We start from the raw sequence: 57,671 nt of genomic DNA on the forward strand, positions 1-57,671 counted from the left end.
TACGTTTGGAATCAGTCATTAGCATACTGTAATCAATTATATTCTAATAGTATTAAAAACCTTCATATACTGATTTAACTAAACAATTTATAACACAAGCTAAAAAGATTTGCTTTGGTTAAAAGAGGTAGCCTCTACTCCATTACAACAATCATTAAAAGACTTAGATCGAGCATATAAAAACTTTTTTAATAGTTGTACTTGTAAAAGAAAAGGAGTAAGGGCGAACGGCCGTTCGCCCGTACAACCTCCTAAATTTAAAAGTAGAAAGTCAAGACAAACAGCAAGATTTGTAGGAGCTAATTATCAGATTAACCCAGATAACATCTATCTACCCAAAGTAGGTAAGATTAAAATAGTCTGGTCGAGACCATTAGCTAATCAGCCTACATCTGTAACTATTATTAGAGATTCAGCTAATAGATATTTTGCTAGTTTTGTAGTAGAAACTAATCCGCAATTTCTGCCTAAAACTGATAACTCAATAGGTATAGATTTAGGTATCAGCACATTTGCAACATTGAGTAATGGTGAGAAAATATTAGCTCCTAAACCACTCAAACGAAACCTCAAAAAATTAGCTAAATTTTCAAAGAAAGTTTTTCAAAACTGAACCAGGCAGTAAACGTCGTGAAAAACGTAGATTAAGAATAGCTAAACTCCATGGCAAAATTAAAGATATCCGTACAGATTTCCTTCATAAATTATCAACTGATTTAGTTCGTAAATACGACACTATTGTACTAGAAGATTTGTTTGCGTTTGCGTAGCATCCCGTAGGGAAGCATTCCGAAGGAAATGTTTCTGGTCTAACTCGTAATCGTAAACTTGCTAAAGCAATTAGTGATTTAGGTTGGCGACAATTTAGAACTTTAACTGAGGCAAAATGTGAAAAGTATGGTAAAGAGTTTAGAGTCATTAACCGTTGGGAACCCACAAGTCAGAAATGCAGTTGTTGTGGATTTAAAGGTGGTAAAAAGGAATTAAATGTAAGAGAGTGGACGTGCTTAAATTGCGGTACATTTCACGATAGAGATATTAATGCAGCAATAAATATTTTAGAAGTAGTTCAACCGACAACCAAGGTTAAACTATTGAAACTAAAGTATTAGATAATCCCTGTACAACTATCACTTTTCAATGTAGTCGCCGAGGGTCAACGGTCGATTATTTTCGGACACGGAGAAAACGTCAGACTTCCTGTAAAAAGGAAGCAGATTTCAGTGATGTGTCAACCCGCCCTGAGTCATTCGTTCAGCTTGGTCTGTTTGATTAATGGATGGGAATCCCGCGTTGTGTCGTAGAGCAACGTCGGGAGGATGTCAAAATACCCATACTCTCATATATGGCAGTCCTCGAGGTGGTTGTTTAGAAAAAGTGGGAGATGGGGGATGGGGAGATGGGGAGATGGGGAGATGGGGAGATCGAGAAAGATTTGGCAATGGCGCTCAGATAGAACATTTTTTAGCGAATTTGATATAAAAAGCTAATAATATAAGACTTTTAGCTATTGAGTAGTCTCTGTAATTTGTCAATATACCAGCGCTCATTGCTGTAGTTTCATAAAATCTTACTTTTGACTTTTGACTTTTAAATACTGGGTAGTCCCTAAAATTTGTAAATATACCCCTCAAGCACTGCTATAGTTTCATAAAATCTTACTTTTGACTTTTAACTTTTGACTTTTAGCTTCTATGATAAAAACCAACGTTTTTTCCAATGAGATGTGGGTTCTAGGGAAGATTTTTGTTGTTCTAACTGGCGACGATGCACAATAATTTCCGCCGAGTCTGATAAGTGGGGGTCTCGGTAGGGAATACTAGCGCGAGTTAGTAAATGTTCTTTTTCTTTTTGGGACAGTGGGGGTAAATATTCTTCAGTAAAACTGGCCACTGTTCCTGGCGATCGCCTACCTACTGGTGCAGTAGAACCAATTTTCAAGTTAGCTTCCAGTAATGCTGTTCTGACTGCTGCAGAGCAGGAATATGTTGCTAGATGACCATCAGGTTTGAGAAAGCTACCTACTAAGCGCAAAAATTCTACGGTCCAAAGTTGAGGACAACTGGGTGGAGAAAAGGGGTCGAGAAATATAGCATCAGCTTGGAAACCAGAGTTATTTAGTTCTTGAATAGTGATTCTAGCGTCTTCGAGCAGTAGTTTGGCTTGAATTTTTTCTGTTTGTAATTGATGGGTATTAGCCAGAGTAGCTAATAATTCTGGCACAGGGTCAGGCCAATTATCTAGAAGATTTGTAGCGATCGCTGCTTCTGGCACTTCTGGGTCTAATTCTAGGCCCACCAATTGAATTTTACAATCAGGATTAATTTTCCAGATGGCTGCTAAAGCAGAGGCAGTGTTATATCCTAGTCCATAACAAACGTCAAGTAGGCGCACCACGGGTTGATGTACTCTAGATAATAGTTGAACTGGGTAAACAAACTTAAATTCTGCTTCTTGTTGAGCGCCAAAATGAGAGTGAAAAGTTTCACCAAATTCGGGTGAAAAAAAAGTAAAAGAGCCATCTGCTGTTGGTTGTGGCATGAATTTGTGATTTGTCAATTTTTCCTCTGAAATAGTTATCTAATGAATAAACAGAAAAAATTATACTTACCTCTTTGGTTTCCTTATCCTAGTTCTTGGTTAAAGGCTTTAATCATGGTTTCTTTTCTAACTATTTTAGTTGTCATAATTAAGGATTTAAAATTGGGAATATATTTTTGGCAACAACTAGGGGGCAGTTTAGAGTTATTCATTTGTTTGAGTATTATTTTTGTGTTTTTTTTGATTCCTGTTTTTGCTTTTTTGCATCATTACTTTATTTTGATTTTTCATATTTCCCGAACAATATTCAATCGAAGTCATCGGTATAATTTATTTTTATTCCCGCCAATTACAAGTTGGTGGAAAGCTTTATATAGTTGGTTGATAATTATTATTAGTACCCTAGCAGCAACTTTAATATATACATTAATTTTGCCTTGGTTTAACCTAAATTATCAAATTGCAATTTTAGAAAAAAGTCAATTTTTATATCCTGAAACATCAATCGAAAGGTTACTTTTATTTGTATTTATTAGTGTTTGGTTAATTGTAGCAGCTAAATTATATCAATTTGAATTTTCATCTAAAAGTTTTTTGGTATTAAACAAAATATATAGTCCTACTCTAAAAAATACAAAAACCCCCAAACAACCTTCGATTAATTTGATTGAAGAAGGAAGAAGGAAGAAGGAAGAAGGAAGAAGCAGTGCGACCCCGCATCGGCGACAGACACAAGCGGTCAGACCCCGCGACGACAATAGTCGCAAGAGAATGCTGACCAAGAGAGGGAATCGGCACCAAGAGGGGAAAAAGTGGATGGGGACTCAAACCCCAAGTAATTGTAAACACCGTGCAGACGGCGGGGTATTCAAGCAAAAAGAAAAAGATAAAACAGAGAATGAATTGGCAAAAACTAGCACCTCTTCTGGAGTTAAAATTATAAATAAATCTCAATCAGTATTGGCGAAAAAAAGTTAAACCAGTTCATCAAATAGAAAAAATAATTACTTACAAATAATCCAGAAAACAATCAAAAACAATATTTTGGTATTACTGATTATTCCTTTACTTACATTAGGTGTATATGGATTTTCTAAATGGCATTTAATGTCAGAAAAATATGTAGTTATAGTTCAGGAAATACCCTCACCAATAGCCAAAAAAGTTCACTCCGAAAACCTAGAAATTGAAGAAGTAAAAACTAAACCTACACCTGTATATTCCCCAATAGAAAAATCTTCGCCAACCCCAAATACAACTCTTATATTACCGCCACCAGACCCATTTAAACTTGCAGTTAATCGAGCTATAAATGCAGCAGAAATGGCTCAGTCTGCCCAGACTAAAATAGAATGGGAAGCAGTAGCAAGTCAGTGGCAAGACGCAACAGAATTTATGAAAATAGTGCCAGCATCTCACCCTAAATATAAACAAGCCAGAAAAAAAATCAAAGAATATCAAGGCTATGCTGACTATGCAATGAGAGAGGCAAAAATGAAAAAGTAGTTCAACAATTAATAATTAATAATTAATAATTAATAATTACTTCTCCTTGAAAACGGATAGGATTGACAAAGAGATGAAAATTTTTCTTATCTTGGTGGATTGGATATGGCGCTGGTTTCCTCGCCATCCCACCCTACGGAAAGCTGCGCTTTATATGTTGCGTAGCAAAACAACCGCTTTTATCCCCTTAAAAGAGGAGGCTTTAAACCACAATTTTTCGGTAAAAATAAGAATAATTAACATTAGACATCTCCAGAAAAGAGGGAATAGGGAATAGGGAATAGGGAACCCACCCCTAACCCCTCCCAGGAGGGGAGTAATTGATAATTTATTTACGATAATTGATTTTATTTTTGATTTTTGGAGATGTCTATTAGACTTAGCTGCTAATTAGCAACAAAGTTATTCTAGCTGTGTTAATTACTTAATAACTGAAGTTCTGTCCAACTATAGCGTTAATGGGTGGGAATTGGTATAACCCCAACCAAATTAAAAAGTAGTTGAAGAAGGAAGAAGGAAGAAGGAATGAAACTGGAAAAAGTGGATGGGGACTCTAATACCATTTCTCAAAAACTTTTCTACATTTTATTGAGCAGGGGACCCACCCCTAACCCCTCCCAGGAGGGGAAATGGGGGAGTGGGGGAGAAGTAAAAATAAGAATAATTAACATTATACTTAGCTGTTAATTAGCAACAAAGTTATTCTAGCTGTGTTAATTACTTAATAACTGAAGTTCTGTCCAACTATAGCGTTAATGGGTGGGAATTGGTATAACCCCAACCAAATTAAAAAGTAGTTGAAGAAGGAATCAAATTGGAGAAAGTGTGTGGGGACTCAAACCCCAAGCAATTGTAAACACTGTGTAGACGGCAGGGTATTAAACCCAAAAGAAAAATAGAAAAACAAATATTTGCTATTTATTATTCAGAGGTAATTAGTTATGGTTCAATATAGATTTATCGAGCTTGCTAAACAGGGAAATTCTAAATCCATCGCTACCCTATTAAATGGGACGTTACATCCTCAAGGTATTAATGCAAGAGTTAGTGCAGTAAATGGATGGTTACACATACTCCTAGAATCTGAGGAATTACCAGAGAGAAGTTATATTGTAGATATAGTTAGACATCAATTAATAGAATTAGCTCCTGAGTCAATTAAAAGAGTTAAATTACTGATAAAAAGATACAGGGATGATTATGCAACTTGGGGTCAGGAGTTTGATTTAAAATTAAATTCCTCATCAAATTTAATTTGGCATAATTTTGATGATAATCAACAACATGGGTTTGATTCAGAGCAAAACATTAATAATATTAAAAATAGAAGTTGGAATCATCTCATAATAAGTCAGATAACTCTAGGGATAGTCGTGGTAATCTTGTTAATGGCAGTATTTGTTTTTATAAGTAAAATGTCAGTGAGGTGATCGCCACAAACAATCAATAGTTTTACCACCTATCCTCAACTATTATAGCGGTTTTCACAAGGCGTGAGGTAAATTAACGATCCCCCATTATCGCCCTTTCTAATGGGGGACTTCCGGTTTCCCCCCTTTCTAAGCTATCCCTGATAAGGAACTCCTGAAACCCTTGTGGAAGGGTGGGGAGTGTGGGGAGGGTGGGGGGTGTGGGAAGTAAGAATTTTGTCTACAGTCCTCACTCATAGTGTATTTTTCAATACAATTTTCTCCAGAAAAAGCCGCTCCCAGACTTACACATAACTTGTCTTTTTTGTCAAGTTTTATGTTAAGAAAGATGTTTATAAAGCTATGCTTTCTAAGGGGGGTTAGGGGGGATCTACAGCAGTGTAGCTCACACTTACCTAAATAATACGGGAGCATGAAAGCCATCGTTTTTTAAGCGATGGATGAAAGGTGAGGAGTCGGATTTTAATCCGATGTATTTTATTTGACTGAGAAATTTTATGCCAGAAGAAGAAAACTTGATTTAATTTAGTAAATATGACCAATAAAAATTTGCTTATTTCTCCCCAGTGGTTAGTAGACCATCTTAATGACCCAAATCTAATCATCATCGACTGTCGTTTTTCTTTAGCTGACCCAGAATTAGGCAGGAAAGAATATCAAGATGCTCATATCCCTGGCGCATTCTATCTAGACCTTAACCAAGACCTTTCCAGCACAGTACAAAAACATGGCGGGCGTCACCCATTACCCGATCCTCATAAACTAGCCCAAAAATTAGCAAATATAGGCGTTAAATACCGAGAAACTCTAATTGTTGCTTATGATGATTCTCGCTTTGCCTTTGCCTCCCGTCTATGGTGGTTATTGACATACATGGGCCATGAAAAAATTGCTCTTTTAGATGGCGGTTTTTCTGAGTGGCAAAAAAAATATCCAATTACTAATGAAATTTCTACCCCAAAAGCAGGTTTCTTTGAACCCCAAATTCAATCAAAAATGGTAGTAGATATAGAAACAGTTAAAGCCAAAAAAGATTTACCAGAAGTAGTATTAGTTGATTCACGAGATAGCGATCGCTACTTAGGAAAACACGAACCTATTGACCCTATTGCTGGTCATATTCCTGGGGCGGTTAATTATCCTTGGAAACAAGTTACTGATGAAAATTCTCTGGCAAAAGTTGACGAGCAAATTCAACGATGGGAAAAGGTTAAAAATGCTGAGGAAGTTATTGTTTATTGTGGTTCTGGTGTGACTGCTTGTGTAAATTTATGGTCGTTAAAAATGGCAGATATTAACACAGGAAAACTTTATGCAGGTAGTTGGAGTGATTGGTGTTCATATTAAATAAAGGGAATAGTTCAACAATTAATAATTAATAATTAATAATTAATAATTAGGGTTTGCTGATTAAATATAAAGTAAGCATTCAGCTATTAGCAGTCAGCTATCAGCAATTATAGTTATTTTGAATCAGCTATCAGCTATTTATGAGAGTAGGAGGTCAAAGCAATTGAAAAATTGAGAGAGAATTAAAAGTTACTACCAAGGTACGCTCATTCAACCTGAGTAAGGAATTATTCATTATTTGCTGAATGCGAGCGCATCCCGCAGGGAAGTGCTAGACTGCTAAGAGCTGTTTGCGCAGCATTCCGTAGGAAATGCTTACGTTGTTAATTCTTGAAATCAAGCATATAAATCATGGTTAATTTTTACTATAGTTTAATAATTTAATTGCTTTAACCCCTGAAGTAATCGTGTTTTCCTACAACCATGAAGCTAAAATTAAGAACCTTGCAAGAGTTATAATTATAGAATTATAGCTGTAGATTATGTCGAGCAGTTATTAAACCCCATTGAATAGGAAAATCTTGATATGTATGAAAGTATAAAAAGTACACTTAGCAGATATCCTGCAGTATACGAGCCATTACGCAAAGCATTAAACAGGTACAGAAACCTGAAGATACAATACAACAGCAACAGAAGACTTAGAAAAATACAAAAGCAAATCTGGACACATATTAGGCATAAAAATTCTGTTTTCTTTGTGCAAGTTGGATCGAATGATGGGTTTCATGGAGACCCCATTCGGGATTTGGTTATCAAAAATACAAATTGGAAAGGCATATTTATTGAACCTATTCCTTTTCTTTTCGAGAGATTAAAACAGAACTATAACAATTCTGAACGATTTATTTTTGAAAAGATTGCTATATCCACCCAAAGAGGTTTTCAGAAATTCTATTATGTTTGTGAGGAAGCAAAAACAGAATTAGGAGGTCTACCAGAATGGTATGACCAATTGGGTTCTTTTGATAGAAATCACATACTTAAACATCTTCAAGGGAAGCTTGAACCTTACATTATTGAAGAAGATATCGAAACTATAACTATGCAAGAAATCTTTGATAGAAATAACGTTGAAGCAATAGACCTTCTTCATATAGATACAGAAGGATTTGATTATAAAGTACTATCGCAAGTTGATTTTTTGAGATATAAACCCTGTGTTATCATGTATGAGCAGAAGCATCTTTCTAATGATGAGAAAAAATTAGCAAAATCACTCTTGGAAAAATACAATTATAACTATTTGTCTTATGGTGGTGATATCTTAGCTTTTATCAATGGCTAATCAGTAAGTACCCAAATATAAATCTTTACCGAAAAGCGACATTTAATAAAAAATAAATAAAATCAATTATCGCACAGAAATTATCAATTATTTTCCCCTACTATGTAGGGACGTTGCATGCAACGTCCCTACTCTTTTCTGAAGATGTCTAATTAGGGTTTGCTGAAAAAGTCTTTTAACCCACCCCTAACCCCTCCCAGGAGGGGAGGAGAAGACAGGAGAAATGGGTCGGGAGCGAGGAGGTAGAAGTAAGAATTGTCCCTTGATTTTTCTGTCTAACTATGCGCCTAAAATACTAACTTTTTGAGCGTTTTAGACTGAAACAGATGCACTTTTTTCGACTCCAAAAAGGCTAAAGTTTTTATATGTCAATGCTTTTATATTTAATCAGCAAGCCCTAATTATTAATTATTCGGTAAAAAACATTCACTTCAATTAGTTGTACTTCATAACTTCGGAAACTGCTGTATCATTTTTATTCAACTTTTATTCCCTCTTCCTTCTTCCCTCTTCCCTCCGACTTTTAAATTTTGAATTATTCCCTCTAACTTTTGACTTTTGACTTTTGACTTTTAAATTTTGAATTATTCCCTCTAACTTTTGACTTTTGACTTTTGACTTTTGACTTTTAAATTTTGAATTATTCCCTCTAACTTTTGACTTTTGACTTTTGACTTTTAAATTTTGAATTATTCCCTCTAACTTTTGACTTTTGACTTTTAAATTTTGAATTATTCCCTCTAACTTTTGACTTTTGACTTTTGACTTTTAAATTTTGAATTATTCCCTCTAACTTTTGACTTTTGACTTTTGACTTTTAAATTTTGAATTATTCCTTCTTCCTTCTTTAAAAATCAAAATAAATATAAGGCAAACCCTCCGGTGCCAACAACCAAACAGTAAACAAAAATACAGGCACTAACAAAACTTTCAACTGCCAATTTAACTGTAACTTCAGACCACGATGAAACCAATAATTAATCCCCATTGCCACCACAACTCCACAAATTAACCATACCAACTGCAACCTTTCTAAACCCATCGCCTCCAAATAAACCTTATCCACAAATTGAACATCAGCATCATAATTCCACCAATGAGAAAACACCCAAAAAGAATCCCTTAAATTCGGCAGTCGGAAAAATATCCAAGCACCAAAAACCATACTCTGAGTTAACAACCAACTGATGAAAATTCCAGGCAAACTTTCCCATACTTTTTTCACCTTAAAATGTTGAGAAATTGCCTCTATTAATCGATGAACTACCAATGCCAAACCATGCAAAACTCCCCAAACAATAAATCCCCAAGCAGCACCATGCCAAATACCAGCAATTAACATCACAGTTAACAAATTCAAACAAGTCCGAAATAAACCTACCCTTGAACCTCCCAAAGGAAAATATAAATAGTTTCTCAACCAATCTCCCAAAGTTGTATGCCACCTTCGCCAAAATTCTGCAATACTTGTGCTGAAATAAGGAAAATCAAAATTTTGTGGCAAATTTAAACCCATTAAAAAAGCACTACCACGGGCAATATCAACATAAGCACTAAAATCCAGATAAAGTTGTAACCCATAAGCAATTGTTGCTAACCATAAATCGCCACTTCCAGCACGTTGTAAATTACTAAAACTCAGGTCTACAAAAATTCCTAAATTATCAGCTATTAAAGCTTTTTTAACAGCCCCAGTCGCAATTAACCAAACTCCTTCAGTTATTTGCTCTAAAGTTGGTAATTTTAAAGCAGGAGTTTTCACTAAAGCTTGAGTAGTTTTTTTCCCAACCATTCCTAACTGATTTTGCAGATAATGATAACGAGTTATCGGACCAGAAATAAGTTTCGGAAAAAATAACTTATAAGATGTAAATTCTAATAAAGAAGAAGCTGATGGAGCGCCTCGATAAACATCAATTAGATAAGCAAGACATTCAAAGCAGAAAAAACTTAAACCTAATGGTGCAATTACATTACTATCAACCCAATTAGCAGTTTCTAAAATATTAGGTATATTGTAGATAATGCCAATACTATTTAATAAAAAAGGTATATATTTGAAACTTAATAAAAGTAAGATATTGCAGATTATACCTAACCACAATAATAGCAAGCGACGGCGGTTCCATTGTTTATTAGCAATACGCCAATCTTTCGGTTCCCCAATAGCTTGAGCAAGGTAAAAATTTAATAGGGTAATTATTAATAGTAATGGAATATATTGAGGTTGAATAGTAGCGTAGAAAAATAAACTAGCAACCAAGAGGACAAACACTCGCCAAGACTGTCGTGGCATTGACCAATAAAGTCCCAACACTATTAATAGGAATAGAGCATAGTTAAAAGAAATAAAAGTCATACCGTTTCACGGAAGTCAAAATTTAAAAGTCAAAAGTCATGCATTCAAAAGTTAAAAGTAAGATTTTATAGGTTTATAGCCTCAAAACTTTTACCCTAAAGTAATTTCAGGAAATTATTTACCTATGCAGTTTGAAACCATTTGTAACATTGTTATTTAAAATTGGTATTATCAGTTATTCTTTATCAAAATAATTGGGTCGCGCAACCCCCCCTTTTCCGGCGAAATGTTTTTGGAGGCAAGATCAAATCCCCATTACAAAAACAACTTCTGTACGTCGCCCTACCGATGGCTCCCCTCTATCTAACTTCTGACTTCTAACTTCTGACTTCTGACTTCGTTGACAGTACCTCCAGTCATCTCATTACTTAAATTATGACTTTTGATTTACTTTAATTCTTACTTTTGAGGGACAATTTTTCCTCCTACCTCCTCTATCAATTCCCATTTATTCTAACTCCTGACTCCTACCTCCTCTGTAGTTCCCATTTTTCCTGACTCCTGACTCCTGACTCTTGACTCCTGACTTAATAAAAAAAAATCCAAAAGTACTTGTCAAAATTATATTTAGTCTGCTAGTATAGTTAAGCAGTGAAAAAAAAGCCGGGATAGCTCAGTTGGTAGAGCAGAGGACTGAAAATCCTCGTGTCGGCGGTTCAAGTCCGCCTCCTGGCATTCGCCCTTGCATAAATGCAGGATAATTTTAATAGTTTTGTGGAAGTGGAATGGGGATCTTGCCTGTTCCTTATATTTTTGGGCAGGTAGGATATCCACTCCACTTATATTCGTCCCGCCCCTCAGTAATGTCTGGCATTCTAACCCCTATTATTCCTTTATAGTCCTACGCATTAAGGTGTTTGACATTTCTCAACCCTGTTAGCGGAGCATTTGAGCACCGAAAACCCTTTAACAGTTTACTATTCCCTATTCCCTATTCCCTATTCCTTTAAATTAAAACACAAAAAAAAGTCATAAATAAGAAGATTAAACGTCTTACTTATAAATCGACTTGACTTACAAGAATGGACTTACATAGCTAACTTTAGATACTGCCTGTGGCCTAAAGTAGGCCGTGTCCAGGAATAGTAGCTCTGCTTCATTAATTGATAATTGATAATGGATAACGGATAATTACCTCTGGTTAAAACCGTAACGGAATTGAATATCAGGAAATATTATTTCTTCTCTTGGTCCATTGGATATGGCGAGGAGACCCGCTCTTATCAGAGCCACTCCGAACGGCGCTATCCCTCCACCGCTTTTTTCCCCTTAAAAGGGGAGGCTTTAAACCAGAATTATTTAATTATTAATTATTAATTATTAATTATTCGGTAAGTCCTTACGAAAGTTTCTTGTGGTTTTGTCTTTAGTTCAACAATAAAGATAAAGGTAGATTATGTTTCTAGAAAAGCTTAAACAGTGGTCTCAAAAAGTTCTAGTTGGATTAATAGTAGCGTTTCTCCTGAGTATGACGTTTCCTTCACAAGTTTTCGCTGCTAATGTCTTGCAAAAACCAATTATAGAATTAACTAATGCAGAGTTTTCTAGACCTAGTCAAGCTAATAGTTATTATCCAGCAAACGTGCCTCCAACCCATATTCATCTAGGCGTACCTACTCAATATCAAGGTCAAGTAGCTCGTCCGGGTAATGTGTTTGTTACTTTTATTAGTATCAAAGTAAACGATATACCACAAGGAAATCTCACACGTTGTTCAAGTGGTTATTTTGATTCAAATACCTTTCCAAATACCACTCCACAAGAGTTTAAAAATGTTTTAGATAGTCTTGATTTGTTAGTGAGTGGATGCAGATAAACGAATAATTTTCCTTGGGATCGGTTGGTAACTGGGCGATCGCCCTCTCTCATACCTCTTGTAACTCAACCCTGGGTACTCCAATTCTGACTAAAATTCACCAGTGGCGAGCATATTCATCAATGCGACTCGCTGTCATGTTTTGCTGGCAAATTTAAGAATGTTTATCAAAAATTTTATAGCAAATCACGATTAATTTTGACCAAAATAAATGCTCAAACTTAATCAGGGATTATTTTTTACTTTTGACTAGGGCAAAGTAAATATTAAAAATAATTATCTTTATTTATAAAAAAATACTTAAGCACTTGACGTTGACATCACGGTAGCTATCCGGTCGTGTTGCAGCAAAATTAAAACACTTAAAACACTTTAAATACCCCAAATTAATTAATCTATGGTTCATCTCAAGGCCGAGGAAAAAGGGAAATTAACAAACCCGAACCCTGGTGGTGACACTACTGAAGAAGCAGGAAGTATGGCTATGTTAGCAACCTTGACTCCCGCTCCTGTGGCAGCCACTCCAGGAAAAGGCAGAAATCCTCATAAATTGGAGAAAGACGATATAGAAAAGGAGTTTTGGCAGGTATGGTGCGAGCATCGAGACCGACTTTATCGCTGCTGTCTGAGGTTGATGAAGTGTAACCATTCAGATGCAGAGGATGCTCTGAGTGAGGCCATGCTGAAAGCATTGAATATGGTGCGCAAGTTCGCGGGGAAAATTGCTAATTTGCCAGCTTGGTTGATGACTCTGACTCGCAATTTATGTCTGGATCTCATCCGGAAACGTTATCGGGGAGCCGTGGGTGTTGATGATATAGAGTGGGTTGGTGATAGTGGAGAAATGGGGGTAGCGTCGGCAGTGGAGTTGCCGGAGCAGGTTTTGGAGAAGAATGAGAGGTCAGTGGTGATTCGACGGGCGATCGCTTCTTTGCCCGAACGGATGCGGGAAACTTTTATTTTACATTTTTATGAAGAGCTTTCTTATCAGGAAATTGTCGAGCGGCAAGGAATTTCAATAGATTGTGTTTACAAGCGCATTTCCCAAGCACGGAAAAAGTTGAAGGAGAAGTTGAGCGACTATTTTATCATGTCCCAGGTGGAGGCAGGAAAAATATCGCAGTCTCTACCCAAGAAAGAGGAAAGACCGTTGAGAAGGTCCCATGAAGTTTTGAAAGAGAATGAGATGGCGGTGGTAAGGAGGGAAACAGAGGAAGCTTTTGTGGAAGCGGTGGAAAAACTAGAGATGGTGGAGAGTCCGGTGGAGTCCCGGGAACGGGTTGAGGTTATGATACCGGATGCGGTGAGAGTATCGGCAGGAGTTGATGTGGATGTAGCGGAATGTTTGGAGTCTGTTGAGGTAGTAGGAGAGGATATTTCTGATGTTGCTAGGGTTTGTGGAGAGAAGGAGCTACGGCCGATATTGCCAGGAGTGTTGTCTCCTTCTACTATGGAATTGACTTGGAGGAGGGATGTTTGGGAGAACGCCCCATTATCTGAGTGGGGGCGGGAGATGTTGGCGACGTGTTTAATTGGAGAGGTTATCGATCCAGAAAACAGTTTTGGGCACAAGGGTTCTGTGGGTAATTGGTGTAGACGGTCAGGAGGGAGGCTTTGTTCTATTCTTGACATGGTGGGTGTTGTCATTAGAAGATTTTTTGATGTTCCAGATAGCTCAAGGTCTTTTCCTCGGTTCCAGGTTAAGGGGAACAGGAACGGTGAACGGTGGCGATGGGTGATGGGGGCTAGATTGGTGGAGATGGTGGGGGCGATCGGCTTAAAACTGGCAATGCAGGCAGAATTGCTTCTGTTGAAAGTATGCGATTTCGTTGATTGTGGTAGTTTTGTAGCGAACTTTGATACGGGATGAGAGGTGGGGCGGTTGCCGTTTGATGATCACTCTATAAATCCCCCCCACGGGAAGGAATGGGACGTTCGTGATACCGTTGGGGCATGGGAGGGCAATGGCAGAAGGAAAGAAAAAGGAATAGTGGCCGAGGCATGAGGAAGGAAAAAAGCCCAATGTAAGTACCTGGTTCCCCGAACCCGGTAGCACGGACCCAGATAGGCAGAGTCGAGAGTGGACCAAAAAAAATGTAGACCGAGAGTAATGTGTGAGCGAAGGATGTATGGGAGAGAGGGCAGAAGAAAAATGGAATGCCGTTGGGCAAAAGCATGGTGCCTATGAGTGCGAGACATAATCGCAGTAGTTATATGCGTCAGAAAAAGAAGACAAAAAACGTCTTAACAAGTAGATAAAGATGCGCTTGGAGGCGAAAAATGAAGATAGTTAGATCGTTAGTTTGCTTTGCAATTTCAATTACTTTGTTGATATCATTGTATGTCCCTGATGCCAAGGCTTTTTCGGTAAGGGAGCTTTTGCCTAATGGTACAATTAATTGCGATAGGTCGGGAAAGTTGTTCGAGAAAAGGCCATACAATCACTTTCACTTCCAGCGGAAGAATAAAAGAGATGATGATATTGTAGTCACAGTGAACTGTGCTAGTTTTATCGGCTCTCGTGCGCTCCCTACATTCCCTGTGAGTATTACCATTGATGACAATAAGGTATATGAGTTATTCCTAGAGGAAGAGGAGATAGGCGAAGACCACCTGTTATTATGCGATGCGGGTGCGTTCTATTATGGAACAGATAACCCAGCACCGGTGAAATATAGTGCGACCAGAGAAAACGAACACGAACATGATCATGGAGTGTAGGTGGTAATAGAACCAGCTTCCATGTTGTGGGAAAAATAATCTAAAGCACTCAACAAATCTCTAGGACCGAGTCAGCAAGGGCGGTCGCAAACAAGAAAGGGATGAGCCGTGAAGAGTGTAGAACAAGGGTCATTGATAGGTGGGCTCGTCAAAACCCCGATCTGGTGTGGTAACGGGGCGGTTGCTCCCTCCCCTACCTCTGCTTACTAAACTCTCTGAACACCACTACGTTTCCCAAATCGACCAACGGCGATCTCATTCCTCAATGCGACTCGCCGTGGAGAGATGAAAAAGGTGAGTAGCTAGGATGGAAATCCATCGCTCTCTCCCCAACCTCTCCTAACTCAACTCTCGAAACTCCACTCCTAACCCAAATCAACCAACGGCGAGCGTATTCCTCAATGCGACTCGCCTATTTCAGTTATCAGTTATCAGTTATCAGTTATCAGTTATCAGCACCGATATCCCAAAAAATCTTTATTTCACACAGTAAGTAATGTTAGCGAGTTCGACACGGGATGAGACAATGAGCGATCACCTCACTCAATTAAGACCTCAAACGTTCCTGTAACCAACTTTCTAAATCTACCAAACTATTAAAACTTAAAAATACCTTCACCAAATCCTCCACATCTGCCAAAGGTAAACTTTCTATCTGACTACTAATCTTTTCAGAAGCCTCTCCAAAACTTTGAGTTATTAACAGTTTTACTAGAGCGATAGTTTGATTAAGCCGTGCTTGTTCTTCTGCATAAGCTATCCGTCCTCTTTCATCTTGCATCGCTATCCCTCGGTTTTCTACTATCTCTAACTCCTCTGGACTCATATGAATAAAATTAGCAATATTTAAAGCTTGTTCTATTTCCGCAACCTCCCCTAAACTCTCTGGTATCTCATCAAAACTAGCCGCCTCTTTCAGGAAATAAATCCACTTATCTGTCAAACTCTTCAACTGTGACAAACTTTTTTTAAATTTCGGCAATTCCACAAAAATTAAACGCAATTCTTTTTCCAAGCATTTAAACTTTTTAGTTTCCTACTGAAACACAAATTTATTTATAAAATCATCAGTCTTTTTAAACAGAATAAAATCCGTAATTGTCAGAGCGATCGCCGGATTTAGTAGAGGATAATTCTCCCCTTTATCTAACTGGTTAGCATAAGCTTTAGCCAAATTGTAAGCCACCCGCTTATTAAAAGCAGTCATTCGTGCCACCTGCATTTCAATAATTACAATAGAACCATCAAATAGGACAGCTTTTATATCCAAAGTAGGGGCGAATGACCATTCGCCTCTACCGATAATTTGACCAGGATTAAAAGGATTGACAATTGTCAAAGATTCAATTGTTTTTTCTCCATCATAAATTATTGCATTCAGAAAACTGATTAAAATCTCTTTACTTTGCTGGGAACCAAAGATTTTTTTAAAAGCATAATCCACCTTGGGATTAATAAATTTCATAGTAGTATTTTTCCCTATGCAAATAATCAGAAACAAAGTCAAAAGTCAAAAGTCATATTTTATAGGCTCAAAACTTTGACCAAAAAATAAGGTCTCAAACCTCCCCTTGGCTGCGGCGCGAGCTACCGCTCTACAAGAAAGGGGATGAAAAAAAATCAAGTTCAATATTTCAAGCCTCTGACTTCAGGTACTGATAACTGATAACTGATAACTGATAACTGATAACTGATAACTGAAATGACGCTACAGTAATTTCCGGAAATTATTTCACGTCTAAAACCTTGAGTTATCAAAACCTTGACCAGAAAGATGGGGAGATCGAGAAAGATTTGACAATGACGCTTTAATGGAACATTTTTTGATACCAAATCCGAGTGGATTTGATATAATTAGGACTTACGCAGATACGCTATATATAGTACTAATAACTATTGTCCAATAGTTACTGGACTCTATACACAGTGTCTTTGCGTAAGTCCTGATAATATACTTTGATAACTCTATAATTACTTCAATATTCAATCTCCCCTACTCCATTTTAGATGTGTCGGTCCAATATAAGAGTTTTAGGGGACATCTTAACAAAGTCAGAAGTCAGAAGTTAACCCACCCCTAACCCCTCCTGGGAGGGGAAGTAGGGGATGCGTGAACAACTCTCCAAAAATATTGCACCTTAAAAGGCGGGGTTGCGGGGCCCATATTATTTTGATAAGTTTTGATTCTGATTGGACTTTTTGTTTGAGTTATTCTCTAGATTGTTCGGTGAAGTGAAAAATGCTGTGGTTAGTAATTGAACTAAATATTGTTATCTCAATTTTTTGTTTTTACCTAGCTTGGAAAATTTGGAGAGTTAGACAAATATTGCTACAAGTAGAACAAACTCTCAATTTGATAAATATTTGTACCAGTAAGGTACTTGATAAAACACCTGAATTTTTCCAACTTCACCAGCAGAAAATAAATCAACTACGACAACTATATAAACAACTGGATTTACAAGTTCAACAGGTTAAACAAATTATAGCCATGCTGTGGTTGCTCAGAACCATTTGGCATCGTTTCTGTAGAATTTGGCGCTAGTGTCGCTACGCGGAAGTCAAAACTCAAAAGTTAAAAGTATTGATTTGTAATTGTTTTTGGATTTTGTAACTGGTCTGTTATTTCCGCCATCCTGCACTAAATATATTGACACTCTCACCATCAAATCTTACCGTCAAATAAGAGCGATGATAATGGGAGTCCTCTTTCAAAAATTTAGATATGATTGATATTGACATCCTCCCGACACTGCTCTTAGGAGACAGCGCGGGATTCCCTGACATTACTGTTAGGGGCTTTCTGTTTCTTAGCACCCGCATAAACGAGATTTGCTCCCTTCAGGTCTTACGGTCGCTCCACAGACTGACACTGCGAGTCCCGCAGCCAAAATATTTATACTTGCGTTTATGTCGCGGTCATGGTGACTACTACATTCAGGACAATCCCACTCTCTAATATTTAGAGGTAATTTCTCCACTACATGACCACAATTAGAGCAACGCTTAGAACTAGGGAAATACCTGTCAATCTTAATTAATTGACGACCGTACCACTCTGCTTTGTATTCTAATTGCCTAACTAATTCTCCCCAGTTGGCATCACTACCCACCCCTCTTGCTCCCCTCCCGGGAGGGGATGGGGGTGGGTTATGATTCTTGACCATGTTTTTTACCGCTAAATCTTCCACTACAATCAATTGGTTTTCTTTGATTATTTGAGTGGTTAACTTATGGGTATAGTCTTCTCTTGAATCTTTAATCTTGGCGTGTATCCTAGCTACTTTCAGCCTGGCCTTTTGATAGTTATTAGACCCCTTGGTTTTTCTAGATAGATACTTCCCCGCTAACCTAAGTTTTTTGTGTAACTTGTTGAGGTTCTTTGGGTTGGCAATTTTTTCTCCATCACTGGTAGTAACTAAACTGGTAATTCCTAAATCAATTCCTATTTGTTTAGTTATTGGGTTCAGCTTTAAATCTCTAGGGTCATTGACCCTAAGGGACACTGACCATCTGTTACTGGGGTCAAGTTTTACGGTAATTGTACTTGGTATACAGTTTTGAGGTATTTGCCTACTCCATCTTATAGGCAATGGTTCAGCACATTTAGCGATCTGAGACTTGACCATCTTTCCACTTAAATGCGGACTTTGTAAATTCTGCACTACCACCATGACGCTTTTTCTTAAAGTTGGGATATTTGGCACGTCCACTAAAAAAGTTAGTGTTTGCGCAGCATTCCGCAGGAAAAGCTGTTTGTAGATGTCTTAAACCTTGCTGTAGTGGAACACTACTGACTTGTGTGAGGAAATCTAAATCTTCTTGTTTTTTCCAGTTCGTCAGCATAGCAGAAGTTTGCTTATACCCTACTCGCTCTTTATTTTCATACCAAGCTTGAGTTCTCGCAGCTAAAGCTTTATTGTAGATTAGGCGCACACAACCCAATGTTCTACGCAACAGGTTTTCCTGTTCTGGAGTAGGATAGAACCTAAACTTGTAAGCTTTTTCAACCATTTACTGCTTGCTAATTCTAGGTTTACATTCTAACATATTCTGTGTGAAACCGCAAAATTGATTGGCATTCCCATCCCTCCGCTCCCACAGGCCGGAGAGCGCGGGTATAAATGCCAACATTTAGATAAAGAAGTCTTCTAGAAATATATTTATATTAAGTATGTCAAACAAAAAATCTGGACTATTTATCAGTGGTCTACTGCTAGGTTCAGCCATAGGTACATTAACAGGCTTATTAATAGCTCCTAGAACGGGCAAAAAAACAAGACAGTTAGTGAAAAAATCTGCATCAGCTATTCCTCAACTTGTAACAGACTTGTCTACCAGTGTCAAATTTCAAACAGACCGTTTTTCAGGATCTACTACTAATTCTTGGGAAGAAACTTTAGAAAGACTAAGAGAGGCGATCGCTGCTGGATTAGAAGCTAGTCAAAAAGAGAAAGAAATGTTATCTCAACTAGAACCAAAAAACTCTGAAGTTTCAGTAGTTATAAACAGGGAAAATTAAAACAATAAGCTTTTTTAATCTTAAAATACTCTACAATAGCGCTTATTATTGCTAATATTATCCAGGAATAGGAAGTTATCATTCCCCTGTTTAGGCGAAATATTTGTGAACAACCCTTTGTTTTGGCTAGCATTGTCCCTTTTCCTGGTTGCATTGAGCCTCACTACTGTATTAATTGTCACCTTACCTACAATGTTGGCATTAGCAAGAGCTGCTCGTAGTCTAGAAAAGTTAGCTGACATCCTAGCTCGTGAACTACCACCTACTTTAGAAGCAATTCGTCTCACTGGCTTAGAAATTAGTGAGTTAACTGATGATGTTAACGATAGTGTACAAAGTGCTGGAGAAATTGTTAAGCAAGTTGATCAAAGTCTTGGTAATGTTCGCCAACAAACCAAGGAAGTTCAAACTACAACAAAAAGTATTTTTACTGGTATTAAGGTAGCCTGGAAAACATTTAATTTAAAACCAAAAACAAAAGAAAATACGGGGAGGCCATCAAAGCATTCTCTATCATCTTCTCATAAAAATGTCGCTCAAAGCCATCTCTACACAGATATTCCTCCTGCTTCTGCAACTGAGGATTCTACTTTAGATGATCAACCTTAGACAGGGAAATGTTTTTCCCCTGTTCCCTATTCCCTGTTCCCTGTTCCCTAGTTAAAAGTTATTAAGTCCCAAACTACTTACTATCATTGAACCAACTCCAGAATCTGTAAAGATTTCCTGTAAAAGTGTATGGGGAACTCGGCCATCAAGAATATGGGCAGCTCGAACTCCCTGAGCTAAACTCCGCACACAACAATTTACTTTCGGAATCATCCCACCAGATACAATTCCTTTTTCAATCAATTGTCTAGCTTCCTGGATATCTAACTTAACAATTAAACTATCTGGATTATGATAGTCTTCCAAAATTCCGGCTGTATCTGTAAGGAGAATCAACTTTTCTGCATCCATTGCAGCAGCAATTTCACCCGCAACAGTATCTGCATTAATATTGTAAGCTTGTCCTTTTTCATCTGCAGCTACACTAGATACTACGGGAATATAGCCATCATCAACTAGGGATTGTAAGATATCTATTTTGACGTTGCTGACTTCCCCAACAAAACCAATACCTTCTCTTCCTTCAGGACGTGCTTTTATTAAGTTCGCATCCTTGCCACACAAACCCACGGCACGACCACCAGCTTGATTTATTAAAGAAACAATTTCTTTATTAACTTTTCCCACTAATACCATCTCTACTACTTCCATTGTGGGCGCATCAGTAACTCGCAAACCATCCTTAAATTGTGGTTCAATTCCTAATTTGCCCAACCAAGAGTTAATTTCAGGGCCACCACCATGAACCACAATTGGACGTATACCCACACAAGATAGTAGTACAATGTCCCTAATTACTTTATCTTTGAGGTTACTATCTTTCATGGCCGCACCGCCATATTTGACGACTATTTTACGACCTGCAAATTTTTGAATGTAAGGTAGTGCTTCACTGAGTACTTTGACTCGGTTGATTTCTGGCTGATTTTCAAAATCTGTACTTTTTAGCATAGACAGCTACTTTTTTGAATTTATAATTTTAACAATATCAATATATAGTTTATTTCAATAGACATCTCCAAAAAAGAGGGAGTAGGGAGTAGGGAGTAGGGGGAAAGAATTGATAAATAAGAGTGTGATAATTGATTTAATTTTTTCTTATTGGAAATGTCTAATTTAAAACCTACTACTTAGTTATCTTAAGGTTTCCACAATTGACTGAGAGGAAAATAAATAACAGGAGCCCAAAGACTACTAATAACAGCAGAACCCAAAGCAATTTGTTTGTGGTGCACCCAAATTTCTCCAAAGGTTTGATTGCCCATTAATCCTAACTGAATTGCTATAAAAGTTTCTCCAATAATAGCCAGAATAAATGTTACTAAGGCTATGGAAATAAAATCTTCCTGAATAAAGCGTTGCTTCTGCAAAAATGCTGTTACAAATCCTGCAAAAACTAAAGGAATAATATGAGTGGGATAGGGTGCTGTGATGCTATCTTGAATTAATCCTAAAACTAAGCCGGCAACTAAAGCTTCTATAATTGAACTCTGGCTACTCCAAGCAACCACCCAAATTAATAACCAGTTAGGTCCTATGCCAAAAATCTCCATTCCTGGAATACGGGTGAACAATAATAATGCGCAAAGTAGTACAGAAGTAATAGTGATTAGTGATTTTAAAATAGTTTGCTGACGGATATTATACATTTGAATTAAGAAAGTAAATTTAATAATTTGAACGTTGTTGAGGAATAAGTTGATTGTTCAACGTTTAACTAACAGATTTTTTTTGGTTTTATGGGATTGGTAATATCAGTTATCAGTTATCAGTTATCAGTTATCAGTTATCAGTTATCAGTTATCAGTTATCAGTTATCAGTTATCAGTTATCAGTTATCAGTACCTTTGCAGTAATTGATACTATATACTTACTATAAAAATTATCTATAAAAGTTTTCCTGGTCTATATTTAAATTCAGCCTATTTTTCAATTTTTTATCAATAATTGAAAAGCTTTATTCCTATTTATTAATTTCTAGATATTTTATGCACAATTAAAGTAGTACAGCTTCTCTTGAGTAATAAATATAATAATCAAAAGCTTTTCACGTTTATTAAAAACAGACAAGAATACGGTGGATGAAAAAAGAATGTTACTAATAATAAGTGCGATTAAAAGACTTGACAGGAGATGTCCCTTTGACAAAAAAGATAATTTCCTAGCTCAAAACTGGTATTCAAGCCATTCATTCTGACTCCTGACTCCTGACTCCTGACTCCTAATAAAAAGCATAGTAATTTGTCGCAAACATTTATCACGCTTGGTATAACCAACTAACTTTAAGGTAGACAACTATAGGGCTACACAAATACACTTTTGACATTCTTCTGTTCCCTTACAACCCAAATTTACTGTCAAACGCCAAAATACTTAGTGCTATAAAGAAACATCAACACCAAAAAGAATTACTTGTCTGTTTCACCCTGTTTATTTTGATAAACAGTCACCCATTCCAAAGTATTAAGTGGTGCTGATAATTTAATCTGAGCTTGTGGAGCAGGACTATTATTCAAATTAATAGATTCAACTTTTCCAATAGCCAAACCTGCCGGGAATAATTGACTATAAGCAGAAGTAGATACAACATCACCAACCTTAACATCAGGAAGATCGTTAAAAAATTCTAAGACAGCCAGATCGCCACCCTGACCCTTCATAAAACCCATCTGACGACTGCGAATAATTCCTGCGCCAACTTTACTGGTAGGGTCACTCACTAATAATACCTGGCTAGTATGAGGTGTAACGCTAGTTATTCTACCTACTACACCACCAGTTCCCATCACAATAAAATCTTTTTGAATACCATCTTTACTACCTCTTCCTAGAGTTACTTTTTCCCACCAATAGTCTGCACTTCTACCCACTACTGGAGCTACTATTCCTTTTGTTTTTCTAGTTTTTGTATAATTCAAAAGTTGCTTGAGAGTATCATTTTGTTTCTCTAATTCTTGTAATTGAATTTCTAGTTCTTCTATACGAGCATTTACTAATACTTCTTGTTGAACAGGGCTAGGTTGAAATGGTAAACTAACCCAATGATAAATTTCAAAAAGTAAAGAACCTTGAGTTTGTCTAACCCAAAAAGCTGCACTTATTGCTACAATTAACAATGCAGCTTTTTTCATTATTTTTAAGCTTCGACGACGCAATGTTTGCATTGGTAAAACCTGAAAATTTGCTACTACTTTAAACTTTATTACTACTAATTTATATTCAAAACAGAAACTTCTGTATTCTGTATAAGGAGTCAGGAGTCAGGAGTCAGGAGTTAGGAGAAATAGGAATTTATAGAGGAGGTAGTCGGATATATTTGTCCCCTGATTTTTCTGCCCTTGTCTGCTCAAAATACTAAAATTCATGAGTTTCTGAGCAACCAAAAGTCTTGCACTTTTTTCGCTCCAAAAAGGCACTTGCTTTTATCTGTCAATGCTTTGATATTCGATCGGTAAGCCCTAACTAGCTAATATTTGATTATTGAAATCCCAATTAACTATGAGTTATTAGTAATCTTATTACTGAATCTCAAGATTTACTAATTCAAAGATACAGAGTTTTAAGGAAATAGGGAATAGGGAATAGGTAACAGGGAACAGGAAAAAGAGATTAAACTTGTATAGCAGTCGTAGGAAAGGTGAGGACATATTAAAAGCTTAAAATTCAGACAACGCCAGATTTTTGCTTCTTCCTTCTTCCTTCTTTCTTCTTTTTTTTCTTCTTTCTTTTGCTATACCTCACAATTATCAAAAGTTCTGTAAAATAATATATCCTTATGTTATTATCATCAGAACACTTTTAAGTAAGTTACTCAAATATAGCAGTAGCCACAAAAATTAGGAGTTATAAATAAAGACAAAACTAAGAAATACAAATAATTAACCTTCTAAATCCCTATAATTTTGCTATAAAATAGCAGAATTTTAGCTAGTAGAAGAGGGCGGGAATAACTAACCAGTTACAAAATCCTAAAAACCTTACTAAGTTAATACTTTTGACTTTTGACTTTTGACTTTTGACTTTTGACTTTTGACTTCCGCGTAGCGACACTAGCCGAATTTTAGCGAATTTGTCCACTAAAAACCCTTTCAAGTTGTTTAAAATTCTCCAAGACACGACCAGTACCCAATACTACGCAGGAAAGTGGATCTGCTGCAATATGAGTGACAATTCCAGTTTCATGACTAATTAAAGTATCTATCCCTTTCAATAAAGCACCACCACCAGCTAGCATAATACCTCTATCTATAATATCTGCTGCTAATTCAGGAGGAGTACGTTCCAAAGTTCGCTTAACTGCCTCTACAATTATTGATAGAGGTTCTGTCATACTTTCTCTAGTCTCTGCAGATTTAACAGTAACAGTTCTGGGCAAACCTGATAATAAATGTAAACCCCTAACTTCCATTGTTACCTCATTGTCATCCTGAGTCGGATAAGCTGAACCCAATTTAATCTTGATATCTTCAGCAGTCCGCTCCCCTATTACCAAGTTATGGACTTTTTTCATATACTGAGTAATAGCATCATTCAATTCATCTCCAGCTACACGGACAGACTCACTTAAAACTGTACCTTGTAAACTTAAAACAGCAACTTCTGTAGTCCCCCCGCCAATGTCCACAATCATATTACCTGTGGGTTCAGCCATAGGCAACCCGGCACCAATAGCAGCAGCAACCGGTTCATCAATTAACCGTACCTCTCTCGCACCAGCATGAGCCGCAGCTTCCATTACAGCTCTTCTTTCTACACCAGTTACTCCACTCGGAATGCCAATTACAATTCTTGGAGATACCAAGGTTTTCCCTTCATGAACTTTTCTAATAAAATGCTTTAGCATTAATTCTGCTGTATCAAAATCAGCAATGACCCCATCCCGTAAAGGTCTGACCGCAATTACATTAGCTGGAGTTCGGCCCAGCATCCTTTTCGCTTCTTCCCCTACTGCTATAGAAGTTTTTTGCTCCTGGTCAATAGCTACCACAGATGGTTCTTGAAGAACAATACCTTTACCAGATATATATACAAGGGTATTTGCAGTACCCAAGTCAATTCCAATGTCCCTAGACAAAGAAAAACGATTTATCCAACCCACTGACTTTTGACCCCCAAAATTCAATCTTAAGTTTGTGTAATAATTTATCAATAAATATAGCTGAGGTTTTCTATTCTGTTTTTTCCCCTCAGTCTATCAGGACTATACAAGAATTGATGCAAGCAAATTTAACTGTCCCTGATTTTATAGTGCTACATGATAAGGACAGAATCCGGAGGATGTGTTAGATTAGATCGGTTGTTGAATAATATGAAAAAACTTATTCTTGTCCTCATTGGGACATAGTAATAGACCGCGACTTAAATGTCGCGATAAATATCAAAAATAGGGTGGCAGGGACCAGACTTCCTTAGAGCTTCATGGCTCCCGACGGGATACCGGAGTTCATTAATTGATAATTGATAATTGATAATTACCTCTGGTTTTAACCGCTACGGAATTGAATATAAGGAAATATTATTTCTTTTCTCTTGGTCTCATGGATATGGCGAGGAGACCTAGCCATCCCTCGACCGCTTTTTTCCCCTTAAAAGGGTCGGCTTTAAACCAGAATTATTTAATTATTAATTATTAATTATTCGGTAAGAAACGAGAAGCCCACAATATAGCGTCAGCTTAGTGTGGGAGATGTCACTCTTTTTGAGATACTCTTGTAGATAATCAGGCTGGAATTTAATTTTTAATATATTTTTGTATGAGTCTAAATATTGTTACTTTGGTTGGCAGGGCTGGTGGAGACCCTAATGTTAAATATTTTGAGTCTGGTAGTGTGGTTTGTAATTTAACTTTGGCAGTAAATCGTCGTTCTAGCAAGACTGACCAACCAGACTGGTTCAATTTAGAAATTTGGGATAGAACTGGAGAAATTGCTGCTGACTATGTTCGTAAAGGTAGTTTGATAGGAGTAAAAGGTTCTCTCAAGTTTGATTACTGGCAAGACCGTAATACAGGGGCCAATCGCTCTAAACCAGTAATTAGAGTATACCAACTAGAATTATTAGGCTCTAAACGTGATGATGCACAAAGTTACGATGAGTTTTAATTTGACAGGTTTTTGAGTTAGGAGTAGGGGAGTATTCAATAATTAATAATAGGACTTATATTACGCAGATACGCTATATATAGCGCTCAAAACTATTGTCCAATAGTACTTTGACTCTATAAATAGTGCCTTTGCCTAAGTCCTGAATAATTAATAATTAATTATTAATTATTACCTCTCCTTTAAAACGGATAAGATTGACTCAAAGGAAAATTTTTATTTTTATCTCCTTAGAGGTTGTCTGAGAAGTCCCATTTGCTACATCCAAGCCCCCACGCATCCCCCACGCATTGGGGGACTTTTAGAAGCAAATTGACTTTTCCCCCAAGGTTGGCTTGCTCGGTGGGCAAAATTCAGCATCAAAAACTTTTCAGATATCCTCTTAAAAAAGGAAGCTTTCAACCACAATTTTTCGGTAAATATCAGAATAATTAATATTAGCTGGAGTACTAATTATCAAAAATGCGACCCTGCTTGTGTTAGTTAATTAATAATTGAAGCGCTACTTAAGTTAAGCATTAATGCATGGTAATTGATATTAGGAGTAGGGGATAGCCAAAAGACAAGTTGCCCCCCTTGAGCAAACTCCAATTTTACCGAAAAATTAAGGTTTAAAGTCTCTCCTTTCAGGGATAAAAAAAGGAAACAAGTTCTCTTGAATCAATCCTCTTTTTAAGAAGAGGTAATTATTAATTATTAATTATTAATTATTAATTATTTCCCTACTCCCCAGATGTCTACTATGAGTGAGTCTACTCTAGAGGAAATTCTTAAATTAGCTATTCAGAAAGCTGAAGCTGTAGAAATTTACTATTTATCTACTCAGGAAACACCAATAAAATTTGAAAACAATTGTTTAAAGTCTCTACAAACTAAGGCTCAACAAGGAGTAGCTCTCAGATTAATTTATCAAGGTAGATTAGGTTTTGCTAGTTCTACAGATTTGACTAGAATTGAAGATTTAGTTGCAGCAGCAATTCACACAGCAAAAGTTAGTGATATTGCACAATTTCAATTTGCTTCTTCATACAATTTTAATTACCCAGAATTAGAGTGCAATTTACCTAAAGTTAATGAATTAATTAGCTCTGGTCAAGAAATTCTTGAAAAGATTCATGATTATAACCCCGATATTCTAGTCAATATAGACTTTAACATTCAGAACAAAAAATATTAAAATTTTGACTAATACTGATGTTTTTGCTCAAAGGTTTAATCGGTTAGTTAATGTTAATATTTCCGGTAACTTAGTTCGGAATGAAGACTTTCTCCAAATATCTACTTCAGATATCATAAGCGAGCTACCCTTAGATATCAATAAACTACTAGAAAAATTAATCCAAAAATATCAATGGGCAGAAAATTCAGCTAAGATTACTACTGGAAATTTTCCCGTATTTTTTACTCCCACAGCAGTAGGAAAGGCGATCGCTAGATTATTTAAAACTGTTTTATCTGGACAGCTTGTCGTACAAAAAGCTTCCCCTCTTACCCATAAAGTGGGAGAAACTATGTTCGACCCCCGCTTTACTCTCTTTGAAGACCCAAATATAGGGCCTGATGCTTGTTCCTTTGATGATGAAGGTATCCCAACTACGGTCAAGACTTTTATAGAAGCAGGCACTTTGAAAAGTTTCTATTGGGACCAACAATGGGCAGCTCGTGGTGGATGCAAGTCCACTGGCAATGGTTTCCGAGATGGACTATCTCAACCAACTCCTAGTTTAGTAAATTTGAGTATTAGTCCTGGGAAAGCTTCTGAAAAAGAATTGATTAGTAATATAAAAGAAGGTTTAATAGTGGACCGGGTATTAGGAGGGGGTCAATCTAATCAATTAGCAGGAGAATTTTCTGTCAATTTAGATTTAGGTTATAAGGTAGAAAAAGGTGAAATAACGGGTAGAGTTAAGAATACAATGGTGGCAGGTAATGTTTTTGAAGCATTTCAAAATTTGGTAGATATAGGCAATTTTCCTGAATTAGTTGGTAATAGTTATTATTTGCCATGTATTGTATTTCAAAATTTAGGTGTAGCAACAAGGGAGGTTTAGGTATGAAAGTGCTTAAGGTTATTTTGATTAGTTTTTTGGCAGTTTTACTACTGAATGGATGCGTTAAATATGAAGTGGGAATAAATTTTGAGAGCCAAAACCATGGTGAAATTGTACAACATATTAAATTAGCAGATGAGTTAAATAATTTTAGTGGGAAGATAGTTTCTGAATGGTTAAAAAGTATAGAAACTAGAGTTGATAAATTACAAGGAAAAACACAAAAAATATCTGCTCAAGAAATTTTAGTTACAGTTCCTTTTAATAATGGTGCTGAATTAGAAGAAAAATTTAATCGTTTTTTCAACCTATAGATACACAAGAATCTGACAATTATTCTGCGGATATTACAGCAGATTTACCTAAATTAGAATCTCATATTAAAGTAAGTCAAAAGAATTTATTTTTAGCACTGCGGAATAAATTGAGCATTGATTTAGATTTGCAGTTATCTACATCTAGTAGCAAAGTTATAGTTAATCCAAGTGAGTTATTAGATTTAGAGTTTCAATTAACTACACCTTGGGGTTTTAGCAATATTGAAGCAACTGAAAATGAGACAATAACTTATCTAAGCGATCGAGAAATTGTCTGGAAATTCAATCCAGGAGAATTAAACTCATTAGATGTGGTTTTTTGGGTTCCTAGTCCTATAGGAATAGGTACCATATTAATTGGTTTATTTGTTTATTTAGGTATAGCTTTAAAATATCAAGTACTCCCTGCTTTAGGAATTATTAAAAATAGATTAATTAACATTTATTTTTATACTATTTATGGCCTAATTTTTGAAGATTAAAAAATTAAGCTACTGCATCAAAAGTATAAAATATATGTAAGCATTTCCTACATAATGGGCAAAAAGCTATTATCAGTCAGATAGCTTACTGGGTCGGAACTACATTAACAGCAATTAATAATAAATAATTACTTCTAAGGTTTGGGAAAGATACTTTGACCGAATAATTAATAATTAATAATTATTAATTAAATAATTCGTAAGCATTCAGCCGTCAGCTAGCCTCCTGTGGTCGGAACTGCGAACTTCAGCTAGCCTCCTATGGTCGGAACTGCGAACTTCAGCTATTAATTTTGGGGAAGGTAAAAATAATTGAGAAATGAGACAGAATAAAAGTTACTGTTAAAGTCCCCTTCCTAAATCTTAGAAGGTAAGCATTTCCTCCGGAATGCTGCGCAAACAGCCGTCAGCTATCAGCTAGCCTCCTCCGGAGGAACTGCGGACTTCAGCTATTGCTTTTCGTGTAGCTTTAAAGCTGTATTAATTGAGCTAGAATTAATCTTACTACAAAAGTTTTTAAAGCCTATATTCATTTAAACTATGTCCTTAAAAGCAGGGTCTTATTGCGCTCGATCTGACTACTAATAGCTGTTAGCTCCGCATTCCGCAGGAAATACTTACGAAAATATAGTATAAGTTAAACGAATTTTTACTTCATTCTTTAAAAAGCTGACAGCTGACCGCTAATAGCTGTTAGCTCCGCATTCCGCAGGAAATGCTTACCTTAGAAGTAATGAATAATTAGGGTTTGCTGATAGCTGACTGCTAATCGCTGTTAGCTCCGCATTCCGCAGGAAATGCTTACAATAATTCAGCTTACTCAGCCTCCCCTTTCAAGGGGAAAAAAGCGGTCGATGGATGGATTGGTTTCCTAACCATATCCAATCGACCAACAGAAGAAATAATATTTCCTTATATTTAATCAAGAATGGTTTTAACCAGAGGTAATTATCCATTATCTATTATTAATTAATGAAAGTAACTTTTTATTCTCTATAAATTTCAAAGATTGCTTTTACCGAAAAATTCTGGTATGAAACCTCCCCTTTTAAGGGGATAAAAAAAGATAATATTCGCCAAGGTCAAGCCTCCTTATTGCAGAGGTACTGATAACTTAAATGACCTTCCCCAAAATTAATAGCTGAAGTCCGCAGTTCCTCTGCAAGAGGCTAGCTAATAACTGACGGCTTTTTGCTTACAAATATATTGTTGTCAATCCATACTTTATCTGGTATAAATTAAGTATCGGTAGTTGTCAAAATAAATCAAAACAAAAATAATGAGACCGATTAATTTTTTGCTGATTTTTTAGTTTGTTTAGCATTGGTTATATTCAGTTTACAGAATACCCAATTAACTACAATCAAACTTATTCAAGGTATTGAATTTGAAGCACCTTTATCTGTAGAACTTGTAATTGCTACAGGGTTAGGAGCTATTTTGGCATGGGTATTTAACTTGTGGTCAAGAGTGCAACGTACCATCACAACTTTCGGAGAAATGCGAGAAATTCGTAGCAGAAATAAACGCATTAAAGAATTAGAAAAAGATATGGAACGCTATCAAGAAGAACTGATTCAAAGAGCTAGTTTACCTGCAGCAGAAACTGTATCTGAAACAGGGAAATCTGCTGAAGCAGAAGCTTCTAAATAAAATCATAATTAGTTAAGCTAGCAGAAATATCGCCTGAGATAGATCGAAATGTTCTTCTATATAGATATTTAAAGATTTATGACCGAAAGCAAATAATGTAATTAATAATGAATAATTAATAACTCAAAGGCAAATATTTCATTATTAATTGCTAATTGTTAATTGTTAATTGTTAATTGTAGAGGTGGGGTATCCCTTGTTAGCTCAGTCAATGTCTACATAGTAGAGTCGCTGAGAAGTCCACATTTGATTCTTGTAATCTAGTGTGGGAGTATGTCACTTACTCTAAATAGGGCTTGCTGAATAAATCTCAAAGCATTTACAGGTAAAGGTTTTAGACTTTTTAGGTCTGAAATACCTTGGTTTTCAGCCCTTCATGCTCATGCATGGAGCGTATTTTGGGCGAGAGTTGGGCAAAAAAATACTCCCGTACGGACGTTCCATGCAACGTCCCTACCCTACTCCCCTACTCCCCTCCTGGGAGGGAGGGGCGAGGGTGGGTCCCCTACTCCTGAAAAAGACTTTTTCAGCAAACCCTAAATAGTCCTGCGCTTACTAGAAAGCGCGAATTCTTAGGTTAAGAAATTTCTAAGTTAATCTGAGAATTATTTATATAAAAGTATAGGAAAAAACTACAGACATGACAGTTGGAGTTCCTCAAGTTTCAGAAACCGTTTCAGAAGGAATTGCTTTACTCACAAACTTAGCAGAAAAGGGAGAAATTAATCCTTGGGATGTTCAAGTAATTGACGTAATAGACCGCTACTTAAGCAAACTAACTCCTGAGTCAAATATTTCTGCAAATGATGACTTTACAAATTTGTCTCAGTCAGGTCAAGCATTTTTATACGCATCTATATTAGTATGGCTAAAAGCAGACCACTTAGCTAATTCAGAATCATCTGAAACAAATTCAGAAATATCTGAAGAAGTCCAAATTCCAGAAGCAGAAACTTTTGAAACACCAAAAACACCACTGAAATTAGAACAACAATTGCGTCGTCGTGCTGTTGCTCCTTCTCAGCGCAAACGTCGAGTCACCCTTCAAGAATTAATCGACCAGTTACAACTAATCAAATCTACTATAGAAGATAGAAAAGCACGTCCCCGGACTCGCAAAACTAGCTCAAAAGCAAGAGAGCAAGCAGCTAGAGCAATTGCAGAGTTAGCCCACCAGGAAAATTTAGTAGATACAGCTAGTGACCTAGAAAAGTTACTATTAGAAGAATTACCAAATTATAGTGAAGGTTGTCTGGAATTCGATCGCCTTTTGGAATTGTGGTCCTCAGTATTACAGTCCAAAGCTGAAAATGAACATACTCATGTCCAAGTCAATCATGATCGAGTAGGTGTATTTTGGGCATTACTACTCCTTTCTGCTCAGTCTAAAGTTGAGTTATCTCAAGAAGAATTTTATCAAGATATTAGAATCCGTACTATATCATCTACTTCTGAGGGGCGATCGGTTTTAGAGAATAATTGTTAATGCCTTCTTTACTAAAACTCAAAATTTGGAACTTTAATTTATATCTGAAAGCTGAAAATTAGAAAACATCCAAGAAAAATTATTTATCCGATATTTATACATATCACCTAGAAAAATGTGTCCAGTAGTTCAATGTTTAGCCAAAATATAAACAAAATATTGGTAAATCAAAACTTATCGATCTACCTTTAAATAGGAAAATTGAAATATTCTCATTTTGCTTTTCTCTCTGTTAATCTGAGATTTTAACGGAGTGAACTGTGTTAGCTGAGAACACAGATATAAGTATTTTAGTATTTTTGGCATTTTTAAGGTGGAGGAAACCAAAATGAAAGCCATGATTCTGGCCGCAGGTAAGGGAACTCGTGTTCGTCCAATTACTTATCGTATTCCTAAACCAATGATTCCTATTCTGCAAAAACCAGTAATGGAATTTTTGGTAGAGTTGCTTCGTCAACATGGTGTTGACCAAATTATGGTCAATGTTAGCCATTTAGCAAAGGAAATAGAGGACTATTTTCGTGATGGTCAAAAGTTTGGGGTAGATATTGCTTATTCTTTTGAAGGACGAATTGAGGATGGAAACTTGATTGGGGAAGCACTGGGTTCTGCTGGTGGTATGAAGCGAATTCAAGACTTTTATCCTTACTTTGATGATACTTTTATAGTCCTTTGTGGTGATGCTTTGATAGATTTGGATTTGACCGCAGCGCTTAAATGGCACAAAGAAAAAGGATCGATGGCTACCGTGATTATGAAATCTATTCCTCGCGAACTGGTTTCTAGTTATGGTGTTGTAGTGACAGATGAAGCAGGGCGAATTCAATCTTTTCAAGAGAAGCCAAAAGTTGAAGAAGCTCTTAGTACTGATATTAATACTGGTATTTATATTTTTGAGCCAAAAGTGCTTGATTATATTCCGTCTGGTATGGAATTTGATATTGGTAGTCAGTTATTTCCCAAGTTGGTGGAGATAGGAGCGCCGTTTTATGGTGTGGCAATGGATTTTGAATGGGTGGATATTGGAAAAGTTCCAGACTACTGGCGAGCAATTAGTGATGTACTTATGGGGCAAGTGAAAAATGTTTCTATCCCTGGTAAGGAAGTCTTTCCAGGAATTTATACTGGCTTAAATGTGGCAGTCAACTGGGATCAGGTTGATATCGAAGGACCTGTTTATATTGGTGGTATGACTAGGATTGAGGATGGGGCAAAAATTGTTGGACCTACTATGATTGGTCCCAACTGCTGGATTTGTAGTGGTGCTACTGTTGATAGCAGTGTAATTTTTGAGTATTCTCGTTTAGGTCCTGGAGCTCGTTTGATTGATAAGTTAGTATTTGGTCGCTATTGTGTGGATAAGACTGGAGCTTCAATTGATCTTCAAGCTGCTGCTCTTGATTGGCTAATTACTGATACTCGTCATCCTTTCCCTTGCGATCCTCCTGCTGAACATGAAACTATTAAGGATATTTTGCAGGAAAATGGCGGTTAACTTGTATTGAACAAGGAAGGGTTGTTAACGAAGTCAGAAGTCAGAAGTCAGAAGCGGTGCGACCCCGCGACGACGCCAGCTCGCTTGCGGTCGGACCCCGCGACGACGCCAGCTCGCTTGCGGAACGCCGACCAAGAGAGGGAATGCGCACCAAGAGAGTCAGAAGTTTTTTTGTAACGGGGATTAGAGCAATGCTCCAAAAATATTTCGCCTTAAAAGACGGGGTTGCGCGACCCAATTATGTTGATAAATTTTTTGAGGGTGTGTCGTCTTTTCTATAGATAGATGAGAATTCTAGGAATTGACATCCTCCCGACGTTGCGCATGGCGCGACAACACGGGACTCCTAAACCTCGCGGCTCAGGACTTTCTGCTTCCTCTTGACAGAGGAGCTGCGCTAACGTAGCACCTGCCTCCGAGGCCAAACCTCTTTCTGGTCTTACGGTCGCTCCACAGACTGACACTGCTAGCCCAGCAGCCTAATTCTGTTTAGAATAGCATACCCTTGTAAAAACCGCAAGATTGATTGGTTTTTCCTCCGGAATGCTACGCAAACATCCCGACGCTCCCCTTCGGGAGAGCGCGGGTCTTCAACCAACGTTGAAATAAGAGTTATTAATTTGTTGAGTTGATACTTTAGAAATTAGCAGAATATAGTTTATATCCACTATAGTATATGAGCAATATTTTCCTGGCTGCACAATGTTTGCAGAGTATTGTATCAGTAAAGTCACTACCGAATTATTCACAAAGAAGTGGCAATTTCTAAGGTATTTAAACTGTGAAAACAATTAAAAACCTAATTCTCAAAAATTTTATGAGAGGAGATAATAGTGAATTAGATGGTTTAGCAACTGTTTGCTATTATCAGCAAAAATAAGTAAGTTCCTTCATTAAATTTTCTACAGTTTATAGTAGAAGGAAAAAGGAAATTCTGAAGGAATAGGTTGGGTTGAGGAATCTGAAACCGTTTAACACTTCGTTCTACAAGGGCCTACATTTTTCGGTTGAACTTCCTACTTTTTCAGCAAACCCTAATTAGGACTTGCTGATTAAATCTAAAAGCACCCTTTTGATAAAGGTTTTATATCATGTCCGGTAGCATCGGTATTGTATAGCTAAAGTAAGGAAGACCGAAGTTGGAAGAAGGAAGAAGAAAGAAGGAAAAACCTTAAATATGGTAGATATTACCCTAGCTTTTATAGCCCTAGACATTAAGGTGTTTGACATGAATAGAAGCAGCAAACCCAAATGTATTTCCCTGTTGCCTATTGTTTTCCGGAACTGTTGCCTTGCCCCTATACACGCTCCTATACTAACGGACATGATATAGTAAGCATTTCCTCCGGAATGCTCCGCAAACAGCCGTCAGCTAGCCTCCTATGGTCAGAACTGCGGACTTCAGCTAGCCTCCTGTGGTCGGAACTGCGGACTTCAGCTATTGCTTTTCCTGTGGCTTTAAAGCTGTATTAATTGAGCTAGAATTAATCTTACTACAAAAGTTGTTAAAGTCTATATTCATTTAAACTATGTCCTTAAAAGCAGGGTCTTATTGCGCTCGAGCTGACTACTAATAGCTGTTAGCTCCGCATTCCGCAGGAAATACTTACGAAAATATAGTATAAGTTAAACGAATTTTTACTTCATTCTTTAAAAAGCTGACAGCTGACCGCTAATAGCTGAATGCTTACATGATATAAGCATTTAAAGGAGTGAAAAAAATGCCTGGTATCACGTTGAAAACCCTGAAAAACTTAGCATAAAAGTCAGGAGGGATAGCAGAAAAATTAAGGGAAAAATATATCCAACTATCTCTTAAATTAGGGCTTGCTGATTAAATCTAAAAGTACTCTTTTGATAAAGGTAAGCGCCTTTTTAGGTTGAAAAAAGTGTCTAGTTTTTAGTTGAAAACCCTCAAAAACTTAGCATAAAAGGCAGGGGGGATAGCAGAAAAATTACAATCGACAAATATATCCGACTATCTCCTAATTAATTCCTCGTTTCTCCTAACTACTCCCCCGCTCCCCTACTCCCCTACTCCCCTACTCCCCTACTCCCCTACTCCCCTACTCCCCCGCTCCCCCGCTCCCCGCTCCCCTACTCCTGAAAAAGACTTTTTCAGCAAACCCTAATTACTTAAATAAGTGTAACTGCTGAGACTATTTTCATAATTTTGTAGTAGCATTCTTGACTCTTTAATGGTAATTTTTTCTTCTTGTAAAGCTTGCTCAGTTTGACGACGAATACTTTCTACTAAACCATCAGAATTATACTGAACATAATTTAATACTTCTGTCATTGTGTCGCCTTTAACAACGTGTTCGATTTTGTAACCTGAAGGGGTTAATTTAATATGCAAAACATTAACATCACCAAATAGGTTATGTAGATTACCCATTATTTCTTGATAAGCACCTCCAAGAAACATTGCTAGATAGTAAGGTTGAAAATTAGAAGCAATTTCTTTTGAGTAATTTTCTAATGTTTGACTGGCGAAATCTTCAGAATATTTCTCGCTAACTTGAGTTTGAAGAGGATGTAATTCTAATAGTGACTTGACATCTCGTAGATCGATAAATTGCTCTATTTTTCCATCACTATCGCAGGTAAGGTCAGCTAATATAGCTTTTTCTGTAGGTTCTTCATCTAACCTATGAATAGGCATAATTGGAAATAATTGATTAATCGCCCAACTATCAGGAGCAGATTGAAAAACAGAAAGATTAATGTAATAAATAGATGCCATGATTTTTTCTAGTTCTTCTAAATCATCTGGAATATATTCAGAGCCTTTTAATATCTCTTGAATTTTCCGAAAACATCCCCAGTAAAGTTGTTCTACTTTGGCGCGATCGCTAATACTCAGATATCCAAAATTAAATAGGCTAATAGATTCTTCTTTGAATTGAATTGCATCGTGATATGCTTCCTGGTAATTATTTTTGTTAATAGATTGATAAGTTTCGTAGAGGTTTTGTAGAATTAAATGCTCGTCTTTTTCAACAACTTCCGGTTCTTCTTTTGGAACTTGACTAACTCCTAAAACATCAAAAATTAGAACTGATTGATGAGATGCAACAGCTCTGCCACTTTCACTAACTAATATAGGTGGTAATATATTTTTCTCTTCACAAGCTTCTTTTACTTCTGCCACAATATCATTGGCATAGTTCTGCATATCATAGTTTTTGGAAGCATAAAACTTACTTTTTGAGCCATCATAATCAACAGCTAAACCACCACCGACATCTAAGTATTTCATATTAGCTCCTAGTTGAGCTAATTCTACATAAATTTGACTTGCTTCTCTAATAGCATCTTTAATTACACTAATTGAAGAAATTTGAGAACCGATATGAAAATGTAAGAGCTGCAAAGAATCTAAAATATCTGCATTTTTTAACTGATTAACAACTTGAATTATTTCTGGAATACCAAGACCAAATTTAGCGCGATCGCCTGTAGTTCCTGCCCAACGACCGATACCTTTAGTGCTGAGTTTTACTCGAACTCCTACTGCGGGTTTAATATTTAGTTTTCGACTAGCTTCTATTACTAACTGCACTTCTTCTAGTTGTTCTATCACAATTATTGTTTTCTTTCCTAACCCTTGAGCTAGCATTGCTGTCTCAATATATTCTCGGTCTTTATAGCCATTACAAATTATTAGTGCATCTGTCGTATTCAAGGTAGCTATAGCAATTAACAATTCTGGTTTTGAACCTGCTTCTAAACCAAATTTATGAGGCTTACCAAATTCAACAATTTCTTCTACTAATTGACGATTTTGATTACATTTGACTGGAAATACACCACGATAAATATTTTGATATTTATAACGAGCGATCGCCTTAGAAAAACAAGCATTTAAACGTTCAATTCTATCTTCGAGAATATCGGAAAATCTAATAATTAAAGGTAATCCTATATTTCTTTGTTGAATAGATTCAATCAGTTCAAATAGGTCTATTGAACCTCCTAGATCGCCTTTAGGAGAAACTGTAATATGACCGGCAGAATTAATTGAGAAATAAGGATTACCCCATCCTTGAATTCTATATAATTTCTCACTATCTTCAATAGTCCATACTTTTTTTTGTTCAGGGTTTATCCGCTCAATTTCTGTTTTAGAAGTATTAGTTAATGATGTGTTATTTGAAATATCAGAAGTATTTTGATTTATAGTTGACTGTAAATCCATGAAGTGTTTTACTTTTAATATACTAAGATTGGAATAATTGTAACTTAATTACTGGTAAATTCGGATAATTAAGCATTAACGCTAGGTGTAGTAGCAAAAAACTATAGCACAACACTATAGGTAGTGTTTGCTCTCATACAATCCATTTAAAAAGAGATGGGGAGATAGGGAGGTGGAGAGTATTTTTCAACCTTTTTTCCCTTATGTCTTCCCTCCACTTTCTAACTGCTGACTCCTGTTTGCGGAGCATAACCTAGGAAATTCTGACTCCTGGCAAAAAAACTGAATCGCCGATCAAGATACTATCAGGGTTCTATAATTAAGTGCCCCAGTCATTTCAGTTATCAGTTATCAGTTATCAGTTATCAGTACCTCTACCTGTTTGCGCAGCATTCCCCAGGAAAGTATTGGGATTGAAATATTGAACTTGATTTTCTCTTGGTCGATTGGATATGGCGAGGGGACCTCGCCATCCCTCGACCGCTTTTTTATCCCCTTGTAGAGCGGTAGCTCGCGGCGCAGCCAAGGGGAGGCTATTGACCTTATTTTTTGGTCAAGAATTAAATCTTCAACCGAAAAATTTTTTGCCACACAAATATTCAGGGGGAAAGCGTCAAATCAGGTTAATCTGTATTGTGTATTCAGAAAATTTTTGAGGAGTATCAGTTTGGAACGCAGCTTCATAGCTATTAAACCCGATGGGGTCCAAAGAGGACTTGTAGCCGAGATTATTGGTCGCTTTGAAAAAAAAGGTTTTACCCTAGTAGGTCTGAAAATGATGATGGTCAGTCGTGAACTAGCTGAACAGCATTATGATGTTCACCGGGAAAAACCGTTTTTTAATGGATTAGTAGAATTTATTATCTCTAGTCCAGTAATAGCAATGGTTTGGGAAGGTGAAGGAGTTGTTGCGTCTGCGAGAAAAATTATTGGGGCAACTAATCCTCTAAACTCTGAGCCTGGTACAATTAGGGGTGATTATGGAATTAGTATTGGCCGTAACTTGATACATGGCTCTGACGCAATTGAGACTGCTCAAAGGGAAATTAGTCTCTGGTTTAAAGAGGAAGAATTAGCCACATGGGAGCCAAGTCTGACTAAGTGGATTGTTGAATAAACAGAATAGAGAAGATTTTTCTTATCTAGAATTTTTGTTAGTTAGCTCTCTAAATCAGGGAGCTAATGACGAACAATTACCACTTACCGAATATTAATAATAGTTTAACTAAATTCTATATTCTTGAATATTATTTTTTGTAAACTTCTGTTGACTTATATTAAGATTTTTACGAGATGTTTAAGACAAGAGCAAACCCCACATCATAAATAAATACATCAAACGGGTAGTATCGAAGAAGAAGAAAAATTAGTGTTTGTTTCAAGTTGTGAATTTGCCAATTGCGGGTAAAATATGGAAAATTAACTGCAAAGTACAAATACAAACATTAGGAGTTTTGAACTATGCCTCTATCTGATACTCAAGTATTAGTTGCTCTAGTAATTGCTCTCATCCCAGGAATCTTAGCATTCCGACTCTCAACTGAGCTTTACAAATAAAATCTCGGTCAATTATCAAAACCTAAATTTGTCCTAACAGTTGCTTCTCAGGATACAGTCAAATTTTTGCTTTTTAGCAAGCCCTAAGTATGATTGAGAAATTACTATGTTAAAAACTGTTGGGACAAATTTTTTATCTAAATGGAATAGGAATCCTCAAAAAATGTCTTTGCTGTGAAAATTAAAGGTCATTGCAGTTATCAGTTACAGGAGTTTCCGAAGCTATGAGGTACAGTTGTTTTGATTCTTTTCTGTTCCCTGTTTCCTCAGACCTAAAGTTTTGTACCTTATAACAACGGGAAACGCTATATCAGTTATCAGTTAGCCTCCTATTAGGAGGAACTTAGTTAACAGTACCTCTGCAATAAGAAGGCTTAACATCAGAAATATTCTCTTTTCTCTTGATTGATTAGATATGGCGAGGAAACTTTGCCATCTCTCGACCACTTTTTATCCCCTTAAAAGGGGAGACTTTAAAGCACAATTTTTCGGTAAACTCCATCGATAGATTAATATCTAAATAGAAAAATCTTCTAATTGATGAAGCTATCTTGAAAAAATTATGCAAGGGACTAAACCAGTAACATTTTCACCAGTTTCTCACAGCAACCCTACCCAATTAAAACCTCGAATATTTTCCAAAAGAATCAAGTCTACCTATCTAGGAATAACAATTGAAACTACAGTCAAATTATTTACTAACATTGTAATTTCTGTTTGTGTAACATCAGCTTTCTTGAAATTGTGGCCTCATTACCAATCTATTCAAGAAAAGCTACAAGTCATTGAATCTGAAATTGAAGCCACAACAGAAAGACTTGATCGAGAGAAAGCAGACTTTAGTCGTTATTTCGATCCTAGTCAAGCCAAAAGTATTATGCAAGAGCAAAGCAACCTAGTAGACCGTCATCAAATACCGATAATTTGGCTAGAAGATAATGTTGACACTCCCGGGTCTAAAGACGCAGGGATTATTAAGTAGCCCAAAATCGAACTCTTAAAGGCGTTGTCAAGGCGCCTCTACTTGTCAAGGCCAAGCCTTCCAGATACTTTTCTGAGAATGTTTGTCGCACCGTTAGCATCAGCTTTTCACAATAATCTGCTGTCTCGTAGAGCAGCGTCGGGAGGAGCTCAATGCTCAAATTTAAGTAAAAGTCTATTATCACAAAAAGGTCAATCTATCAACTTGTCGAAAAATAAAGAGAGAAAAATTAGTTATTTATCCAAAAGCAAATTAAGGGCGATCGCCTCCCCAAACAACGATATTATAGTTATTTGCAGCTCTAAAATTCGATTAAGTTATAAGTTACCCACGGATTATATCACTACTTATAATATTATAAAATTGAGCAAAAGAGCTAAAAAGATTGAAATTTCGTGAGTTGATAGAAAAAATTTTTATCCTTATTTGTCAGAGATTAATGACAAAGTTTAAAATTTTCAAACTAAAAACTAAAACATATAACTAAAACTTAAAACCTACATGATTTGAGATTTTAAGTTATGGGAGCTATAGATAAAGCATTATAATCAAGTTTATATTTGCCCACCAAACAAATTTAGGATAAATGGGAATTAATTGGTTGAGTTTCTCAGGTCAACCTAACTCCTATTTAATTAGGGCTTGCTGATTAAATATAAAAGCATTGATATATAAAGACAAGTGCCTTTTTGGGGTCGAATTACAGTGCCCCTGTTTCAGTCTAAAACGCTCAAAAAGGAGCGTATTTTAGGCGTATAGTTGGGCAGAACAATCTTGGGACAATTCTTACTCCTACCTCCTCGTTCATTCCCCGTTCCTCCTGTCTCCTGTCTTCCCCTCCTGGGAGGGGTTAGGGATGGGTTTTCTTCTGTCTCCTACCCTTACAAAAAGACTTATTTAGCAAACCCTAATTAATTTAACTCATCAGCGATCGCCCGAAATAAAGCAACAGTTTCTACATCATCAATTGTTCTCAAAATACTATTACTAGAACCAGTTTTGACGCCAACAAAATTACTTTCTGGATTAATATAAATGTATTGTCCCCAAGCACCAGTCGCACAATAATCACCATTTGAACCTTCAGGAATCCACCAATGATATTGATAACCCCACTTAAAATAAAGCTCATCTGTTGCTCCTGGTTGTAAGTGAGGACTATCGGGTATTATTGACTCTTTTACCCAACTTTTAGGAATAATTTGTTGACCGTTAAAATATCCATTATGTAAATAAACTAAAGCAAATTTTGCATAATCTCTCAAAGTACAATTCATCCCACAAAAAGTTACTTCAGTTCCATAATTATCAGTCAACCAATAAGCATCTGATTCTGCTCCCATTGGTTGCCATAATTTCTTTTCTAAATAACTGACAATATCTTGCCCAGTGACTCGTCTCAACAATAAACCTAATATCTGAGTATTCAAACTTACATATTCAAAGTAATTACCTGATGGTTCTTTGGCAGGATAATTTAAAATTACCTTCTCCATCGGCCGCATATACAAAAATAATTTATATAAAAGTTGATTAATATCAGAATTATCATCTTCGTAGGCTTCACTAAAATTTATTCCAGAAGACATTTGTAGAATATGCTTAATTGGTACATTGTTATATCCGGATGCTTTTAACTCTGGCATATATTTAGTAATTGAGTCATCAATACTGTGAATATAACCATCATTAATCGCAATACCTATTAAGGCAGAAATAAAACTCTTCGCTACGGACCAAGAAGTTTTTTTGTCATTTTTTGTATAACCTTGAGAATATTTTTCATAAACGATGGCATCATTTTTAACTATTAAAAATCCTGTATTGCCTGTGCGTTGTAAAAATTCTTTGATTGTCCGAGTTTCACCCTGAAATTTATAGGATGTATTCAGGTCGTATAAATTTTCCTGAAAATTATAGGGTTTAGTAGAACTATGAATAATTTTACTGGGAAAAACAAGATTCATATTGCGGAAATTATTCACCCTTTTATCATCATCAAACATAGTTATTTTCGGTTCAAGATAAAAGCGCCAAATAATTAAGCTAGTCGCAATTAGAGGCAAAATAAAAATTAGAATAAAGTTGATAATGCTCATAGTTATTACCTGAAATATAGCGTTTCTCAAGTTACCAAGGTACAGTTGTTTTTCTTTTTTACTGAATAATTAAGGTTTTAAGCCTCTCACTCGCCGTGGAGAAACAAGCGGTCGTAGCGGAGCTTCCCGAAGGGTGGGATGGCGCAATTCGGAGCGGCTCTGTCAAGAGCGGGTCTCCTCGCCATATCCAATCGACCAAGAGAGAAAAAATTTTCCCTACCGCGTCAATCCTCTTCTTTTCAAGGATAAGTAATTAGGGCTTGCTGATTAAATCTAAAAGCATTGACATATAAAGACAAGTGCCTTTTTGGGGCCTTTAAAAAGTGCCTGGTTTTCAGCTCTTCATGCTTATGCATGGAGCGTATTTTAGGCGCATAGTTGGGCAGAAAAATCATTCTTACAATTCTTACCGAAAAATTGTGGTTTAAAGCCTCCCCTTTTAAGGGGATAATAAGCGGTCGAGGGATGGCGAGGTCTCCTCGCCATATCCAATCGACCAAGAGAAGAAAAATTTTCATCTCTTTGTCAATCCTCTTCTTTTCAAGGAGAGGTAATTGTTAATTGTTAATTATTCATTATTCATTATTCATTATTCATTATTCATTATTCATTATTCATTATTCATTATTCATTGTTGAATTTTACCTCCTCGCTCATTCCCATTTCTCCTGTATCCTGTATCCTGTCTCCTACCCCAGGAAAAAGACTTTCCATACGCAAACCCTAATTATTAATTATTAATTATTAATTATTAATTATTGAATACTCCCTACTCCCTAAAACAAAAGAATTTTGTACCTCACGCTTCTTGGGAATTGTTATATAGATAGAGATATTTCTGAAGCAAGGTTCAGCAAACGTTATTCATGTTATCATCAGTGGATAAAATTGACTAGAGGTTAACAAATGCTGGATGATTTAGTACCATTTCTTATCGGTATAAGTATTTTGATTCTTTATCTAGTATTCTCAGCTATGACTGAAATGGGAACAAAATTGTTTGATAGGAAAAAAATGATTAATACTGTTATTTCTTTCCTGAAAAAATAGTTGTTTTCTATAACTTGAATTGGCAGAAATACCAAAAAATTCTTGAAGCTCTGAAAATCGCACAGCCAGAATTATATATGACCAAGGAATATTGGAAATTACTATGCCTCTGGAAGAACATGAATTTGCTAGAGAAATCATTGGTTTATTTATCAGAGTTTTAGTTTTTGAAATGGGGTTTAAAAATCAAAACTTTGGGTTCGATGACTTTGAATTATCCAGAATTGGATAGAGGTGCAGAACCAGACAATTGTTATTACATTCAAAATCAATCAAAGGTAGCAGGAAAAAAAATTGATTTAACTCAAGACCCACCGCCCGATTTAGTAGTAGAAGTTGATATTACTCATACCGATATTAATAAGCTCAATCTTTATGCGAGCATGGGAATATCAGAATTTTGGCGTTATGATGGAGAGGTTTTATTAATTTATCAACTGCAAAATAAAAAATATGTTGAGGTTGAAACTAGCCCTACATTTCCTAAGATTGAAAAAGCAACATTTTATGAGTTTATCGAACAATCAAAACTAGATGAAGTAGAAGCAGAGAAAAAATTAAGGGCTGATTTGGGTTTTAGGTTGTAGATGGTAGGTAGTAGGTGTTCAACAATTAATAATTAACTAGGTGGTAGTTGGTAGGTGGTAGGTGGTAGCTGGTCAACAATTAATAATGATTAATTAAGAAAGAATTACTTCTTCTGAAAACGGGTGGGATTAGCGAACAGGGTTTTTGTGATTTATTGATTTGTTAAATAAGAGCCTTGAAACTTTAATTATTCGGTAAGTAAAAAAGATAAATTTTATCTAATTGAGGTGGTAGGTATTGAATAATTAATAATTAATAATTAATAATTAATAATGACTAATTAAGTAGGTGAGCATAAATAAACACAATATTATACCAAATACCATGCATAAATGCCATACTTAAGTTACACTTCAGTTATTAAGTAATTAACACAGGTAGAATAATCTTTTTGTTAATAGCAGCTAGTTAATGTTAATTATTCGGTAAGCAAAAAAAGATCAATTTAATCTAAAACTTGATATTTCAAGCTGAAAGATAGTTAGCATAAAAAGAGTAAAATTGATCTCAAACTATTATTGAGAATTATCGATCGACCTAAAATCTTCATAGTAGGAAATTTATTGACAATATTTTATAGCTTTCTGCGTTGTATATCTAGATAGATTATTTTTGACTCCTCATAGATTAATTAAACTGATAAAATAAAAAAAATTTTGTTGTTAAAATACAAAAGTTGAAACTGAATTGACAATCAAAATGAATAGCACTGAAAAGGCAAAAAAACACCAAAACAAAATTCAGCGAGTGGGTGTCATTGGTGGCGGTCAGTTGGCATGGATGATGGCAGATGCTGCTAAAAAATTGGGAGTAGATTTAATTATTCAAACCCCAGAAAAAGATGACCCGGCAGTATCTATAGCAAAAGATACTATTTTGGCAGAAATTGATGATGCTCGGGCAACTGCTCAGTTAGCAAATAGTTGTGATGTAATTACTTTTGAAAATGAGTTTATTAATATAGATGACTTGTCGCTTCTGAGTAAAAAAAATGTAATTTTTCGTCCTAATTTACCTGTATTAAAGCCATTATTAGATAAATATAAGCAGTTGTGTTATTTACGAGATTTAGGTTTACCTGTTCCCAAATTTTGGGAGTGGGAAACAGAAGTTGAGACAATAAATTTTCCTCTAGTATTGAAAGCACGTCGTCATGGTTATGATGGTCATGGTATTTCTGTTATTCAGAATATTAATAGTTTAAAATCTCAGAGAAATCCAAATATTTTCATTCAAGAATTTATCCCTTTTGAACGTGAAGTTGCGATTATTGCCGCTCGTTCAGTAACTGGTGAAATTAAAGTTTACCCAGTAGTAGAAACACAACAAGAAAATCAGGTTTGTCGGCGGGTTTTTGTATTTGATGAAAATTTAGAATTAGTCAAAGAAATTCAAGCGATCGCTCAAACTCTCCTAAATAGTTTAGAAGTTGTGGGAGTATTTGGTATTGAATTATTTATTACTAAAAATCAAACAGTTTTAATTAATGAAATTGCTCCAAGGACTCATAACTCTGGTCATTACACTTTGGATGCTTGTGAGACTTCTCAATTTGAACAGCATTTACGGGCAGTTTGTGGCCTTTCTCTGGGTAGTACTAATCTCAAAGCAAGGGGAGCAGTAATGGTAAATTTATTGGGTTATGAATTTGCGGTAAATGACTACTCGCTCAAACGGCAACAGTTAGCTGAAATTCCTAATTCCTCAGTCTGGTGGTATGGCAAAACAGAATCTCGTCCTGGTCGAAAGTTAGGTCATGTGACAGTATTGGTCCATGAGGAAAATTCGGCCAAGTGCCGTCAGGAAGCTGAGGCGATCGCCCAAAAAATTGAAAGTCTCTGGCAGAGTTAACTAAGTCAGAAGTTAGAAGTCAGAAGTCAGAAGTTAGAAGTTATTTTTGTAACGGGGATGCGTGAGCAACTCTCCAAAAATATTTCGCCTTAAAAGGCGGGGTTTTAGACCCATATTATTTTGATAAAAATAAGTGTCAAGGCTCAAATTTATAACTTTTAACTTTTAACTTTTGACTAAGGCGGGGTTTTAGACCCATATTATTTTGATAAAAATAAGTGTCAAGGCTCAAATTTATAACTTTTAACTTTTGACTAAGGCGGGGTTTTAGACCCATATTATTTTGATAAAAATAAGTGTCAAGGCTCAAATTTATAACTTTTAACTTTTAACTTTTGACTTTTGACTTTTGACTTTTGACTTTCCTGATAGGGGATGACATTGAAAAAATAATCGCTATAATAGTCTCTAGGTTCTACTACGACGTTGGTGACTGCCAAAAATGTTTTTTTGACCTACAAATCAAAAAACATTGGGAATCTAGATGCTAAAGTGGCAGTAAACTGGGCTTGTACCCAGAAACTTTAAACTTGGGCCGAGATACCCACCTGGTATTATCCAGGTCAAAAGCTGAGGTAAGACGGCGTTGTGGTGAACTATTTTTTTTGGGAAGGAAGAAGGAAGAAGAAAGAAGGAAGAAGGAAGAAAATTTTGACCGTAAAAGGTAGCAAGTTTTGGTTTTTGTTTATCTCAACCTAACCTACAGAATCTACAAAATCAATTTTTCTGCTCCTGATAAAGTGACTTGAATATTTGTTGTCGTTTTTTATGGTCAACAATAGGTGCGGGATAATCTACAACTTCTAGCTCATCCGCCGGAATTTTACCAGTAACTAAATATTCCGTATCTACATTACGCAATTCTGGGACCCACTCCCGAATATATTCTGCTTCAGGGTCATATTTTTGTGTTTGAGATGCAGGATTAAATATTCTCAACGGTTTTGGGTCCATTCCACTCGACGCACTCCACTGCCAACCCCCATTATTTGCAGAAAGGTCTCCATCTATCAACTTCTGCATAAAATATTTCTCCCCCCACTGCCAGTTAATAATTAAATCTTTTGTGAGAAAACTAGCGACTATCATTCGGCAACGGTTGTGCATCCAACCTGTTTCATTTAACTGACGCATAGCAGCATCAACAATAGGATAACCAGTTTTACCTTCACACCAGGCCAAAAAATATGCTTCATTATTCTCCCAGGGAAAATTTTTCCAATGTGGGCGATAAGGACCAGTTTCTAGTTCGGGATAATGATACATAACATATTGATAAAATTCCCGCCATGCTATTTCTTTTTGCCAAGTTTCGATATTTTCAAATGCCTCATCACTAGAACAATTTTCTATTAATTCTTGAGTTTTTGCCCAAACTGTCCGAATACCAATAGTACCAAATTTTAGGGCAGGACTGAGTTGGGATGTACCATCAATACTAGGGAAATTTCGTTGTTGTTGGTATGAGTATATTGCCCCTTGGCAAAATGTTTCTAATTTTTCTAATGCTATAGTTTCTCCGGGTTCAAGAATGAGTGGGTTTTCCCAATTAAATCCTAATTCTTTCGCAGTGGGTAAGTCAATAGTTGCTATTTTTTTGGTTTGTTGAAGTTGTTCTTCAGTTAACCCTTTGAGTAGGGGAGTATTGACTGGGTTAGATTTTTTTTTGTCGCTCCAAGTTCTCCAGAATGGGGTATAGACACTATAGGGTTTATTAGTAGAAGTAAATATTTCTTCTGGGCAATGGAGGAGTTGGTCCCAAAATGTTTTTACTTGAATATTTGCTGTTTCTAAATTTTCAGTAACTTGGCGGTCACGTTCTTTACTATAAGGTTCAACATCTCGATTCCAATATACTGCTTTTGCCTCCAGAAAAGTTGCTAATTTTGGTATAGCTTCGACAGGTTTTCCTGAGAGTATTAATAGTTGACTTCCTATTTCTTGGTAGCGTTTTTGTAGATGTTGTAAACAACCAATCATATAGGTTATTCTTGCGGGGGCAATATTGTCTTGTTTGAGAATATTTTGGTCAAGGCAAAATATACCTACTACTTTTTGATTTTGTTGAGATGCTTGTGTTAGTCCGATATTATCTGAAACGCGTAGATCGCGTCGATGCCAAAAGAGAATTAAGTTAGACATTTTATTGAGCAGGGGAGTGGGGAGTAGGGAGTAGGGGAGTAGGGGAGTGGGGGAGTGGGGGAGTAGGGGAGTGGGGGAGTAGTAAAAAGTAAGAATAGTTAACATTAACTAGGCTATTATTAGCAAAAAGGTGATTCTAGCTGTTTTGATTAATTAATAACTGAAGTCTTACCCAAGTATAGCGTTACTTTTAGGAATTGGTATAACACCTCCCAGGAGGGAAAGTCAGGAGGACTGAGTCAGAATAAATGGCTTCGATATCCTTTTTTAGGTCGGAATTTATATTTTTCGTCAAAGGAATATTTCCTGCACTTGTCTTTTAATAACCCAAATTATTCGTAACATTCTTTTTTAAAAATGGTATTATTGGGTAATATAGCAGTAAAAGCAAAGCTTAGGAAATATCAAAAACTTAACATTCAGACAACGCAAGCTTTTTCCTTCTGTTGTAGATAACTCATCGCCTAGATATAGTCATTTAACTTTAGATTGAGACAAAGCTTTCTTGCTATGAAGTAATTTCAGACGAAAAAACGTCTCATTTTTAAATTAAACTACTATAACTAAACGTCTTCTTCCTTCTTCCTTCTTCCTTCTTCCTTCTTCCTTCTTACTTCTCCCTTCTTCCTTCTTCCTTCTTCCTTCTTACTTCTTACTTCTTACTTCTTACTTCCTGATAAAAATGGTTTTGCCAAGAATAAACTACAGATTGACTTAGCATCAACAATTTCTCCATCAAAAATAGCCTTTTCTAATTCTTGAGGAGTCATTAAAACTGTTTCTATATCTTCATCAATATCTTGCGCTGGTGGACTTTCCAACCTTTCTAAATCTTCTGCTAAAAAAGCATAAATAAATTCATCCGAATATCCAGGAGCTAGGGGAAATTCTCCTAACTTTTGCCATTTATGAGCGCGATAACCTGTTTCTTCTTCTATTTCTCGTTTGATAGTATCAGCAGGATTTTCATTTTCTTCTATTGTACCTGCTGGAAATTCTAAAATTCTACCTTGAATTGCAAATCGATATTGTTTTACTAAGACTAATTTTCCATCTGAAGTAACAGGAATACATAAAGCTCCTCCAGGATGACGAATACATTCCCAGTCTCCTTCAACTCCATTAGGTAGACGCAGATGATTAACGTCAAAGTTAAATTTTCTACCTTGATATTGCAGACGTTGTTTAATAATTTTGGGCGGTTCTTGATTGTGCATAAAATATCATCAAAAATAAGTTTTAACTATCATATCATCGTAAGCTATCAGCCGTCAGCTATCAGCCATCAGCTATTACTTTTAGTTTGATATAAAAGACTAATTGAATCAGAATTTATACTTACGCCTAAAAGCTGGCTGAAACAGTCTATATTCATTAAAACCCCCTTATGAGAGCTGACAACTAATAGCTCAATGTTTACGGTTAAATAATTAAAGATGATAATCCATCAATAATTATTATCAAAATTTATACAGATAAAACTATTTATGTTTTGCTTCTGCTAATATAGATTTATTTTGGTAATATTTCAGATAAATTCTCAAATTTAACAATTAATAATTAATACTAATTTGATGTGAGGCTGCAAAGAACAATGAAATTTATTAACTTGTCTATCTTAATATACAGTCAACTTTGATTAAAATATTATTCTATGCAACTTCTTATGCATTTGGTATAACAATTAATAATTACTTCTCCTGAAAAAGGATAGGATTGGCGAAGCGGTGAATTTTTATTAATTTTTTGGGCATAGTAGCTCTTAGTTTGAGTGGCAGTTGATTTTTGTATAAAAATTATAGGATTCAACAAAAATAAAAGATTACTAACCTCTCAAATAATACTTTTGAATTTGAAGCATTAAAAATTGATAGTATGAGTTCATTAATGGATAATGGATAATGGATAATTACCTCTCCCTTTTAAGGCTATGCTTTATAAACATCTTTCTCAACATAAAACTTAACAAAAGAGAGAATTTATGTATAAGTCGCTTGAGAGGCTTTTTCCTCAGAAAAGTGTATTGAATTAGACGTTTTTTTGAATATTCTTAACTACCCACACTCCCCACACCTCTCCATCCTCCCCACCCTCCCATCAAGATTTCAGGAGTTCCTGATAAGGGATAGCTTTTAAGGAGAGGATTGACTAAAAGGAAAAAATAAATTTTTTCTCCTTGAAAGTGGAGGCTAACAAAACTGAATTATTTAATTATTAATTCTTCGGTAAGGAAACTGAAAAGCAACGTTTAAAAGTATTTTTCATCAAAAAATATTTAGAATATTTTTAGTGTAAGCATTTCCTTTAGTAGTAGGTTAAATTGAAAATAAGGTTGTAGGTGTTAGGTATTAGGTATTAAGTAAAAACGGTTAAACTGGCTAAAACTTAACATCTGAAACCTTCATAGTGTAGTAACAATAAAAATTATGAGAGAGTTACCTAGCAAGCAGACAAATCTAGTTAATAAGATAATCTGGGGCACAATTGGTGGTACTGTTTGGGGTGTTTTATTTTGTGCTACTTTGGCTGGTTTATCTATAGGAATTAATCAAAATTTAGTCACTATGGTCAGTGCATTATCAATGGGTATCTTGTGGTGTACTATTATTAGCTTAATTTGGAAATCATTAATGGGAAGACAGGATGAATCTAGCCAAAATTATATAATATTTGGAATTGTTGGTGGCTTTTTCCTGGGCGGTGCTATAGGAGGATTAATGTTAGCAATATTAAATCGGGATGCTAATTTTGGTAGAGCATATATATCAGGAGCATTTCTGGGAGCAACTTTTGGTTTTGTTTGGAGTTTATTTAAACCTCCTATGTTTTTGGGAGGTGCGAGAATTTGGGGTAAGTCGGGCGCAATTTTAGGTGCAATTTGGGGTTCTTTTTTTGGCACGATTTTAGGTATAGTTGCGACAGTTTCCTTACTTTTTTGGAGTCAAACAAATATTGATATTAATTCTAGTAATTTGCCTCAACTATTAATAGCTACAGTAATTTTTGGTGGTGGTAATGGTGCTATTGGTGGAGCAATATCTGGAATTATATTAGGTGGATTAATTATGGCTCCTCCTTTACCTTTAGCATTAGAATTAATTGGGATAAGAGGTGCAATTGTTGGAGCAATTTGGGGTTGTTTTTTGACGGCGATCGCTTGGGGAATTATTGGAGCTATTTTGTCTACAACTATGGGAGATGATTTCTTTTTAAGTTTAGGAATTATTCGTCAAGTTACTTTATTTAGAGGAGTAATTGTTGGTGCAGGTATTGGGTCAATTTGGGGCATAATTTCTGGGGCAGTATGGGGTGCTTTTGGTAGATGGTAATTAATTAATAATTAATAATTAATAATTAATAATTAATTATTAGGATTTGCTGAAAAAGTATTATGGGTGAGGGTAGGAGTCAGGAGTCAGGAGTCAGGATAAATGAAAATTATAGAGGAGATAGTAGGAAGAATCGTCCCTTGATTTTTTTGCCCAACTCTTGATCAAAATCCGCTCATTTTTGAACCATTACCACCTAAAACCTCGCACTTTTATCAAATTGGTATAAGAAGGTTTGCCGGATTTTTTACTGTTAGTAAAGAACCAACTCTTGTTTGAAATCTCATTTGAAAACTCTATAGAATAAGTTATCTCTTAAATATTTGCTACTGCAACATTTAAGATTAAAAAGTACAGTAGTATGTTTTATAGCAACTGCTATTACTACTCTTGAATTATAGAATATCTAAAACAACAAAATATGGGTGCATCTCAATTTTGAATAAAGCGAAAAATTTATAGCTTTTAGGCAACAGGCAACAGGCAACAGGCAACAGGGATTATATAGAAAAAAGGTATTTTTGCAAATATGCAAATATGAGATGCACCCCAAAATATTAATAATCAACCTTCCTTCTTCTTTACTTCCTTCTTCCCTCTTCCTTCTTCCCTCTTCCTTCTTCATTAATTTCTAAACTTAGGATTAACAAACTCATTCAATCCTTCCCCTAATAAAGATAAACCAATTACCATTAAAGTTAAAGCACAACCGGGGAAAAAAGCAGTCCACCAAATACCTGTGGGTAAAGCATCTAAAGCTAACCTTAAATCATTTCCCCATTCAGCAGTTTCAGGAGGTAATCCTAATCCTAAAAATCCCAATCCTCCTAATACTAAAACTGCATCCGCAGCATTAAGAGTAAACAACACAGGCACACTCTGAATAACATTAAGAAATAAATAACGAGTTAATACTCTCCAAGTATTAGCACCCATCGCTTTTGCTGCTTCAATAAAAAGTTCATTTTTTACACTAACTGTATGGTTACGAACTACTCGATAATATTGTGGAATATAAGCAATACTCAGAGCGATCGCTGCATTTAATATTCCTTTTCCCACGACAAAAGCTAGAGTTATTGAAAGTAATAATCCTGGTAAAGTATAAACAGTATCCATGAAAAATATTAAAACCTTATCAATTCTACCGCCAAGATAACCGCTTACCATTCCTAGAGGTACACCAATAATTAAACTTAATGCTGTGGCTAAAATTACAACTTGCCAAGCAACTTGTACGCCGAATAATGTTCGGGAAAAGACATCATAACCTTGACGATTTGTACCAAACAAATGTTCAAAAGATGGTGATTGATGAATGGGGTTACTGAGAAATTCTTGGGGGTCTTGGAGCAAGTCTAAATTTTCTAAAAGTGGAGATAAAATAGCAATTAATATAAATAAAACTGTAATGATTAAGCCAACCCACATCATCTGCATTGAAATAGTTGGTTTACTAGACAGATTAAACATTTTAGTTGCTGAAAATCTACTTGCCATAATTCTATAATTTCTCTGGTTTCAGAAATAGCATTTTAACATATACAGAGCTGACGTTTGAGATATGAACAGAGAATAAAGGAAGGTCATTTAAGTTATCAATTATTAGTACCTCCTGTATCAGTACCTCCTGCAATAAATTATTCATTATTAATTATTCATTATTTCTCCGGACTTTTGTCCTACAAGGAGAAAGAGAAAAGAAAAAGATATTTTTAGTCAATTTTCTTCTTTTCAAGGAAATGTCATTATTAATTATTCATTATTAATTATTCATTATTTCTCCGGACTTTTGTCCTACAAGGATAAAGAGAAAAGAAAAAAGATATTTTTAGTCAATTTTCTTCTTTTCAAGGAAATGTCATTATTAATTATTCATTATTAATTATTCATTATTTCTCCGGACTTTTGTCCTACAAGGATAAAGAGAAAAGAAAAAGATATTTTTAGTCAATTTTCTTCTTTTCAAGGAAATGTCATTATTAATTATTCATTATTAATTATTCATTATTTCTCCGGACTTTTGTCCTACAAGGATAAAGAGAAAAGAAAAAAGATATTTTTAGTCAATTTTCTTCTTTTCAAGGAAATGTCATTATTAATTATTCATTATTAATTATTCATTATTTCTCCGGACTTTTGCCCTACAAGGAGAAAGAGAAAAGAAAAAAGATATTTTTAGTCAATTTTCTTCTTTTCAAGGAAATGTCATTATTAATTATTCATTATTAATTATTCATTATTTCTCCGGACTTTTGCCCTACAAGGAGAAAGAGAAAAGAAAAAGATATTTTTAGTCAATTTTCTTCTTTTCAAGGAAAGGTCATTATTAATTATTCATTATTAATTATTCATTATTTCTCCGGACTTTTGCCCTACAAGGAGAAAGAGAAAAGAAAAAGATATTTTTAGTCAATTTTCTTCTTTTCAAGGAAAGGTCATTATTAATTATTCATTATTCATTATTAATTATTCATTATTTCTCCAGATCCAACCATTAATAGTAAAGCGACTATCTGCAAAAGTTTTAGAAGGACAATTTACTGGTAAAACTTCATGCCAGTAACGACTAGGAAAGAAAATAATAGTATTATTTATAGGTGCAATTTTTTGAATGAATTTGCCTGAGTATAATAATTATTATCTATTTTTCCATCATATAGCACTAATTCTCCACCAGAAAATTTTTGAGGTTGTTGGTAAAAATAATAAACGTAAGTAATTTCTCTTTTAGCAACTTCAGGCATTCCATTATCATTATGAGCTTGATAATAATGACCATGATTATGAGCTGTTACTTGCCCTTCTATTTTAGCTATGGGAAATATTTGATGACTAAGCTTAGATAAGACTTGAGGTAAAACTAATTTAATTCGATTACTAATTCTAGCTTTGGAAATAGGTGCTAAATGTAAGACTCTTGATTTGCGAAATTCAGGGTCATTTCTGCTAGTAGTACTTTTTTCAAAATATGCTTCTAGTTTAATTACAGATGCTAGAATTTTTTGATTTTCTACTTCTGTTAAAAAATTCTCAATTTTTACACATTTTGATTTAACTAGATTTTGATTATATTTGTCACTGAGCATAATTAGTCCTACCAATTTATAGATATGTTCTGAGGTAAGCATTCAGCTATCAGCTATCAGCTATCAGCTATTAGTTATTAAGTCATTATCTTGGAAGAAGGAATTAGTATTCAAGGAGAATGAAAAGTTAGCAATGAAATAGTCCTTTCAGCTAACCTTGGTCATTGTTTGATTTTTTATTTCATGCATCTGATAGCTGAATGCTTACCACAATATTTTTTTCTTCTATGATAGATAACTAATCACCTTCTTCCTTCTTCCTTCTTGTAAGCATTCAGCGGTCAGCTCTCAGATATCAGCTATGAGTTATTAAGTCATTATCTTGGAAGAAGGAATTAGTATTCAAGGAGAATGAAAAGTTATCAATGAAATAGTCCTTTCAGATAACCTTAGTCATTGTTTGATTTTTTATTTCATGCATCTGATAGCTGAATGCTTACCACAATATTTTTTTTCTTCTATGATAGATAATTAATCGCCTTCTTCCTTCTTCCTTCTTCCTCCTTCCTTGATTAATTGAAATTTAGAATATTTTACGATTTAAAGACCCAATATCAAAGAAATTTTAAGGCAGCTAATAGATTATTTATTGGTGAATTATATAGTAGTCGAAGCAAAAGGCGCGGACATATCAAAAGCTGAAAACTCAGACAACACAATATGTAAGTATTCAGCGTCAGCTATCAGCTATCAGCTATGAGTTATTAAGTCATTATCTTGGAAGAAGGAATTAGTATTCAAGGAGTGAAATATGTTTGCGCAGCATTCCGCAGGAAATGAAATAATCCTTTCAGCTAACCTTAGTCATTGTTTGATTTTTTATTTCATGCATCTGATAGCTGACTGCTAATAGCTGTTTGCGCAGCATTCCGCAGGAAATGCTTACTTTTTGTTTGCCCGAAATATGCTGTAATTATTAATTATTCATTATTTCTCCGTATCCAACCATTAATAGTAAATCGACTATCTGAAAAAGCTTTAGAAGGGCAACTTACTGATAAAACTTCGTGCATATAACGACTTAGAAAAAATATAATACTATTATTTTTAGGTTCTATAGTTTTAAATGTGTCAGCTTTGACATAATATTTTCCTTTAATTTGACTATCGTAAATTATTAAATTACCACCTGTAAATGCTTTTGGTTCTTGATAAAAATAATAAACATAAGTAAAAACTCTAGTAGCAGTATCCGGAGAACCATTATCATTGTGAATTTTATAGAAATTATTATCATTATGAGCTGTTAACTGACTTTCAATTTCGGCAATTGAAAATTCTGGAATATTTAACTTTTTCAACGCATCAGGTAAAACTTCTTTAACTCTGTTAACTATTAATTCTCGGAATTTTGGGAACGAGTGCAATACTAGAGAGCGACGATAATTTTCCGCTTTAGTTGATGTTGTAGTTGGTACAAAATCAGATTGTCTTTGCAAAACATAATTAAATAGTTGTTGATTTTCTGATGGGGTGAGAAAATTTTCTATCAGTAAATAACGAGATTCTAAATTGTCTATTTTCGGTGGTGGAGGAAGAGTAGAAGTTTTAATATTAGATTGAGTATCTTGTGACTGTAAATGCTGCAAATATATTGGTGGTTCCGTCACCATTCCAACTAAATTTTCGCTAGGAAAACATAAAGCAGAATGACCTTCTCCTATAGGAATTTGAAATAGAGTAGAATTTTCTGTTTTTTGATGTTTAGATAATAGTGTTTTGGCTAAAAGTTGGAGTAATGGTGCATCAGATTTGAGATAAATAGTATATTGATGTCCTCCAGTTAATAAGAGGTTAATTTTTACTTCTTGAGGTAAATTTTGTGGTGGAGTAAATGTCATAATTTTGGCGTTGCTAAGTGGTAATGATTTTTAGATTAAGTATCAAGGCAAAACATAAGTTTTTCAATTTTACCTTCAGTTACTTACCATTACATTTCAGCAACGCCTGAAAAATAGCTATCATCTAGGAGTGAAAAAGAACGAGCAGACCAAAATAATTTCTATGCATAGCGAAACTGTAATAAAAGTCGGTGTTGTTTAGTAGGAGGTTTCACACGATGGAAACAAGATGGATCTTGGAAAAATCCAACTCCTTTGTCTCGCAAAATTGATATTGTTTGAGTTCTGTCATAGTAAGTATAAAGATCCTCTACTTGATGTCGTCCCGATCTCAATAACATCTGTATTGGTTTTTTCTGATGAGAACCCTGAATCATTTCATGAGGACCAGAATCTAGGTCTAAAACAGGAGTGATATAGAAATAAGCAGTTACAAAGTTATATCCAGCAATGTCGTAGTGAAAAGTTGTTGGAGGATAACGATCCTCAACTTCTTTCTGTTTCTAGTAGTCAGTAGTCAATAGTCAGTAGTCAGTAGAAATATAGCGCTGCGCGCAGGCAACAAATAGGCAATAGGCAACCCACCCCTAACCCCTCCCAGGAGGGGAATAAATTGCTGAGAATATAAGGCTTTTAGCTATTGGACACCTCCTGCAATTTGTAAATATGCCAGCGCACATTGCTATAGTAGATTGAGCGAATATAATCGGAAAAATTATTTCTCTATTTTTCCCCTGTCATCTGCTCAGAATCCTCACTTTTTAGCCTACAAGTACCAAAAAACTGGTACTTTTTTATCACAAATAATGGTTCAAATCTTTACCGAAAAATTGTGGTTTAAAGCCTCCACTTTTAAGGGGATAATAAGCGGTCGAGGGATGGCGAGGTCTCCTCGCCATATCCAATCGACCAAGAGAAGAAAAATTTTCATCTCTTTGTCAATCCTCTTCTTTTCAAGGAGAGGTAATTATTCATTATTCATTATTCATTGTTGAACCCATAACCTTTTTATATTTATGAGCGCAAGCCCTAAATACTCAATCATAATCGTTATTATTTTCTCCTGAATTCTGAATTCTGACTAATGATTCAAAGCATTGTCTGATAACAATTATTGTGGTGGGAAATGTGGGTTATATTTATAGTGGATAACTGCTTTACTAGCAAAAATTGCTCTAAGTCAAATTGATACTATCCTCCCACATCCAACTTTTT

Annotated in this window: 45 protein-coding genes, 1 tRNA gene, 1 other RNA gene and 2 pseudogenes; 31 read left to right on the plus strand and 18 right to left on the minus strand. The window is 35.6% G+C overall.

The annotated features are described in order from the left end of the window. Nucleotides 1–109 precede the first annotated feature (109 nt). The 4 genes from SAGCYANO_RS45735 to SAGCYANO_RS27305 all read left to right on the plus strand — a co-directional run bounded on the left by SAGCYANO_RS45735 (nucleotide 110) and on the right by SAGCYANO_RS27305 (nucleotide 1,482). On the plus strand, nucleotides 110–613 hold the full coding sequence (locus SAGCYANO_RS45735) for a transposase (protein WP_255502725.1): 504 nt from the start codon (nucleotides 110–112) through the stop codon (nucleotides 611–613). 37 nt (nucleotides 614–650) lie between these two features. Beyond that, on the plus strand, nucleotides 651–770 hold the full coding sequence (locus tag SAGCYANO_RS48120) for a transposase (protein ID WP_255502734.1): 120 nt from the start codon (nucleotides 651–653) through the stop codon (nucleotides 768–770). A 69-nt stretch (nucleotides 771–839) separates the two neighbouring features. Then, a complete protein-coding gene (locus SAGCYANO_RS45740; RefSeq protein ID WP_237396767.1) occupies nucleotides 840–1,112 on the plus strand; it encodes a transposase in 273 nt (90 codons plus the stop codon). A gap of 163 nt (nucleotides 1,113–1,275) precedes the next feature. Next, complete coding sequence (locus SAGCYANO_RS27305; RefSeq protein WP_202222953.1) at nucleotides 1,276–1,482, plus strand: hypothetical protein; 207 nt, start codon at nucleotides 1,276–1,278, stop codon at nucleotides 1,480–1,482. A gap of 210 nt (nucleotides 1,483–1,692) precedes the next feature. On the opposite strand, the gene SAGCYANO_RS27310 is transcribed toward SAGCYANO_RS27305, so the two are convergent. Beyond that, complete coding sequence (locus tag SAGCYANO_RS27310; protein WP_202223047.1) at nucleotides 1,693–2,541, minus strand: tRNA (5-methylaminomethyl-2-thiouridine)(34)-methyltransferase MnmD; 849 nt, start codon at nucleotides 2,539–2,541, stop codon at nucleotides 1,693–1,695. A gap of 42 nt (nucleotides 2,542–2,583) precedes the next feature. On the opposite strand from SAGCYANO_RS27310, the gene SAGCYANO_RS27315 reads away from it, so the two are divergent. From SAGCYANO_RS27315 to SAGCYANO_RS27335, 5 genes are all read left to right on the plus strand, one after another. Then, nucleotides 2,584–3,519 carry a hypothetical protein gene (locus tag SAGCYANO_RS27315; RefSeq protein ID WP_202222954.1) on the plus strand — a complete coding sequence of 312 codons (936 nt, stop codon included), beginning with the start codon at nucleotides 2,584–2,586 and terminating at the stop codon, nucleotides 3,517–3,519. A gap of 66 nt (nucleotides 3,520–3,585) precedes the next feature. Beyond that, on the plus strand, nucleotides 3,586–4,047 hold the full coding sequence (locus tag SAGCYANO_RS27320; RefSeq protein WP_202222955.1) for a hypothetical protein: 462 nt from the start codon (nucleotides 3,586–3,588) through the stop codon (nucleotides 4,045–4,047). 941 nt (nucleotides 4,048–4,988) lie between these two features. Then, complete coding sequence (locus tag SAGCYANO_RS27325) at nucleotides 4,989–5,477, plus strand: hypothetical protein (protein WP_202222956.1); 489 nt, start codon at nucleotides 4,989–4,991, stop codon at nucleotides 5,475–5,477. Between the two features lie 534 nt (nucleotides 5,478–6,011). Next, nucleotides 6,012–6,824, plus strand: coding sequence for a sulfurtransferase (locus SAGCYANO_RS27330; RefSeq protein ID WP_202222957.1), 813 nt, complete (start codon nucleotides 6,012–6,014; stop codon nucleotides 6,822–6,824). A gap of 529 nt (nucleotides 6,825–7,353) precedes the next feature. Beyond that, nucleotides 7,354–8,115: an FkbM family methyltransferase gene (locus tag SAGCYANO_RS27335; RefSeq protein ID WP_202222958.1), complete on the plus strand. Its 762-nt coding sequence runs from the start codon at nucleotides 7,354–7,356 to the stop codon at nucleotides 8,113–8,115. An 847-nt stretch (nucleotides 8,116–8,962) separates the two neighbouring features. On the opposite strand, the gene SAGCYANO_RS27340 is transcribed toward SAGCYANO_RS27335, so the two are convergent. Beyond that, a complete protein-coding gene (locus SAGCYANO_RS27340; protein ID WP_202222959.1) occupies nucleotides 8,963–10,474 on the minus strand; it encodes an MBOAT family protein in 1,512 nt (503 codons plus the stop codon). A gap of 602 nt (nucleotides 10,475–11,076) precedes the next feature. Between SAGCYANO_RS27340 and SAGCYANO_RS27345 the strand changes: the two genes are divergently transcribed. The 3 genes from SAGCYANO_RS27345 to SAGCYANO_RS27355 all read left to right on the plus strand — a co-directional run bounded on the left by SAGCYANO_RS27345 (nucleotide 11,077) and on the right by SAGCYANO_RS27355 (nucleotide 14,160). Then, nucleotides 11,077–11,149: transfer RNA gene (locus SAGCYANO_RS27345), tRNA-Phe, on the plus strand. 721 nt (nucleotides 11,150–11,870) lie between these two features. Then, nucleotides 11,871–12,290: a hypothetical protein gene (locus SAGCYANO_RS27350; protein WP_202222960.1), complete on the plus strand. Its 420-nt coding sequence runs from the start codon at nucleotides 11,871–11,873 to the stop codon at nucleotides 12,288–12,290. Between the two features lie 397 nt (nucleotides 12,291–12,687). Next, a complete protein-coding gene (locus SAGCYANO_RS27355; protein ID WP_202222961.1) occupies nucleotides 12,688–14,160 on the plus strand; it encodes an RNA polymerase sigma factor in 1,473 nt (490 codons plus the stop codon). A gap of 1,398 nt (nucleotides 14,161–15,558) precedes the next feature. Here the strand turns inward: SAGCYANO_RS27355 and SAGCYANO_RS49475 are convergent. After that, nucleotides 15,559–15,792 (minus strand): DUF4351 domain-containing protein, encoded by a 234-nt coding sequence (locus SAGCYANO_RS49475; RefSeq protein ID WP_307785979.1) that lies wholly within the window; start codon nucleotides 15,790–15,792, stop codon nucleotides 15,559–15,561. Beyond that, nucleotides 15,772–16,476, minus strand: a pseudogene (locus SAGCYANO_RS27365) (Rpn family recombination-promoting nuclease/putative transposase); the annotation flags it as partial. The pseudogene SAGCYANO_RS27365 and the gene SAGCYANO_RS49475, both read right to left, overlap by 21 nt. Before the next feature lie 774 nt (nucleotides 16,477–17,250). Here SAGCYANO_RS27365 and SAGCYANO_RS27375 point away from each other — a divergent pair. After that, nucleotides 17,251–17,556 (plus strand): hypothetical protein, encoded by a 306-nt coding sequence (locus SAGCYANO_RS27375; protein ID WP_202222964.1) that lies wholly within the window; start codon nucleotides 17,251–17,253, stop codon nucleotides 17,554–17,556. Between the two features lie 213 nt (nucleotides 17,557–17,769). Here the strand turns inward: SAGCYANO_RS27375 and SAGCYANO_RS27380 are convergent. Next, nucleotides 17,770–19,025, minus strand: a pseudogene (locus SAGCYANO_RS27380) (RNA-guided endonuclease InsQ/TnpB family protein). 160 nt (nucleotides 19,026–19,185) lie between these two features. On the opposite strand from SAGCYANO_RS27380, the gene SAGCYANO_RS27385 reads away from it, so the two are divergent. Beyond that, on the plus strand, nucleotides 19,186–19,533 hold the full coding sequence (locus tag SAGCYANO_RS27385) for a YtxH domain-containing protein (RefSeq protein ID WP_202222965.1): 348 nt from the start codon (nucleotides 19,186–19,188) through the stop codon (nucleotides 19,531–19,533). Between the two features lie 117 nt (nucleotides 19,534–19,650). Continuing rightward, nucleotides 19,651–20,142, plus strand: a complete 492-nt coding sequence (locus tag SAGCYANO_RS27390) for a DUF948 domain-containing protein (protein ID WP_375340003.1) — start codon at nucleotides 19,651–19,653, stop codon at nucleotides 20,140–20,142. Between the two features lie 51 nt (nucleotides 20,143–20,193). On the opposite strand, the gene argB is transcribed toward SAGCYANO_RS27390, so the two are convergent. From argB to SAGCYANO_RS27410, 4 genes are all read right to left on the minus strand, one after another. Further along, nucleotides 20,194–21,093 carry an acetylglutamate kinase gene (gene argB, locus SAGCYANO_RS27395; RefSeq protein WP_202222967.1) on the minus strand — a complete coding sequence of 300 codons (900 nt, stop codon included), beginning with the start codon at nucleotides 21,091–21,093 and terminating at the stop codon, nucleotides 20,194–20,196. 188 nt (nucleotides 21,094–21,281) lie between these two features. Further along, a complete protein-coding gene (gene mreD / locus SAGCYANO_RS27400) occupies nucleotides 21,282–21,791 on the minus strand; it encodes a rod shape-determining protein MreD (RefSeq protein ID WP_202222968.1) in 510 nt (169 codons plus the stop codon). 759 nt (nucleotides 21,792–22,550) lie between these two features. Continuing rightward, nucleotides 22,551–23,306, minus strand: coding sequence for a rod shape-determining protein MreC (gene mreC, locus SAGCYANO_RS27405; protein WP_202222969.1), 756 nt, complete (start codon nucleotides 23,304–23,306; stop codon nucleotides 22,551–22,553). An 896-nt stretch (nucleotides 23,307–24,202) separates the two neighbouring features. Continuing rightward, on the minus strand, nucleotides 24,203–25,204 hold the full coding sequence (locus SAGCYANO_RS27410) for a rod shape-determining protein (protein WP_305081057.1): 1,002 nt from the start codon (nucleotides 25,202–25,204) through the stop codon (nucleotides 24,203–24,205). A 691-nt stretch (nucleotides 25,205–25,895) separates the two neighbouring features. On the opposite strand from SAGCYANO_RS27410, the gene SAGCYANO_RS27415 reads away from it, so the two are divergent. From SAGCYANO_RS27415 to SAGCYANO_RS27445, 9 genes are all read left to right on the plus strand, one after another. Next, nucleotides 25,896–26,243 (plus strand): single-stranded DNA-binding protein, encoded by a 348-nt coding sequence (locus SAGCYANO_RS27415; RefSeq protein ID WP_202222970.1) that lies wholly within the window; start codon nucleotides 25,896–25,898, stop codon nucleotides 26,241–26,243. 742 nt (nucleotides 26,244–26,985) lie between these two features. Next, nucleotides 26,986–27,420 (plus strand): PmbA/TldA family metallopeptidase, encoded by a 435-nt coding sequence (locus SAGCYANO_RS45745; RefSeq protein WP_237396744.1) that lies wholly within the window; start codon nucleotides 26,986–26,988, stop codon nucleotides 27,418–27,420. A 4-nt stretch (nucleotides 27,421–27,424) separates the two neighbouring features. After that, a complete protein-coding gene (locus SAGCYANO_RS27420) occupies nucleotides 27,425–28,294 on the plus strand; it encodes a metallopeptidase TldD-related protein (RefSeq protein WP_237396745.1) in 870 nt (289 codons plus the stop codon). A 2-nt stretch (nucleotides 28,295–28,296) separates the two neighbouring features. After that, nucleotides 28,297–28,608: a DUF3153 domain-containing protein gene (locus tag SAGCYANO_RS48125; protein ID WP_255502727.1), complete on the plus strand. Its 312-nt coding sequence runs from the start codon at nucleotides 28,297–28,299 to the stop codon at nucleotides 28,606–28,608. A gap of 65 nt (nucleotides 28,609–28,673) precedes the next feature. Next, nucleotides 28,674–29,093 carry a DUF3153 domain-containing protein gene (locus SAGCYANO_RS48130; protein WP_255502735.1) on the plus strand — a complete coding sequence of 140 codons (420 nt, stop codon included), beginning with the start codon at nucleotides 28,674–28,676 and terminating at the stop codon, nucleotides 29,091–29,093. Between the two features lie 1,323 nt (nucleotides 29,094–30,416). Continuing rightward, a complete protein-coding gene (locus SAGCYANO_RS27430; protein WP_237396746.1) occupies nucleotides 30,417–30,746 on the plus strand; it encodes a LapA family protein in 330 nt (109 codons plus the stop codon). Nucleotides 30,747–31,386: 640 nt separating this feature from the next. Then, nucleotides 31,387–32,232, plus strand: a complete 846-nt coding sequence (locus SAGCYANO_RS27435) for a segregation/condensation protein A (protein WP_202222971.1) — start codon at nucleotides 31,387–31,389, stop codon at nucleotides 32,230–32,232. 328 nt (nucleotides 32,233–32,560) lie between these two features. After that, the gene (locus tag SAGCYANO_RS27440) at nucleotides 32,561–33,727 is read left to right on the plus strand and encodes a sugar phosphate nucleotidyltransferase (protein ID WP_202222972.1); all 1,167 of its coding nucleotides are present in this window, start codon (nucleotides 32,561–32,563) and stop codon (nucleotides 33,725–33,727) included. Nucleotides 33,728–33,733: 6 nt separating this feature from the next. Further along, nucleotides 33,734–33,904: a hypothetical protein gene (locus SAGCYANO_RS27445; protein WP_202222973.1), complete on the plus strand. Its 171-nt coding sequence runs from the start codon at nucleotides 33,734–33,736 to the stop codon at nucleotides 33,902–33,904. 1,951 nt (nucleotides 33,905–35,855) lie between these two features. Here SAGCYANO_RS27445 and speA read toward each other — a convergent pair. Continuing rightward, complete coding sequence (gene speA / locus SAGCYANO_RS27455; protein WP_202222975.1) at nucleotides 35,856–37,928, minus strand: biosynthetic arginine decarboxylase; 2,073 nt, start codon at nucleotides 37,926–37,928, stop codon at nucleotides 35,856–35,858. 667 nt (nucleotides 37,929–38,595) lie between these two features. Between speA and ndk the strand changes: the two genes are divergently transcribed. The 3 genes from ndk (at nucleotide 38,596) to SAGCYANO_RS27470 (ending at nucleotide 40,467) form a co-directional block, all read left to right on the plus strand. Next, on the plus strand, nucleotides 38,596–39,045 hold the full coding sequence (ndk, locus tag SAGCYANO_RS27460) for a nucleoside-diphosphate kinase (RefSeq protein WP_202222976.1): 450 nt from the start codon (nucleotides 38,596–38,598) through the stop codon (nucleotides 39,043–39,045). A 344-nt stretch (nucleotides 39,046–39,389) separates the two neighbouring features. Beyond that, nucleotides 39,390–39,485, plus strand: a complete 96-nt coding sequence (gene psaM, locus SAGCYANO_RS27465) for a photosystem I reaction center subunit XII (RefSeq protein WP_071525264.1) — start codon at nucleotides 39,390–39,392, stop codon at nucleotides 39,483–39,485. A gap of 562 nt (nucleotides 39,486–40,047) precedes the next feature. Next, nucleotides 40,048–40,467, plus strand: coding sequence for a hypothetical protein (locus SAGCYANO_RS27470; RefSeq protein WP_202222977.1), 420 nt, complete (start codon nucleotides 40,048–40,050; stop codon nucleotides 40,465–40,467). 911 nt (nucleotides 40,468–41,378) lie between these two features. On the opposite strand, the gene SAGCYANO_RS27475 is transcribed toward SAGCYANO_RS27470, so the two are convergent. Further along, complete coding sequence (locus tag SAGCYANO_RS27475) at nucleotides 41,379–42,566, minus strand: serine hydrolase (RefSeq protein WP_202222978.1); 1,188 nt, start codon at nucleotides 42,564–42,566, stop codon at nucleotides 41,379–41,381. A 1,217-nt stretch (nucleotides 42,567–43,783) separates the two neighbouring features. Here SAGCYANO_RS27475 and SAGCYANO_RS27480 point away from each other — a divergent pair. From SAGCYANO_RS27480 to ssrS, 3 genes are all read left to right on the plus strand, one after another. Then, on the plus strand, nucleotides 43,784–44,203 hold the full coding sequence (locus tag SAGCYANO_RS27480; protein ID WP_237396747.1) for a Uma2 family endonuclease: 420 nt from the start codon (nucleotides 43,784–43,786) through the stop codon (nucleotides 44,201–44,203). 700 nt (nucleotides 44,204–44,903) lie between these two features. Beyond that, on the plus strand, nucleotides 44,904–46,055 hold the full coding sequence (locus SAGCYANO_RS27485) for a 5-(carboxyamino)imidazole ribonucleotide synthase (RefSeq protein ID WP_202222979.1): 1,152 nt from the start codon (nucleotides 44,904–44,906) through the stop codon (nucleotides 46,053–46,055). A gap of 412 nt (nucleotides 46,056–46,467) precedes the next feature. Then, nucleotides 46,468–46,654: non-coding RNA, 6S RNA (gene ssrS, locus SAGCYANO_RS27490), on the plus strand. 118 nt (nucleotides 46,655–46,772) lie between these two features. On the opposite strand, the gene SAGCYANO_RS27495 is transcribed toward ssrS, so the two are convergent. Then, nucleotides 46,773–48,197: a deoxyribodipyrimidine photo-lyase, 8-HDF type gene (locus tag SAGCYANO_RS27495; RefSeq protein ID WP_202222980.1), complete on the minus strand. Its 1,425-nt coding sequence runs from the start codon at nucleotides 48,195–48,197 to the stop codon at nucleotides 46,773–46,775. A gap of 659 nt (nucleotides 48,198–48,856) precedes the next feature. Further along, nucleotides 48,857–49,414 (minus strand): NUDIX hydrolase, encoded by a 558-nt coding sequence (locus SAGCYANO_RS27500; RefSeq protein ID WP_202222981.1) that lies wholly within the window; start codon nucleotides 49,412–49,414, stop codon nucleotides 48,857–48,859. A gap of 1,209 nt (nucleotides 49,415–50,623) precedes the next feature. Here SAGCYANO_RS27500 and SAGCYANO_RS27505 point away from each other — a divergent pair. Then, nucleotides 50,624–51,526 (plus strand): hypothetical protein, encoded by a 903-nt coding sequence (locus SAGCYANO_RS27505; RefSeq protein ID WP_202222982.1) that lies wholly within the window; start codon nucleotides 50,624–50,626, stop codon nucleotides 51,524–51,526. Between the two features lie 624 nt (nucleotides 51,527–52,150). On the opposite strand, the gene SAGCYANO_RS27510 is transcribed toward SAGCYANO_RS27505, so the two are convergent. The 5 genes from SAGCYANO_RS27510 to SAGCYANO_RS27530 form a co-directional block, all read right to left on the minus strand. Continuing rightward, nucleotides 52,151–53,026, minus strand: a complete 876-nt coding sequence (locus SAGCYANO_RS27510) for an ABC transporter permease (protein ID WP_202222983.1) — start codon at nucleotides 53,024–53,026, stop codon at nucleotides 52,151–52,153. 969 nt (nucleotides 53,027–53,995) lie between these two features. Further along, the gene (locus tag SAGCYANO_RS50700; protein ID WP_202223049.1) at nucleotides 53,996–54,142 is read right to left on the minus strand and encodes a 2OG-Fe(II) oxygenase; all 147 of its coding nucleotides are present in this window, start codon (nucleotides 54,140–54,142) and stop codon (nucleotides 53,996–53,998) included. Then, nucleotides 54,121–54,657: a 2OG-Fe(II) oxygenase gene (locus SAGCYANO_RS27520; RefSeq protein WP_237396748.1), complete on the minus strand. Its 537-nt coding sequence runs from the start codon at nucleotides 54,655–54,657 to the stop codon at nucleotides 54,121–54,123. The genes SAGCYANO_RS50700 and SAGCYANO_RS27520 overlap by 22 nt, the downstream gene beginning before the upstream one ends. 878 nt (nucleotides 54,658–55,535) lie before the next feature. Next, nucleotides 55,536–56,456 carry a 2OG-Fe(II) oxygenase gene (locus SAGCYANO_RS27525; RefSeq protein WP_202222985.1) on the minus strand — a complete coding sequence of 307 codons (921 nt, stop codon included), beginning with the start codon at nucleotides 56,454–56,456 and terminating at the stop codon, nucleotides 55,536–55,538. A gap of 161 nt (nucleotides 56,457–56,617) precedes the next feature. Further along, nucleotides 56,618–56,833 carry a hypothetical protein gene (locus tag SAGCYANO_RS27530; protein ID WP_237396750.1) on the minus strand — a complete coding sequence of 72 codons (216 nt, stop codon included), beginning with the start codon at nucleotides 56,831–56,833 and terminating at the stop codon, nucleotides 56,618–56,620. Nucleotides 56,834–57,671: the final 838 nt, after the last annotated feature.

The organism is Okeania sp. KiyG1 (assembly GCF_014132355.1).
Lineage (GTDB): Bacteria > Cyanobacteriota > Cyanobacteriia > Cyanobacteriales > Microcoleaceae > Okeania.

Bases quoted from the DNA above. Each gene is read 5' to 3' on its own strand.
- SAGCYANO_RS27305 (WP_202222953.1), top strand. From the start codon at position 1,276: ATGGATGGGAATCCCGCGTTGTGTCGTAGAGCAACGTCGGGAGGATGT.
- SAGCYANO_RS27310 (WP_202223047.1), bottom strand. From the start codon at position 2,541: ATGCCACAACCAACAGCAGATGGCTCTTTTACTTTTTTTTCACCCGAA.
- SAGCYANO_RS27315 (WP_202222954.1), top strand. From the start codon at position 2,584: ATGAATAAACAGAAAAAATTATACTTACCTCTTTGGTTTCCTTATCCT.
- SAGCYANO_RS27325 (WP_202222956.1), top strand. From the start codon at position 4,989: ATGGTTCAATATAGATTTATCGAGCTTGCTAAACAGGGAAATTCTAAA.
- SAGCYANO_RS27330 (WP_202222957.1), top strand. From the start codon at position 6,012: ATGACCAATAAAAATTTGCTTATTTCTCCCCAGTGGTTAGTAGACCAT.
- SAGCYANO_RS27335 (WP_202222958.1), top strand. From the start codon at position 7,354: ATGTATGAAAGTATAAAAAGTACACTTAGCAGATATCCTGCAGTATAC.
- SAGCYANO_RS27340 (WP_202222959.1), bottom strand. From the start codon at position 10,474: ATGACTTTTATTTCTTTTAACTATGCTCTATTCCTATTAATAGTGTTG.
- SAGCYANO_RS27350 (WP_202222960.1), top strand. From the start codon at position 11,871: ATGTTTCTAGAAAAGCTTAAACAGTGGTCTCAAAAAGTTCTAGTTGGA.
- SAGCYANO_RS27355 (WP_202222961.1), top strand. From the start codon at position 12,688: ATGGTTCATCTCAAGGCCGAGGAAAAAGGGAAATTAACAAACCCGAAC.
- SAGCYANO_RS49475 (WP_307785979.1), bottom strand. From the start codon at position 15,792: ATGCAAGATGAAAGAGGACGGATAGCTTATGCAGAAGAACAAGCACGG.
- SAGCYANO_RS27375 (WP_202222964.1), top strand. From the start codon at position 17,251: ATGCTGTGGTTAGTAATTGAACTAAATATTGTTATCTCAATTTTTTGT.
- SAGCYANO_RS27385 (WP_202222965.1), top strand. From the start codon at position 19,186: ATGTCAAACAAAAAATCTGGACTATTTATCAGTGGTCTACTGCTAGGT.
- argB (WP_202222967.1), bottom strand. From the start codon at position 21,093: ATGCTAAAAAGTACAGATTTTGAAAATCAGCCAGAAATCAACCGAGTC.
- mreD (WP_202222968.1), bottom strand. From the start codon at position 21,791: ATGTATAATATCCGTCAGCAAACTATTTTAAAATCACTAATCACTATT.
- mreC (WP_202222969.1), bottom strand. From the start codon at position 23,306: ATGCAAACATTGCGTCGTCGAAGCTTAAAAATAATGAAAAAAGCTGCA.
- SAGCYANO_RS27415 (WP_202222970.1), top strand. From the start codon at position 25,896: ATGAGTCTAAATATTGTTACTTTGGTTGGCAGGGCTGGTGGAGACCCT.
- SAGCYANO_RS45745 (WP_237396744.1), top strand. From the start codon at position 26,986: ATGAGTGAGTCTACTCTAGAGGAAATTCTTAAATTAGCTATTCAGAAA.
- SAGCYANO_RS48125 (WP_255502727.1), top strand. From the start codon at position 28,297: ATGAAAGTGCTTAAGGTTATTTTGATTAGTTTTTTGGCAGTTTTACTA.
- SAGCYANO_RS27435 (WP_202222971.1), top strand. From the start codon at position 31,387: ATGACAGTTGGAGTTCCTCAAGTTTCAGAAACCGTTTCAGAAGGAATT.
- SAGCYANO_RS27440 (WP_202222972.1), top strand. From the start codon at position 32,561: ATGAAAGCCATGATTCTGGCCGCAGGTAAGGGAACTCGTGTTCGTCCA.
- speA (WP_202222975.1), bottom strand. From the start codon at position 37,928: ATGGATTTACAGTCAACTATAAATCAAAATACTTCTGATATTTCAAAT.
- psaM (WP_071525264.1), top strand. From the start codon at position 39,390: ATGCCTCTATCTGATACTCAAGTATTAGTTGCTCTAGTAATTGCTCTC.
- SAGCYANO_RS27470 (WP_202222977.1), top strand. From the start codon at position 40,048: ATGCAAGGGACTAAACCAGTAACATTTTCACCAGTTTCTCACAGCAAC.
- SAGCYANO_RS27475 (WP_202222978.1), bottom strand. From the start codon at position 42,566: ATGAGCATTATCAACTTTATTCTAATTTTTATTTTGCCTCTAATTGCG.
- SAGCYANO_RS27485 (WP_202222979.1), top strand. From the start codon at position 44,904: ATGAATAGCACTGAAAAGGCAAAAAAACACCAAAACAAAATTCAGCGA.
- SAGCYANO_RS27495 (WP_202222980.1), bottom strand. From the start codon at position 48,197: ATGTCTAACTTAATTCTCTTTTGGCATCGACGCGATCTACGCGTTTCA.
- SAGCYANO_RS27500 (WP_202222981.1), bottom strand. From the start codon at position 49,414: ATGCACAATCAAGAACCGCCCAAAATTATTAAACAACGTCTGCAATAT.
- SAGCYANO_RS27505 (WP_202222982.1), top strand. From the start codon at position 50,624: ATGAGAGAGTTACCTAGCAAGCAGACAAATCTAGTTAATAAGATAATC.
- SAGCYANO_RS27510 (WP_202222983.1), bottom strand. From the start codon at position 53,026: ATGGCAAGTAGATTTTCAGCAACTAAAATGTTTAATCTGTCTAGTAAA.
- SAGCYANO_RS27520 (WP_237396748.1), bottom strand. From the start codon at position 54,657: ATGCTTACCTCAGAACATATCTATAAATTGGTAGGACTAATTATGCTC.
- SAGCYANO_RS27525 (WP_202222985.1), bottom strand. From the start codon at position 56,456: ATGACATTTACTCCACCACAAAATTTACCTCAAGAAGTAAAAATTAAC.
- SAGCYANO_RS27530 (WP_237396750.1), bottom strand. From the start codon at position 56,833: ATGATTCAGGGTTCTCATCAGAAAAAACCAATACAGATGTTATTGAGA.